Origin of the sequence: Pantoea osteomyelitidis (assembly GCF_044342975.1) — a bacterium.
In the GTDB taxonomy this organism is placed as follows: Bacteria; Pseudomonadota; Gammaproteobacteria; order Enterobacterales; family Enterobacteriaceae; genus Pantoea; species Pantoea osteomyelitidis.
In genome coordinates this window covers 1-57671 of sequence record NZ_JBGFSN010000005.1, presented here as the reverse complement: position 1 = coordinate 57671, position 57671 = coordinate 1, and the positions used below count along the sequence as shown (strand labels likewise).

Sequence of the window (57671 nt, the reverse complement as noted above, 5' to 3'; positions counted from 1 at the left end):
GTACTTATCCAGTTCCTGCAGAAAGAGCTGAACGGCATCGCTCATCGCCTTCCTTAAGCGACACGCGGGAGTAATACTGCAGCCGGCGCAGTCAACTAATTGTAGCGGCTCCATTTTACGTACGACGTCGCCAATGATGATTTTATCCGCATCCATGCCTAAACGAATACCCCCGTTTTTCCCGCGCATCGCAGCAACAAAGCCCGCCCGGCTTAGCTGATTAATAATTTTCACCATATGGTTACGCGAAACGCCATAGGTCTCGGTTACTTCGGTGATGTTGGTCAGACGGTCCTTGGGCAGCGTCGCCAGATAAATTAACGCTCGCAAGCCGTAATCAGTAAAACTCGTTAGCTGCACAGCTACCTCAGCGAATCAACAAGGATAATTTCAACCATTTATTAGCGTTGTGCTTAGGTAAGATGATAAACCAGTGCATCAATACCGGTGCGTTTTTTCAGGCAACTTATGATTGGGCAAGAAACAGACAGGATAAGCGGAGCCAGGAAGCAGAAAAACAGAGGCCGGACAGTGTCCGGCCTGGGTCTATTATGCGTCGAAAGGATCGCGCAGAATCATCGTTTCGCTGCGGTCCGGACCGGTGGAGATAATATCTACCGGAACGCCGGTTACCTCTTCAACCCGCTTAATATAGTCGCGTGCGGCCTGCGGCAGTCCTTCCAGCGTTTGCACGCCAAAAGTATTTTCACTCCAGCCCGGCAGGGTTTCGTAAATCGGCTCAATGCCTTCCCAACCTTCTGCCGCCAGCGGCGTGGTGGTCACTTCGCGGCCGTCGGGCATACGGTAGGCGATGCAAATTTTCACCTCTTTCAGACCATCCAGCACGTCCAGTTTGGTCATGCAAAAACCGGAGAGGGAGTTGATCTGCACGGCGCGACGTACGGCAACCGCATCCAGCCAGCCGGTACGACGACGACGGCCGGTAGTGGCGCCGAATTCGTTGCCTTTCGCACACAGGAATTCGCCGGTTTCATCAAACAGCTCCGTCGGGAACGGACCTGCGCCAACGCGCGTAGAGTAAGCTTTTACGATGCCCAGCACGTAATCCACATAGCGCGGACCCATGCCGGAGCCGGTCGCCACGCCGCCTGCGGTGGTGTTTGATGAGGTGACATAGGGATAGGTGCCGTGATCGATATCCAGCAGCGTGCCTTGCGCGCCTTCGAACATGATCAGATCGCCACGCTTGCGCGCGCTATCCAACAGCTCAGAGACGTCAACCACCATGCCGGTCAGGATATCGGCTACCGCCAGAACGTCCTGCAGCACGTTGTCGTAATCAACTGCGTCTTCTTTGTAGTAATGCACCAGCTGGAAGTTGTAGTAATCCACCACTTCTTTCAGCTTGGCGGCAAAGGTCTCTTTGTTGAAGAGATCGCCGACGCGCAGACCACGACGCGCCACTTTGTCTTCATAGGCCGGGCCGATGCCGCGACCGGTGGTGCCAATCGCTTTGGCGCCACGCGCTTTTTCGCGCGCCAGGTCCATTGCGACATGGTATTGCAGGATTAACGGACAGGCTTCAGAAAGCAGCAGACGTTCACGTACCGGCACACCCCGATCTTCCAGACCTTTCATCTCTTTCATCAGCGCTTCAGGCGACAGCACAACGCCATTGCCGATGATGCTGGTAACGTTTTCACGCAGGATGCCAGAAGGGATTAAGTGGAGGACGGTTTTTTCACCGTTGATGACAAGCGTATGGCCCGCATTGTGGCCACCCTGGTAACGCACAACGTATTGCGCGCGTTCCGTCAGAAGGTCTACGATCTTACCTTTGCCTTCGTCACCCCATTGGGTGCCCAGTACGACGACGTTCTTACCCATTTTTTCAAAATCACCTGTTGCTTAAAAAAGGATTCTACCATCTGACTTTTTCACTTTCAGCACTTTTAGCATACGATTGCGCGCTTTTTTGCCTGAGTTTTGATCGATACAACATCTGGTGGGAATCCCGCTGCAAATGCACAATTTACGCCGGGTAAATAAAGCTGATTTCCGGCGTGGAAGCGTTAATCAGCGCCCGTGTAAGCTCAGCATGCAATAAATCACCACGCCCGCGACCACTAAGCCGCCGCCAAAACGATGCAGCAGACGGTCGGGCAGCTGCGCCATCGACAAAATCATACGCCGCCAGAAACGCGGCAAAAACATCGGTCCAAGCCCTTCCAGCACCAGCACTAACGCCAGCGCCATCCAGATGGTTGTATTCATTCTGTTGCCCCAAAAAAAACGGGCCGACAACATTGCCGGCCCGCAATTTATAGCAGTTTCTTATCGCGTTGCGTTAGAGGGCGCTTTCATATAACGGAAGAAATCGCTGTCCGGGCTCAACACCATCACATCCTGATTGTTGTTGAAGCTGGTTTCGTAAGCACGCAGGCTACGGATAAAGGCGTAAAAATCGGGATCCTGGCTGAAGGCATCGGCAAACAGCTTCGCCGCGCCGGCATCGCCGTCACCGCGAGTAATCAGCGCCGTGCGCTGTGCTTCCGCCAGCGTACGCGTTACCTGGTAATCCGCCTGAGCGCGCAGTTTTTCCGCCTCTTCCTGACCCTGAGAACGCTGGCTGCGAGCAACCGCTTCACGCTCAGCGCGCATACGGTTGTAGATAGCGTCAGAGACTTCCGCCGGCAGGTTGATCTGCTTGATACGGACATCGACTACCTGAATCCCCAGCGCCGCCATGCTGTTCGGGTTGATCGCCGGCTCGTTGCCTTTGGTTTCACGCGCAACGCGCGCCGCCGCACTGGCGATGGCGTCATCCGCCGCTGGCGTCTGAACCTCATCATCCCCGCCAGCGCTGCCGGTATTCAACGCTTCACGCACGTCGGTAGTGAGACGACCACGGGAATCGGTCACGATATCCTTCACGTCCAGACGACCCATTTCAGAACGCAGACGGTCGCTAAATTTACGCTTCAGCAGCACTTCCGCCTGAGAGACGTCGCCGCCGCCGGTAGCCAGGTAGTAACGGCTGAAATCGCTGATGCGCCACTTGATATAAGAGTCGACGATCAGATCCTTTTTCTCTTTGGTAACAAAGCGATCCGCCTGGTTATCCATGGTCTGGATGCGCGCATCAAGGCTTTTCACCGTTTCAATAAACGGCACCTTGAAGTGCAGACCCGGCACATAGATCTGCGGTTTGTTATCATCGTCGCGCAGCACCTTGCCAAAGCGCAGCACAATACCGCGCTGGCCTTCCTGCACCACAAACAGTGACGCATAAAGCCCCACCAGCACGACAATCACTAAGAAGACTATAGACTTACGCATCGATTACTCTCTCCCTTCGCGCTGGGTATCGTTGCGCAGAGCGTTCGCCCGACGCTGATCCATGATGCTCGCCGGATTATATGACGAACCGCTGTTACGGCTGGCGCTGCTGTCCGGTTCCGCCGGCAGCTTCATCAGGCTTGCGCCCTGCTGATCGTTGCGGCTGCCGGATGCCTGGGTGCCGCGCATCAATTGATCCAGCGGCAGCACCATCAGGTTATTGCCACGATCGTTAACCAGCACTTTACGGGTATTGCTGAGAACGCGCTCCATGGTTTCGATATAGAGACGCTCTTTGGTGATTTCTGGCGCAGCTTTGTATTCCGGCAGAAGTTTGGCGAAACGCGCCACTTCACCCTGGGCTTCCAGTACGGTGCGCTCTTTATAGGCGCGCGCCTCTTCCAGAATACGCTGTGCCTGACCGTTGGCGCGCGGCTGAACTTCGTTAGCGTAGGCTTCCGCTTCGCGTACGTACTGCTCGCGATTTTCACGGGCGGCAATCGCATCATCAAACGCCGCTTTCACTTCTTCAGGCGGACGCGCGGCCTGGAAGTTGACATCCAGCAGCGTGATGCCCATGTTATAAGGACGAATAGTTTCGTCGAGCTCACGTTGGGTTTCGCTACGTACCACGGTACGGCCTTCGGTGAGAATGCGGTCCATGGTGGAACGGCCAATCACGCCGCGCAGCGCGCTGTCGGTCGCCTGACGCAGGCTGTCGTCCGCGCTGGTCACGGCATAGAGATAGCGTTCAGGATCGGTCACGCGGTACTGCACGTTCATCTCAACGCGCACCACGTTTTCATCGGAGGTCAGCATAACGCCGGAAGCGGCCAGTTCGCGCACGGCTTCCACATTCACCGCACGCACCTGATCGATAAAGGTGGGTTTCCAGTTCAGGCCCGGCTCAACCAGGTGACTGAATTTGCCGAAGCGCGTTACGACGCCACGCTCCGCTTCTTTAATGGTATAAAAACCGCTGGCAGCCCAGATAACCACCGCAGCAACCGCCACAATGCCAAACAGTTTGCCGCCGTTACCAGAGCCTCGCTGGTTGTTGTCACTCTGTTTGCCACCGCCCAGTCCGCCGAGCTTCTTGCTCAGCTTACGGAAGATATCATCCAGATCGGGAGGCCCCTGATCGCGCCCCCCTTTATTTCCCCCAGAGTTGCCGCCTTGATTATTGCTGCTTCCCCACGGGTCGCGGTCCTGTCCGTTATTACCGGGCTGATTCCACGCCATGTTTATACTCCATTTATTGTATGTGCGGTAATACCCTTCATCTTTCAGACTGCAGCGGCATTAGCTGCCTTGCTGCAACCTGAAATCTTGTGGGTATAGTCCCTTCATCTTCCAGACTGCAGCGGCGCAAGCGGCCTTACTGCAGGCTGAATATTTTTGGGTAAATGCGTTCGGGCAACAAATTAAACAACGTAATCAATCAGTGACGCCTCTTGTTTACACAGACGTCGCCACTCCACCATTGGCATACGCACATGCAAACCTATACTGCCGTCATCTTCATTCCACTCTTTTTCAATCGCCTGCAGCTCATAAAAACGACTGCGCAAACGGCCTGTCTCTGGCGGCAAGCGCAGTTCAAACTGAGCGATTTCGCCTGACAGGCGCTCGGAAAGCGCCTGCCAGAGCAAAGGGGTGCCTGCCCCGGTCTGGGCGGAAAGCCAGACGCGGATCGGAAGCCCCTCTTCATTACGATCGATTCGCGGCTCAAAGGCATCCAGCAAGTCGATCTTGTTCATCACCAGCAGCACCGGGATCTCGTCGGCTTCGATCTCTTCAAGCACGGCGTCAACCGCCTCGATGTTCTCGTTAAGGCGCACGTCCGCCGCATCAATGACATGCAGCAACAGGGCGGCCTGACGGGTTTCCTGCAACGTCGCTTTAAACGCCGCCACCAGATCGTGGGGCAAATGACGAATAAAGCCGACCGTGTCCGCCAGCACCACTTCGCCCACATCTGCCACATTCAGGCGACGCAGCGTCGGATCGAGCGTAGCGAACAGCTGGTCCGCCGCATAAACGTTTGCAGAGGTGATGGTATTAAACAGGGTGGATTTTCCGGCGTTGGTATAACCCACCAGCGAGACCGTGGGCACGTCCGCTTTGGCGCGCGCCTGCCTGCCCTGCTCGCGCTGTTTTTCAACGCGCTCAAGCCGGGAGAGAATCTGGCTGATTCGGTTACGTAATAAACGGCGGTCAGTTTCCAGCTGCGTTTCACCCGGCCCGCGCAGGCCGATACCGCCTTTCTGACGTTCAAGGTGAGTCCATCCGCGCACCAGACGGGTGGCAAGATGGCGCAGTTGAGCCAGCTCGACCTGCAGTTTCCCTTCATGGGTGCGGGCGCGCTGGGCGAAAATATCAAGGATTAAGCCGGTGCGATCGATAACACGACATTCGCACAGCCGCTCGAGATTGCGTTCCTGAGCAGGCGACAAGGCATGATCGAATAAAACGACCGATGCTCCACTCGACTTTACCGCATCGGCAATTTCAACTGCCTTTCCTTCACCGACAAAATATTTGGGATGTGGCGCTTTACGGCTGCCCGTAATCACTTGCAGCGCTTCAACGCCTGCGGAAGAAACCAGAGTTTCAAATTCCTGCAGGTCTTCCAACTCTTTGTCTTGGGAGAACCAGATGTGTACCAGTACGGCCTGCTCACCGGCATCATAACGGTCAAACAAGCTATAACCTCGCTAAAATAAAATACCAGGACAGGAAAACATCTGCGCTTTCCAGCCCTGGATTCACGGTAACGCCTTACTCTGCGCTATCACCGTCTTGTTGTGGCTGCGTCTGCGCTGCCTGATTGCTACCGCCGTGGTGGTAGTTGCTTCCGCCGCCGCCAGCATTATTGCTGTGGTGTGACACCGGGCGCGATGGAACCACGGTTGAAATGGCGTGTTTGTACACCATCTGGCTGACCGTGTTTTTCAACAAAATCACAAACTGATCGAAAGATTCAATTTGGCCTTGCAGTTTAATACCGTTCACCAAATAAATCGAAACCGGAACACGTTCACGACGCAATGCGTTCAAAAACGGGTCTTGTAATGATTGCCCCTTAGCCATTCTATCTTTTCCTTATATGCTTGTTGTTTGTTACTTAGAACCGATGGTTCTGAAAAACTGCGTAAAAATTTGCGCACGATAACGGATCAATTGTACACAATCACCCATGCTTCGCACTAAGAACCTGTAGCACCGTATCACGCGCCGACTCTGGCTTGTCACTGTCTAACCAGTGAACATTTTGCCAGCCGCGTAACCAGGTTAACTGTCGCTTAGCGAGTTGCCGGGTCGCGCAAATCCCCCGATAAACCATATCGTTGTAATCGATTTCGCCAGACAAATATGACCACATCTGACGATAACCTACACAGCGAATGGAAGGCATGTCCGTATGCAAATCACCTCGTGCAAACAGGGCCCGAGCCTCCGCTTCAAATCCTGACGCAAGCATCTGTTCAAAACGTAACGCGATGCGCTGGTGTAGCAGCTCGCGATTCAGAGGAGCGATAGCGAATTGGTACACATCGTAGGGTAACGCTTCGCCAGACGTTTTTGTCAGTTCCGTTAAAGTTTTACCTGAAATAAAAAAAACTTCCAGTGCTCGCGAAAGTCTCTGCGGATCATTCGGATGAATACGACTGCCGGCGACCGGATCGATTTCGCATAACTGACGGTGCAAGGCTTCCCATCCTTTTTCACGCGCCATCTGCTCTATACGTTGACGCACGTCGGGATCGGCCGAGGGCAACGGCGATAATCCCTCCAGTAACGCTTTGAAATAGAGCATGGTTCCACCAACAAGCAACGGAATTCGCCCGCTTTGGGTAATTTCCGCCATTTCTGCCAGCGCATCGCGACGAAACTCTGCGGCGGAATAAGCTTCCGCCGGGTCGCGAATGTCCAGCAAGCGATGGGGCGCCAACGCTAACTCTTCAGCCGACGGTTTCGCCGTGCCTATATCCATCTCCCGATAGATTAAGGCAGAATCAACGCTGATAAGTTCCACCGGAAGATATTGACGCAGCGTAATTGCTAACGCCGTCTTACCGGAAGCGGTAGGCCCCATCAAAAAAATTGCCTTTGGCCGGCCAGCCTGGTTCAGTTCACTCATGCTTCAGGGCGTTCAACGCGCTCTCAATATCCAGGGCTTGCAATAAGCCAGAAGGCGGCGATTTCAACAGCTGGGGACAAAGTCGCTCCAGTTCTGCCAGTAACGCGATCGCCTGTGAGTGATTCCAGTTGGGAGATTCCGCCTCGCTATGTCGTGCCAGCCATTGAGCCAGCTGTGCGGCGGAAACTTCCTGCTGCCGGGCCAAATAGCCTAACAGTTCCGGAATCAAGATTTGTAAATTTTGTGTTCGTAATGGTAAAGGTACCGCCCGCAGCGTCACATGCTGCGCTTCAGGCTGCAGCTCCATGCCCATTTGTCCGAGCAGGCCGGACCAGGTATGGATCGCCTGCTGCTCGGGCCTGTCGATTTTTAACCGGACCGGAATCAGCAGCGGCTGCGGTTTCAACCCCTCTTCCCCCGGCTGGAGCTGCGCCTGTTTCAGCCAGCGCGCCGCCACCTTCAGCGACATCAGCGCCAGCCCTTGTTCCTGCTCCACCAGCGCATACTGCTCACGCAGCACGGTGAGTACGCGGCCAAAGCTATGCGCGTGCGCCGCCAGCGGCTCACCGGAGGGGGGCGGATTACGTTTTTCCGTGGGCGCGGGCGCAGCGGGTTTAGCGGGCGCAGCCGCCGGCGTTTTCAGCAGCTGTTGATACACCGCGCCTTCGCGTTTGCTGTAGCCGCTCTCCTTTTGTTGCCAGGCGGGGACCGCGCCCGCAGCGCCGGTTTCGGATCGCTTCGGCGCAGGCTGGGAAAAGTGGTTACCGCCTGCTGCCTGACGGTTTTCCGGCTGCCAGCGCGGCGCAGGCTCTTCGGCCTTATCGAGCGGCAACGCAGGCGCGCCGCTCGCCTGTAGAGCGCTCAGCACGCCCTGAAAGATAAAGTCATGCACCAGACGCGACTGATGAAAGCGCACCTCATGCTTCGCCGGATGCACATTCACATCCACTTGATGTGGATCGATCTCCAGATAAAGCACGTAGGCGGGCTGCTGATCGTCGCCGAGCTGCGTCTGAAACGCCTGGCGAATGGCGTGATTGATCAGCTTGTCGCGCATCATGCGGCCGTTGACGTAACAATATTGCAGGTCGGTGACCTGACGCGACCCGACAGGATCGGCCACCCAGCCGCGCAGGCAGAGATCGCCATGCTGCCAGTCGATACGCAACGCATGCGCCATAAAGGTGGTGCCGCAAATCGCCCCCAGCCGACGTTCGCGCTGTGCCTCTTGCGTCACGGCCCGATATTGCCGCACCAGCTTGCCGTTATGGGTAAGCGAGATCGCCACGTCAAAGCGCGCCAGCGCAATGCGGCGGATTACCTCATCGATATGGGCAAATTCGGTTTTTTCGGTGCGTAAGAATTTGCGGCGCGCTGGCGTATTGTAAAACAGGTCGAGCACCTCAAGGGTGGTGCCGCAGGGATGGGCCGCGGGCTTCACCGTCACCATCATGTCGCGCCCTTCCGCATAGGCCTGCCAGGCCTCGCTCTGCTCTGCGGTGCGCGACGTTAACGTCAGACGGGAAACGGAGCTGATGCTCGCCAGCGCTTCGCCGCGGAAACCCAGACTCATGATCGCTTCGAGGTCATCCAGCGAGGCAATTTTGCTGGTGGCGTGACGCGCCAGCGCCATTGCCAACTCATCTTTCACGATGCCGCAGCCGTTGTCGCGAATGCGGATAAGCTTTGCGCCGCCCTTTTCAATATCCACATCGATGCGCGTCGCGCCCGCGTCGAGGCTGTTTTCTACCAGCTCTTTGACCACCGACGCCGGTCGCTCAACCACTTCACCTGCCGCAATCTGGTTAGCCAGCTGCGGCGGCAATATCTGTATTGGCATGGAGATTATCCTTTGGCAGGCTTATTCCGGCGTCAGCCTGGTGCCGCGCCGGGACAGCAATCAGGATGTCGGGATCTTCAGGGTTTGCCCCAGCATCACGTTGGTCGACTTCATATTGTTCGCCTGCATGATAGCCTGAGGACTTACGCCATAATGCGCAGCAATGGCGGTAAGCGAATCGCCGCGCGTCACCTTGTGGCGCATCGGTCCGCGCGCTGTCGTCGTCGCGCTGCCGCCATTTGTCGGCACCTTCAGCCGCTGCCCGACCCAGACACCCGGTTTTTTCAGGTGATTCAGCTCGCTCAGCGTCGCCATACTGACGCCATATTTCGCCGCAATGCCGGAAAGCGTTTCCCCGCGCTGCACCACATGACGCTGAGTCGCGCCGGTATACTCTACCCTGCCCGTCGCCGGATGTGTGGTTCCGCTAACCACCTCCGCTGATTCGAGCGGTCGATTCTCCTGCTTTGGGAGCGATTGTAGCGGGTGCGCCAGGAAATAATTGCTCAGGCCTTTATAAATTGACCGGGCAATTTTCTCCTGATACGCGCTACTGCCGAGCAGTCGCTCCTCCGAGGCATTACTGATAAAACCGGTCTCTACTAACAGCGAAGGGATGTCGGGCGAGCGCAGCACGCCGAGGCTGGCATGTTCCGGCAAACGCTTGTGCAGCGGCGAAACGCCACGCAGTTGCTGTATCACCTTCACCGCCACATCGTAACCCACGCGCTGGGAATGACCGAACTGCAAATCAAGCACCGCCTGGCTGAGGTAGGGGTCGGCCTGACTGTTAGCCAGCAGGTCGCCCGCGCCGCCGAGCAGCTCCGACTGTTTCTCACGCTGTTCCAGCCAGTTGGCCATTTCGTTGTTGGCGCGCCGGTTCGACAACACCCATACCGATGCGCCGCTGGCGGTATGATTAGGCGCCGAATCCGCGTGAATAGAAACCAGCAAGTTGGCATTCTCTTTACGCGCCACGTCGGAACGTCCCATTACCGAGATAAAGTAGTCGCCGTTACGCGTCAGCACGCCCTTGAACATCGGATCGTCGTTCAGCATCTCCTTCAGCTTACGCGCGATGGCGATGGTGACGTTTTTCTCTTTCAGACCGTGCTGACCAATCGCGCCCGGATCCTGACCGCCGTGTCCGGCGTCAATCGCCACAATCACGGTTTCGTTACGGCTCACCATGTCGCCGGGTCGCACCGTGCTGCTGCTGCTGGTGACCGAGGTCACACGGTTTTCATCAAAGGGATTACGCGCAGGCTCGCTGTTGCGCACCGGACGCGCGGCGCTGCTGGTGCTGACGCTGTTGGCGATGCGGCTGGCGGTCTGATTCCCCTGAATGGTAAAGACCACGTTATAGCTGTTGCCGTTGCGCTGCGTGACCGCGCGCGTTTTCCCCGATTGCGTCAGTTCAAACACCAGCCGAATACTCTGCGCATCTTTCGGCGTGCTGGTACGGATACGCTTCACGATGTTCTCGCCGCTGAAGGCGAGCGGCAATCCTTTAATCACGCCGCTCTGACGAATATCCAGCACCACGCGTTCAGGATTGTGCAGTGGGAAAAACCCGTAAATTGGCTGACCGGCGAAGCTTAGCGTGACCTTCGCCTGACTGTCGCCGTTGGAGACTTGAATATCTGACAGGCTGGCCGCCAGCGCAGAACCTGATATCAGGCACAACAGAGCCAGCAGCCCGATTTTTATCCGTGACATCATGTGCGATCCCTGCTCTGACTGAACTGCTGCGCTATCGCGTCCCCTGTGAACGACTGCGCGACGATTTCAGCCTGACGCGCCGTCCCGACATAGCTCAGGGTGAGCGACAAATCGGGCTGCGGCAGAATGCCTGCGCCCTGCTGCGGCCACTCCACCAGGCAGATGGCGTCACCGCTGAAATAGTCACGGATGCCCATAAACTCAAGCTCTTCCGGGTCGGCAAGGCGGTAGAGGTCGAAATGATAGAGCGTGCGATCGCCCACTGTATAAGGCTCGACCAGCGTATAGGTCGGACTTTTCACATTTCCCTGATGACCCAGCGCCTGTAAAAATCCACGGCTAAAGGTGGTCTTTCCGGCACCTAAATCACCATACAAATAGATAACGGCCGCGCTGTTGCAGGCGCGGGCCAGTTGTGCGCCCAGTTCCAGGGTCGCCGCCTCATCGGGCAAAGGAATAACACAGGTATTCATGCTTTATTATTGGATCATCTCTGGATTGACGAACTGCCACAGCTGTTCGAATAAATCTGTTGCCAACATACCGCGCGTACCGCGTCGCATGGCGACCGCATCTGCCGCTGCGCCGTGCGCTACGCAGCCTGCGCAAGCGGCGTCAAACAGCGCCAACCGCTGGCCCATCATCGAAGCGATAATGCCGCTTAATACGTCGCCCATGCCGCCGGAAGCCATGCCCGCATTGCCCACGTCGGCAAACGCCATCTCTCCCGCTTCGCTGGCGATAATCGTGCCGGCGCCTTTCAGTACCACCACGCCGCCATAGCGTTCCGCCAGGGCCTGAGCTGCATGTAAGCGATCACTTTCAATTTCGCTGGTCTTTATGCCGAGCAGTCGGGCCGCTTCGCCGGGATGCGGCGTAATGATGCGATTTTGACGTTTCTGCGCGCTGATTGCCAGCAGGTTAAGCGCATCAGCATCCCAAAGCATCGGCTTTTCACTGCTTTCCACGCCTGAAAGCGCCTTTTTACCCCATTCGCGCTGGCCCAGACCAGGACCGATCGCAATGACATCCGCCCATTCCAGCCCATCGGCCAGGCTCTCATCGGTGAGTTCGCCCACCATTAATTCCGGGCGCGCAGCCAGAATCGGCCCAATGTTATGTTTGTGAGTGAGCACTCGCACTAATCCTGAACCAGTACGTAGCGCCGCTTCGGAGGTCATACGAATCGCTCCCGCCGTGCCTTCGTCGCCGCCGACCACCAGCAACCGGCCATGATTGCCCTTGTGAGAGGTTGACTTGCGCGGCTTCAGCCAGTGAGAGAGATGGCTGGCGTCAAAACGCGCCATCGGTGCCGACTGTCCGGCCAGCCAGTTATCCAGCCCTAAAGCATGAAAATGCAGCTTGCCGATATAGTCACGCGCCTTACCGGTGATCTGGCCGGGTTTGAGGGCGATAACGCTCAGCGTATGCGTGGCCTCCATCACCTCGCCGGGCGCGGTGCCGTTAGCAGCCACTAACCCCGACGGCATATCTATCGCAAACACGGGTGCAGGATGTGCGTTCGCTTTTTGTATCAGCGCGGCATAAGGCGCGGTCGGGGCGCGATTGATGCCGGTGCCGAGCAGCGCATCAACGATCACGTCAACCTTTTCAGGCCAGGGCGCGTCTGCCGCGTGGATCTCGCCGCCCGCCTCCAGCCAGCCTGCCTGCGCGCTCTGCGCCTCGTCCGGCAGATCGCTGCTGCCCTCGCACGCCAGCAGCGTGACCTGCATACCGGCTGCCTGCGCCAGACGCGCCACAACGTAGCCGTCGCCGCCGTTATTGCCGTGCCCGCACAGGATCAGCCAATTCTGCGCCCCAGGCCACAGCGTGCGAATTTTTTCATACGTCGCCTGCCCGGCGCGCTGCATCAATTCATACAAGGCGATGCCGCAACTGTCTGCGCCGTCACTCTCCAGCTGGCGCAGCGCCTGCGCAGGCCAGACAGAATATGGTAAGCTGTGCGTGTTTGCTTCCGAATGTTGGTTTTTCATGTCATATCCTCTCGATCTTCATCAGCTTGCCCAACGCATCAAACAGTGGGGCCTGGAACTCGGCTTTCAGCAGGTCGGTATTTGCGATACCGATCTCAGCGCAGAGGAACCGCGCCTGCAGGCGTGGCTGGAAAAACAATATCACGGCGAGATGGAGTGGATGGCGCGACACGGCATGATGCGCGCCCGCCCGCATGAGCTACTGCCCGGTACGCTGCGCGTCATCAGCGTACGCATGAATTATCTTCCTGCCAAAGCGGCCTTCGCCTCTACGCTGAAAAACCCCAGCCTGGGTTATGTCAGCCGTTACGCATTGGGTCGTGATTACCACAAAGTATTGCGCAATCGCCTGAAAAAGCTCGGAGAAATGATCAAAGAGTATTGCGGCGAACTCAATTTTCGCCCGTTCGTTGACTCTGCGCCGCTGCTGGAAAGGCCGCTGGCGGTAAAAGCAGGTCTTGGCTGGACCGGAAAACATTCCCTGATACTTAATCGGGAGGCGGGTTCCTGGTTTTTCCTCGGCGAGCTGTTAATCGATCTGCCCCTGCCTACAGACCAGCCGCAGGAGGAGCAGTGCGGACGCTGCGTCGCCTGCATGACCATCTGCCCCACTGGCGCTATCGTTGAACCTTACGTGGTTGATGCGCGCCGCTGCATCTCTTATCTGACGATTGAGCTGGAAGGCGCGATTCCGGAAGCGCTGCGCCCGCTGATCGGCAACCGTATCTATGGTTGTGACGACTGTCAGCTGATCTGTCCGTGGAATCGTTATGGTCAGCTCACTGACGAGGCGGACTTTTCGCCGCGCGCCGCGCTGCATGCGCCAGAGTTAATTGACCTGTTTCAGTGGGATGAAGCGAAATTTTTACGGGTGACGGAAGGATCGGCCATTCGCCGCATCGGCCATCTGCGCTGGTTGCGTAACGTTGCGGTAGCGTTGGGTAACGCGCCCTGGTCAGCGGAGATTATCCCGATGTTGCAGCAGCGACTGGGTGAAAGCGAGCTGCTGGATGAACATATCTATTGGGCTGTTGCGCAGCAGCAGGCGAAGCGGGAAGCCGTGGGGATTGAAGTGGGTCCGCCGCAGAAAAAACGGCTGGTGCGCGCTGTCGAAAAAGGCCTGCCACGCGATGCTTAAGAAATATCCCAATCCGCCTGAAATGCTTTTCCACATGCTGTGAATAAAAATAAAAAGCTGTTTTCATTCAACTGCCATAAATTTCACAAGTCGCATTAATAGCAAATTGAAATATCTTCATATATTTACAAATCAATAACTTACTCAGAAAGTGTAACTTTTTACGATCGCCATGGACGAAGCGGAGAGAAGCTGCCCCTGTGGATAACTCTGTTTAAAAGCGTTTAGCAGGCATGGGAAAACACCGGTAGAACTCCGGCATAACTCTGTGGATAACAGGATTAACGTAAGAACAGTCACCAGAAATCAACAACATAGATTAAATTATTGATTTTAAAAGGATTTTTAAGACGCTTACTGGAAAAGTTCGCTATTATGGCGATCTTCAAGCTGGCTGGCAAGCCTTTCGCTCCGCACAGCGGCTCAACTGCTGATTTAATACACAACCCTCTTGTTCCAGGCGTTTTGGCACCCGGCAAAACGTGCCGGTATAACCTTGCTTCTGGATTCACTTGCTATATCGGAGGTGTAGCAGGTGACTGCCGATTCTGGCCATGCACAAGGAAAATAGCGTGTCTTGCAACAATGAAACAGAACACAACAGAGAATCAAGACCAGAGCAAAAATCGATAGGAAGAGAAAAAATCTGGAGCGGGAAACGAGACTCGAACTCGCGACCCCGACCTTGGCAAGGTCGTGCTCTACCAACTGAGCTATTCCCGCTTGGAGGGTACTGCTATTAATTTTGGAGCGGGAAACGAGACTCGAACTCGCGACCCCGACCTTGGCAAGGTCGTGCTCTACCAACTGAGCTATTCCCGCTTGGGTGGTGCTGTTTTTAAATTTGGAGCGGGAAACGAGACTCGAACTCGCGACCCCGACCTTGGCAAGGTCGTGCTCTACCAACTGAGCTATTCCCGCGCCCTGTACCAGAACAAATTCTTCACCGGTACGGGGTGCGCATTATACGAGAAATCTTTTTCGCCGCAATAGCCTGAACGCAGATTTTTGCATTTTCGATGCGTTCGCTGCTTTAATCAGCAATCTGGCGTTTCCCTGCGCACCCGTTGCTATTTACAGCTGCAGAAAATGCTCGCGATAGTAAGCCAGCTCGGCGACCGATTCACGGATATCATCCAGCGCCTGGTGGGTTCCTGCTTTTTTAAAGCCCGGCAGGATATCCGGCTTCCAGCGACGCGCCAGCTCTTTCAGCGTGCTGACGTCCAGATAGCGATAGTGGAAGTAGGCTTCCAGCTCCGGCATGTACTTAAACAGGAAGCGGCGATCCTGACCAATGCTGTTGCCGCAGATTGGCGAGCTGTTGGCGGGCACCCACTGTTTCAGAAATTCAATCGTCGCCAGCTCCGCTTTGCGATCGTTATACTTGCTCGCCTTGACCCGCTCCACCAGCCCGCTGTTGGTATGGGTACGCACGTTCCACTCATCCATCAGCGCCAGCTGCGCGTCCGATTGATGCACCGCCATCACCGGTCCTTCCGCCAGAATATTGAGATTGGCGTCGGTAACCAGCGTGGCGATCTCGATAATGCGATCGCGCTCCGGATCCAGCCCGGTCATCTCGAGGTCAATCCAAATCAAATTATTTTCATTTGCTGTTGTCATGCTGTTTCCTGCGGTGGCCAAGTCGTCATTACGATGGAATAAGGTGTATCATAGACGTTTTGCCCAGCGGGGCGAAGCCTGGCGAAAGCTTGAGAGGATGCGTGAGCAAAAATAAACTGTCTAAAGGTCAACAGCGTCGCGTGAGCGCTAATCATGAGCGTCGCCTGAAGCAGCGCAGCGAAAAGCCGGAACCGGATGACAGCCTGTTTGGTGAAGCGAAAGATGGCATGGTAATCAGCCGTTTCGGCATGCATGCCGACGTAGAGGACAGCGAGGGCAAGGTGCATCGCTGCAATATCCGCCGCACCATCCGCTCGCTGGTGACCGGCGACCGCGTGTTATGGCGCGCCGCCCACGAAAGCGCGGGCAAAGGCATTGTCGAAGCCGTGTATGACCGCACCACCGTGTTAACGCGTCCCGATTTCTATGACGGCGTAAAACCTATCGCCGCCAACATCGATCAGATCATTATCGTTTCGGCGATTCTGCCGGAGCTGTCGCTCAATATCATCGATCGCTATCTGGTCGCCAGCGAAACCCTGGGGGTTGAACCGCTACTGGTGTTAAACAAAATCGACCTGCTGGATGACGAAGCGCGCGCCTTTGTTGATGAGCAGATGGATATCTATCGCCACATCGGTTATCGCGTGCTGATGGTTTCCAGCCGGGTGAAGGATGGTCTGGCGGATCTGGAAGCGGCGCTTACCGGGCGTATCAGCATCTTCGCAGGTCAGTCCGGCGTCGGTAAATCGAGCCTGTTGAATGCCCTGCTGGATCTCGATCAGCAAGGCGATACGGCGATCCTGACCAACGAGGTGTCGGATAACTCCGGTCTCGGCCAGCATACCACCACCGCTTCTCGGCTCTACCACTTCCCCCACGGCGGTGACGTGATTGACTCGCCCGGCGTGCGCGAGTTTGGCTTATGGCATCTTGAGCCGGAACAAATTACCCGTGGATTTGTCGAATTTCGGGAATTTCTCGGCGGTTGCAAATTCCGCGACTGCAAACATGATACCGATCCCGGCTGCGCCATTCGCGAAGCGGTGGAGAAGGGTCTGATCGATGAGTCACGTTTCGCAAACTATCACCGCATTCTGGAGAGTATGGCGCAGGTAAAAACGCGTAAAAACTTCTCCGCCAGTGAGGATTAACGGGTACAACGGCAGATTCGCCAACTTACCGGGGCGCTGCTACAATTCGCCCCCATTTTTGTTAACGCTGTGAATTAAAGCCAGGAGGCTAAGGTGTTTGATCGTTTAAAGCTCGGCCTGAATCATTTTCTGCCAAAAAAATGGCTGACCGAACTGGCTGGCTGGGGCGCGAGTCGTCGCGCAGGTTGGCTGACCAAAGCGGTCATCGATATCTTTGTCTGGTTCTATAAAGTCAATATGGCCGAGGCGCGCAAGTCCGATACCGCCAGCTATCGCACTTTCAATGATTTTTTCGTGCGTCCGCTGAAGGATGATGCGCGTCCGATTGATGCGGATGCCAGCCTGGTTGCGCTGCCCGCCGATGGCGCCATCAGCCAGCTTGGTCATATTGACGATAACCGGATTTTTCAGGCCAAAGGCCATCACTACACGCTGGAAGCCCTGCTGGCGGGCAACGAACAGATGGCTGCCCAGTTCCGCGACGGCGAGTTCGTGACAATTTATCTGGCCCCGCGCGACTATCATCGCGTCCATATGCCCTGCAACGGCATTCTGCGTGAAATGATTTATGTGCCGGGCGATCTCTATTCGGTCAATCCCCTGACGGCGCGCAATATCCCGAACCTGTTTGCCCGTAATGAGCGCGTGATCTGCTATTTCGATACCGACCTCGGTCCAATGGTGCAGATTCTGGTGGGCGCCACCATTGTCGGCAGCATAGAAACCGTCTGGGCGGGAACCATTACGCCGCCGCGTGAAGGGGTAATCAAGCGCTGGCACTATCCTGCCGCCGATGCCGATGGCGCGGTAGTGCTGCTGAAAGGTCAGGAGATGGGCCGCTTCAAGCTCGGCTCCACGGTCATCAACCTGTTTGCGCCTGGCCGCGTTAAGCTGGCGGAAAGCCTGGAAGCGGAAAGCGTTACCCGTCTGGGTCAGCCTCTTGCCCTCGCCCTGCCGCAGCCCGGTGAAACTCTCGCCGCCGCTGAATAATCCCGAGTCATTCCCCGTGCGTTCAATTCTTTTCCTGCTGCTGAGCCTCTGGCTCAGCGCTTCTGCTTTTGCCGCCGGCGTGCCGGAAGCGACTCAACTCCGACAAGAGCTGGAAGCGGCGAAAGCCGCGAAAACCTCACCGGCCCAGGCTGAAGAGATTCAGTCGCTGGAGGCGGCGCTTAATTTCCTCGACGAACGCGACGCCTCGCAGGAGCGGGCGAAGCAGTATCAGCAGGTGATTGATGATTTTCCGCGTCTGGCGCGGGAGCTGCGTCAGCAGATCGTCGCGCTGAACGACAATGGCAAAAGCGTGCGCAGCAACATGAGCAGCGCCGAGCTGGATCAGGAGATCCTGCAAATCAGCAGCCAGCTGCTGGAGGAAGGTCGTCAGGCGCAGCAGGAACAGGATCGGGCGCGCGAGATCAGCGACTCCCTTACGCTGCTGCCGCAACAGCAAACCGAAGCGCGTCGCGCCATGACCGACAGCGAGCGGCGGGCGCAGAGCGCGCCGGTGGCGACCACGCCGCAGGCGCTGGCGCAGATGGCGGCGCGTCAGGCGGAAAGCGCCGCCAGCAAAGCACGCATGGATGAACTGGAGCTGGCGCAGCTCTCCGCCAATAATCGGCAGGAGCTGGCGCGTATGCGCGCTGAGGTGCATCAGCGCAAGGCGGCGCAGCTGGACAACTATCTGCAGGCGCTGCGCAATCAGCTGAATAATCAGCGTCAGCGGGAGGCGGAGCTGGCGCTGGCGCGTACCGAACAGTTGGCGGAGAACAGCGGCGATTTGCCTCCCGCTATTCGCGATCAGTTCCGCGTCAACCGTGAACTCTCCGCCGCGCTTAACCAGCAGGCGCAGCGCATGGATCTGGTGGCCTCGCAACAGCGTCTGGCTACCGACCAGACATTGCAGGTGCGCCAGGCGCTGACCACGCTGCGCGAGCAGTCGCAGTGGCTCGGTGCCTCCAATCTGTTAGGGGAAGCGCTGCGCGCGCAGGTTGCCCGCCTGCCGGAAATGCCCAAGTCACAACAGATCGATAATGATATGGGCCAGCTGCGCGTGCAGCGTCTGCATTATGAAGATCTGCTTGATCGCCAGGAGGAGCTGCGCAAGGAGAAGCAGGCTAACGGGGAACCGCTCAGCAACGAACAAAATCGCATCCTGGACGCCCAGCTAAAAACCCAGCGCGAACTGCTTAACTCGCTGATCTCCGGCAGTGATACGCTGATCCTGGAAATTACCAAGCTCAAGGTCGCCAATACCCAGTTGCAGGATGCCCTCACTGAAGTCAAAGAGGCGACGCACCGCTATCTGTTCTGGACTGCGGATGTCAGTCCGGTGAACCTGAGCTTCCCGCTGGATGTGGCGCACGATCTCTCGCGCCTGCTGTCGCTGGATACCCTCGGCCAGCTGGGAAAAGCGCTGGCGATGATGTTTACCGGTAAAGAGACGGTGCTGCCGATTCTCGGCGCGCTGCTGCTGGTGGGCTTCAGCATCAGCTCCCGTCGCCACTATCGCGCTTTTCTTGAGCGTGCCGCCAGTAAGGTGGGCAAGGTGACGCAGGATCGCTTTCATTTGACGCTGCGCACCGTGTTCTGGTCGATTCTGGTGGCGCTGCCGCTGCCTGTACTCTGGGCGGCGCTGGGCTACGGCTTACAGCACGCCTGGCCCTATCCGATTGCCGTGGCGATTGGCGACGGCATTACCGCCACGCTGCCGCTGCTGTGGGCCTTTATGATCAGCGCCGCCTTCGCCCGGCCGAACGGTCTGTTTATCGTGCATTTCCGCTGGCCGCAAACGCGCGTGGCGCGCGCCATGCGTTATTACTCGCTGACCATCGGTCTGATTGTGCCGCTGATCATGCTGCTGATCGCCTTCGCTAATCAGGAGGACCGTCAGTTCTCCGCCACCCTGGGCCGTCTCTGCTTTATTTTGATTTGCGGCGCGCTGAGCATTGTTACCGTGAGCCTGAAGCGCGCCGGTATTCCGCTCCACCTCGATAAAGAGGGCAACGGCGAGAATATGGTGAACCGCATTTTGTGGAACCTGATGATCGCCATTCCGCTGGTCGCCGCCTTTGCCTCCTGCATCGGCTATCTGGCGACGGCGCAGGCGCTGCTGGCGCGCCTGGAAACGTCGATGGCGATCTGGTTCCTGCTGCTGGTTATTTACCACATTATTCGTCGCTGGATGCTGATTCAGCGGCGGCGTATCGCTTTCGATCGCGCCCGTCAGCGACGAGCTGAGATGCTGGCGAACCGCGCGCGCAGCGAAGAAGAGAAAGAGCCGACGATGCAGAATGGTGATGGCATTGAGATTGAGGAGCCGATTATCGACCTTGATGCCATCAGCGCGCAGTCGCTGCGCCTGGTGCGCTCTATTCTGACCTTGATCGCGCTGGTGTCGGTGATTGCGCTCTGGTCGGAAATTCACTCCGCCTTCGGCTTTTTAGAGAATATCCGTTTATGGGACGCCAGCACCACGGTGCAGGGCGTGGAAAGTATTCAGCCCATTACCCTCGGCTCGGTGCTGATCGCCATTCTGGTGCTGATCATTACCACCCAGCTGGTGCGCAACATGCCTGCCCTGCTGGAGCTGGCGCTGCTGCAGCACCTCAGCCTGACGCCGGGCACCGGCTACGCCATCACCACGCTGACCAAATACCTGTTGATGCTGATTGGCGGCCTGCTGGGCTTCTCTTTAATCGGTATCGAGTGGTCAAAACTGCAATGGCTGGTAGCCGCGCTGGGTGTGGGGCTTGGCTTTGGTCTACAGGAAATATTCGCCAACTTTATTTCCGGCCTGATTATCCTGTTTGAAAAACCGATCCGTATTGGTGATACGGTAACCATTCGCGATCTTACCGGTAGCATTACGCGCATTAACACGCGCGCCACCACCATCACCGACTGGGACCGCAAAGAGATTATCGTTCCCAACAAGGCCTTTATTACCGAGCAGTTTGTTAACTGGTCGCTGTCAGATTCGGTAACGCGTGTGGTGCTCACCATCCCGGCACCAGCCAGGGTCAACAGTGAAGAGGTGACAAATATCCTGAAACAGGCCGCCGCGCGTTGCAGCTATGTGCTGGAGATGCCGGCGCCGGAAGTGTTTCTGGTGGATCTGCAACAGGGGATTCAGCTGTTTGAGCTGCGTATCCATGCTGCGGAGATGGGACACCGTATGCCTCTGCGTCATGAGCTGCATCAACTGATTCTGAAAGGTTTTGAAGAGCACGGCATTGAGATGCCCTTCCCGCCTTTCCAGGTGCGGATGGAGACGACCGGTGCCCAAGCGCCTGTTACAAACGGCACGCCGAAAGGCAGAACCTTCCGCTCAGGCGGGCTGTAAATGCTTGCAAAAAGCCCGCCGCGATCATCGCGCCGGGCTTTTATAGGTAATACGACCAGGCGGCGTTACTGCTTCACAAACTCTTCGCCCTGAGCGATATCTTTTTTCAGCGTCTCCAGCATGCCATCCAGCGCCTGCTGTTCAAACGCGCTCAGCGTGCCAATCGGTCTGCGCTCAGCGATACCGTCTTTACCTAACAGCAGCGGCTGCGAGAAGAAGCGGGTATATTCGCCTTCGCCCTCGACATAGGCGCATTCCACCACATTGCTTTCACCCTGCAACGCGCGCACCAGCGACAGGCCGAAACGCGCCGCCGCCTGGCCCATTGAGAGCGTCGCCGATCCGCCGCCTGCCTTCGCCTCTACCACTTCCGTACCGGCATTCTGGATACGTTTAGTAAGATCGATGACTTCCTGCTCGCTGAAGCTGACCCCTTTAACCTGCGACAGCAGCGGCAGAATGGTAACGCCGGAGTGGCCGCCCACCACCGGCACATCAATTTCCGCAGGCGACTTGCCTTTCAGCTCCGCCACAAAGGTATTTGCACGAATGATATCCAGCGTGGTCACGCCAAACAGGCGATTTTTATCGTACACGCCCGCTTTTTTCAGCACTTCCGCCGCAATCGCCACCGTGGTATTCACCGGGTTGGTAATCACGCCAATCAGCGCATGCGGGGCTGTTTTTGCTACCTGCTCCAGCAGGTTACGTACAATACCGGCGTTGACGTTGAACAGATCGGAACGATCCATGCCGGGTTTACGCGCCACGCCGGCGGAAATCAACACCACGTCCGCGCCCTGCAGCGCCGGGGTCGCATCTTCGCCGCTGAAGCCGTTAATGTTAACCGCTGTCGGAATATGGCTGAGATCAACAGCCACACCCGGAGTAACCGGTGCGATATCGTAAAGGGAGAGTTCTGAACCCGCAGGCAGTTGGGTTTTCAGCAGAAGCGCAAGCGCCTGACCAATACCGCCAGCGGCGCCGAGGACTGCAACTTTCATCCTATACTCCTTATCAGGTGGGACAGAGAAATGCCGGGAATCCATGAGGTTACGACCTTAATCAACTTCTCCGGTGATGGCGAGTGCTCTCTGTTCAATTTGCGTACTGCCGCACTTTTTTAGTGCGCAGCAGGCAACGAAAACCTGATATCCCGAATGATTGTTGACGTAACAGCATGCAGACGCTGAATCGGCGGTGACCTTATTGTTGGAATGACACTTCCAATAATATAACAACTTTGCAACCTTCGCCCTGCATACGCGCCCAGGCTTTTTTTGGTCTGCATGAAAAACTTTGTTAGAATCGCTGCCCGCTTAGCGTATCTGCCGTTTCCCCCGTTTACGGATTGCATAAAAATTCATTTAAATGCATAATAATTTATCTGCCTGCGGCGGGTTTTCGGTTATTTCCCTTTATTATTGGTAGCCTATGCGTAACCCATCTAAACAAGACGATCTGATCAAGGCGTTCAAGGCCTTATTAAAAGAAGAAAAATTCAGTTCCCAGGGCGAAATCGTTCAGGCGCTTCAGGAAGAAGGCTTCGAGAATATCAACCAGTCAAAGGTTTCTCGTATGCTAACCAAGTTTGGCGCGGTGCGTACGCGCAACGCCAAAATGGAGATGGTTTACTGTTTGCCTGCTGAGCTGGGCGTCCCTACCACCTCCAGCCCGCTGAAAAACCTGGTGCTGGATGTTGATTACAATGATGCGCTGGTAGTGATTCATACCAGTCCCGGCGCGGCTCAGCTGATTGCGCGCCTGCTTGACTCCCTGGGGAAAGCGGAAGGTATCCTCGGCACCATTGCTGGCGATGACACCATTTTTATTACACCCGCGCGCGCCTTTACCGTTAAACAGCTGTATGACGCCATCCTGATGTTATTCGAACAAGAGCTATAAACTGCCTTTTCGCTACCGGCGGATAACCTGCCGGTAACTTTTTCCTGCTTTTTCCATGACTTTCCCCCGCCCTTTATTATCCTTTAAATTCAAGTAGTTAACTAGAAACAGCGGCTCTCATCTCTATTCCCCTATTGGTCAGTCCTTCTGACCTTACTCGCTTTCTACAATATTTTAAACTGCCTTATTCTCTACTAGCAGTCTCATCATCCGGTTAATTTTTCCTGCCCAGCTTGATCGTCCACTGTTTTTCGCACAAAAAGATAATTGGGTCTAACCCGTTGTTTTTACATGAACTTAACAGACAGCAGGCAAGATATAAGCGTTTCATATAACCATTGGTTATTAAAAATTGCTTTCAGAGCAAAGCGTAACAACAAAATATTATTAGCGAGGTATTAATTTCATACGTTATTAGATCTATACTTCTTTTCGTGATGCAAATCACAGCGAACAAAAAAGAGAAAAACAGCAGACGAGGAAAATATCTATGAACATTAAAACTACTATCGCAACTCTGAGTATTCTTTCCACTCTGTCATTTGGTGCTTTTGCCGCAGAATCTGTCAACGCGCAACAGGCGCAGAATCTGCAGTCTGCAGGCACCATCAGCGTCAGCGGCGTTGCCGGTTCTCCAATGGACATCAATCAGCAGCTGAATGAAAAGGCTGAGCAGCAAGGCGCTAAAGCCTACCGCGTGATTGAGGCATACAACAACGGCAACTACCACGCTACCGCTGAGCTTTATAAATAAGTTTCTGACAGTAAAAAGAAATAGAGGCGGCAGCCTGTCCGGTTGCCATCACAATAGTTTCAGGAGAGTAAATCATGAAAACCAAATTTGCTATTGCCGCACTGAGTCTGGCTTCCGTTCTTTCATGTGGCGCCAACGCTGCCAGCCTGGTCAGTAATGAACAGGCGCAAAACAGTAACTTGCAGTCGATGAATCAGACCATCAGCGTAAGCGGTAACGACGGGGATCAGACCAATGTCCGTCAGGTTCTGTCTGAAAAAGCAGATGCGCAGGGCGCCAGCCACTACCGCATTATTGAGAACCATTTCGACAACACCTATCACGTGACTGCCGAACTCTATAAATAATTAACCGTTTCGGACGCGCCTGACGCGCCCGAAGATAAGATCGACGACCCGCTTAAACTGAAGCAAACCGCAGGTTGTTGATTGTAATGAGGAGACGAATTATGAAAATCAAAGCAACCATCGCAACAATCAGCCTGCTCTCTGTTATGGCCTTCGGTGCCTCAGCTGCCCAGCTGGTAACAGCAGAAAGCGCGCAGAACATGCAGCCTGCGGGAACAGTGACTATCAGTGGTACCGCTGGTGCGCCGATGGATTACCGCGCTCAGCTTTCACAGAAAGCCGATGAGCAAGGCGCCAGTGCCTATAAAGTTATTGAGGCGCGTACCGGCGACAACTACCACTTCACTGCGCAGCTTTATAAGTAATTCCTCGTCAACTGCTTGACGAACCCCTTGGCCCCGCTCGCCGGGGCCCTTTTTTGCCGGGCTATTGCACATTAAAGAGGAGCTGGCCATCCAGCTCCTCTTCCGCTTCTTCAAACAGCAGAATCAACGCGCTATAGCGCCGACTCTGCCCTTTGCCTAAATTGACGAACTCAATGGCCAACGGCAAAGGCAATGCCGTACCCGCCACCACCTCCCATAAGCCATCAAGATCGTTGATAACCCGATCGTACAGGGCAAAGCGCTCGCTGAACTGACGATAGAAATGGGACTGATCAACAATTTCATTAAAGTCAAAACGTTCTGTTCTCATGCCGTCGGCCCCCATTTACTCGCGTTGGGCAGCCGCAGCTGCCCTGATATGCGTCGTTGAACCTTTTCAGTCAAGCCCGCCCAAATGCAGCGTTTTCACTTCAAGATACTCTTCCAGCCCCAGCACCGAACCTTCGCGTCCCAGTCCAGACTCTTTTACGCCGCCAAAAGGGGCTACTTCGGTAGAAACCGCGCATTCGTTAATGCCGATCATGCCGCTTTCCAGCGCCGCCGAGACGCGAAATACACGCTGTAGATTTTGCGTATAGAAGTAGGCTGCCAGACCAAATTCGGTGTCGTTGGCGCGGCGAATAACCTCTTCCTCATCATTAAAGCGGAAACAGGCGGCTACCGGCCCGAAAGTCTCTTCCTGCGCCAGCTTCATCCCTTCGTGTACCTCGGTAATCACCGTCGGCTGCCAAAAGTTACCGCCCAGCGCGTGACGCTCGCCGCCAGCCAGCAATTTACCGCCCTTCGCCAGCGCATCTTTAACGTGCTCTTCCACCTTATCTACCGCCGCAGCTTCAATTAATGGCCCGACAATCACGCCCTCTTCCATGCCGTTGCCGACCTTGAGCTTTTTCACCTCTTCCGCCAGCTGATTGACGAAGCGGTCGTAAATAGCGTTATGGATATAAAAACGGTTCACGCTCACGCAGACCTGTCCGGCGTTACGAAACTTATTGGCGATTGCGCCCTGCACGGCGGCATCAATATCGGCATCCTCAAACACGATATAAGGCGCATTGCCGCCCAGCTCCATAGAGACTTTTTTCATCGTCTCGGCGGCGTTGCGCACCAGCAGCTTGCCGACCTGGGTCGAACCGGTGAAGGAGATTTTGCGCACCACTTTGCTCGCCATAATGGCATCGCTGATGGCGTGCGTATCTCCTGCCACCGCATTCAGCACGCCATCCGGCACGCCCGCTTTTTTCGCCAGCGCCAGCAGGGCAAAAGCACACAGCGGCGTGTTATTCGCGGGCTTAATGATGCCGGTACAGCCTGCCGCCAGCGCCGGGCCGAGCTTACGCGTCAGCATCGCCATCGGGAAATTCCACGGTGTGATCGCCGCAACCACGCCAATCGGCTCGCGAGTCGCAAAAATACGCGATCCCTTTTTCGCTGGCGGGATAATTTCCCCGTTGGCGCGTTTCGCCTGCTCGGCGAACCATTGAATAAAGCTGGCGGCATATTCCACTTCGCCCTCCGCCTCTTTTAGCGGCTTGCCCTGCTCAGCGGTCATCAGCTGGCCCAGCCAGCGTTTGTTTTCGATCATCAACTGATACCAGCGATAAAGGATCTCTCCGCGTGCTTTCGCGGTTTGCGCGCGCCAGGCGGGAAAGGCGCGCCGGGCCGCATCAATCGCCTGTTCGGTTTCCGTTTTACCCGCTTTCGCCACCTTCGCCAGCACTTCGCCTGTGGCGGGATTCAGCACGTCGAAAGTCGTAGCTAAGCTTTGCCAGCTGCCGTTAACCAGATAGCCGGTCTGGAAAAGATCGTTTTCATGCAGAGAGTCGGACATGAGTTTTCTCCTGTGGGTTTGCCTTCCAGTTACGAAAAGTATAGATGGCAATAGCGACAGGCTTTGTGACGGAGTGGCAATACGGCGGGTATAAAAAAGCCGCTGCACGGGCAGCGGCGGGTTTCAGACTTTCAGCAAGGTGTTCTGGTACTTATCCAGCATATCCGCCAGCCGTTTCACCGGCTCGGTGACACTGGTCGGCGCGGAGTAATGCTGCAATTTTTCCTGATAAACCGCAAACTCGTTCAGCAGGCGGCGGAAATAGTAGCGACGCTTATCCTCATTGCCCGTGGAGATCACCCGGTCAGCGGTATAGCGCAGCTGGCGGTGAAAAGCGGAGAGATCGTCATTAACGGGGATCTCGGCATTGCGCAGGCGCTGATGACCAATGATCAGCGTCAGCGCCAGCCGGTATTTATCGATATCGCCGGGAAACAGGTTAAGCAGCAGAAACAGCTGCTGATAGAGCGCCGGGAGATGATTTTCACGGCGACGCGCCTGATTGGTGGTCATCGCCGACACCGCCGCGTACATAAAGCGGTTAAGCAGCTTACGACCGGTGCGCGCTTTCGACTTATCGCGAATCAGCAGGATCACCAGCAGCGCCACGAAACAGCCAATCACCTGGCCCAATACGTTGTCGAGGAAGACGTTGATTTCAAACTGCATCGGGTTGTCGAGCACCAGCACGTTAATGGTGCCGATCAGCGCGCCCAGCGTACCGATCTGGCGACGCTGAATAAAGATCCCGCCGATAAAGCCCAACATGCCGATGGCGATACAGAGCAGCAGCGCGCTTTGCTGCGTCGCGGGTATGATATACATAAAGTAGAGCGCGCCGAGCGGCACGGCGACCGTCATGCCGTAGAGAAAGTCTTTCGCCATCATCAACGGATTCGGCATACGCATCGCCAGCGCGGTAATCACTGCCAGCATCACCATACAGCCGCTGCCGGAGGTCCAGCCGGAATAGAGCCAGAACAGGGAGCCAAGTGCGGTGGCGGCGAAAGTGCGCACGCCGTTGATCATGGCTTGATGAGTTTCTGCGGAGCGCGCCTGAATAACCACCTCGCGCTGAAAAATATTCTCTTCAATGGCGGTGATTTTGCTGTTGGTTTTGATGCCTTTCAGCAACAGCAGATATTCTGTGGCTGCGCCGACCCAGCTGGCCAGCGTCAACGGCGTGGCTTTGCTGCTGCTGGTGGTAATGACGCGACGCATGATTTTCATACGCTTATGCACGTCGCCGATGTTTTCCACCTCTTTTTCAATCAGCAGACGATACTGCGGCGGAATATAGTCGCCGCGCGTATTCTGAATCAGAAAGGTTTCCGCAGCCTGGGTGATCAGCGTCAGGGAAAGCGTATTCAGCATCGTCATGCGGCGACTGACGTTTTGCCAGCGCGATGACTCCATCATCAGCTGATTGCGCATGGTATTCAGCGCCGTGGTGCGGCGCACCAGCGCGCCCCAGGCCTTATCGACTTCCTCTTTATCGCCATGGGCCACGCACAGCTGCAGCAGCTTATAGTGCGCCACCAGCAGCGACTCCACTTCCTTATCGATGACTTTTTTGATCGAGCGCGGCGAGAAGATCATATCAGCAAGAATGGCACACAGGATGCCAAGCACGATTTCGCTACAGCGTTCCACCGCAAACTGCGGCGCCAGCGTCAGCGAGCCGTTGGCATCCGCAGTGACGACGATAATCAGCGCGGTGTAGCCCGCCAGACCGAGGGCATAAGAGTTTTCCACCTTGATCAGCGAGGAGAGCCAGACGCAGAGTCCGGCCCAGAGGCAGCAGAGCAGCAGCATCACTACCGGCGCGCGAATGGTGGCGATCATAATTGTGAGCGCGGCGATACAGCCCAGAAAGGTGCCGATAATACGCAAGATCCCGCGATGACGCAGCGCGCCTGAGTAGGGATCGCCGCCAGCGGCAAAGGCGGTGCCGCCTGCGACGATACCGGCGGTCATCACCGCCCAGCGCGGAGTTTCCAGATTAAAATGGAAGCCGATCATCAGCGCGGCGACCAGCGCGAAGGTCAGCTTAATCGGGAAACGTAGAAACTCGATCATGTCGCCCCGCTTAACCGAACTCACGCAGGCGATTAAACATTTTCGTGATCGGAGAAATTTCCGTCTGCTGACGATCCTGGTTTCCGGTGACCACCACGGTGGCGGTAGTGCCCGCCGGGAAGCGGTTGCCCGGCTGCTCATCCAGTCGAATGCGTACCGGCACGCGCTGCGCCAGACGTACCCACTCCAGATTGGAATCCACGGTCGCCATGCCTTTACTGTCTGACGAGCTGCTGCTGTTGGTCACGCCTGCGGCAATGCTGTCCACGGTGCCATGCAGCACGATGTTGCTGCCCAGCGGCGTAATCTCGACGCGGTGACCGCGGCTCACGCCATTCAGCTTGGTCTCTTCCATATAGGCCAGCACATAAAATGAGTGCTGCTGCACCAGCGCGACGGCCACAGAACCACGGGTAATAAACTCGCCTTCATAGACGTTGAGGTTAGTGACCCAGCCATCGGAAGGCGCTTTGATAGTCGTGCGCGCCATATCGATCTCCGCCAGGTCGCGCGTGGCGATCGCTTTCGCCAGCTGATGCTCGCTGGTTTGCAGATCGTTGTTCGCCTGATCGATCGCCTCGCGGGACATCGCCAGGGTGCCGAGCTGATTACGGCGTCCGGCTTCGCGACGTTTCTCGCTGACCAGCGACTGATAATAGTCGACATCCGCCTGCGCCTGATCGAGCGCTTTTTGATAGCGCGGGCGATCGACGATAAACAGCGTATCGCCTTTTTTCACCAGCTGGTTGTCATGCACCGGCACATCGGTGATCAGACCGGTGACGTCAGGTGAAATGGCGACCACGTCAGCGGCAAATTTGGCATCGCGCGTCCAGGGGGATTCGGTATAGAACACCCAGGCACGGAAGATAATCACCACAGCAACGATGACTAACAGGATGGTAATCGCGTAACGCGCGATTTTTCTTATTAGCGTTTTCACTTAAACCTCAGATGAATAAACGGGATACAAGGTAAAACACACAGCAATAAAGCGCTGTGTTAAAAAGTGCCGGATGCCAGACGAGATCATAAAGGCCGCTGGGCGTCAGCACACGCTTCACCAGCCAGAACAGCGCCAGCGAAACAATTAATTCAATGAAGATGGGTGGGAACGAGAGCCCAAATACGACAAAAACCGGAAGCACACTCATCAGGAATCCTTAGTTCGACCATGCCGGGTAAATCCATAGCGTTCCAGGCCGCGAGCAGATCGCGACAGGTTAAGCACGGCGAGATGACAGGTAAACTGTCGTCCACATCCGAACCACTGCTGAATAGATAATAGCGTATCATCAGGCTCATTCTGGCTCTGATTCATGGCGACAGAACAGAATGTCAGGCAAGCTTAATTAACCGCATGTTAACCCGGCGCGCACATAGTAACGCGCTTGACTATACGTTTTCTACAAAATGTGCACTAAATCACTTTTTAGTCAGAGTAAATAATGGAACGACTTAAAAGCATGTCCATTTTCGCCAAAGTGGTTGAATTGGGTTCATTTACCGCGGCGGCACGCCAGCTGCATCTGAGTGTCTCTTCCATCAGCCAGATCGTGGCGAAACTGGAAGATGAACTTCAGGTGAAGCTGCTTAATCGCAGTACGCGCAGCATTGGCCTGACGGAAGCGGGCAGAATCTATTATCAGGGCTGTCGTCGTATGCTGGCGGAAGCGATGCAGGTGCACGAGCAGCTCTATGCATTTAACAATACCCCGATCGGTACGCTACGCATCGGCAGCTCATCCACCATGGCGCAAAACGTTCTCGCGGATATGACCGCCGATATGCTGCGCGAGTATCCCGGCCTGAGCGTAAATTTGGTCACCGGCATCCCGGCGCCGGATCTGATCGCCAACGGTCTTGATCTGGTGATCCGCGTCGGCAAACTCCAGGACTCCAGCCTGTTTTCACGCCGCCTCGGCGCCATGCCGATGGTGGTCTGCGCGGCGAAAAGCTATCTGGCGCAGCACGGCGCGCCGGAAAAACCAGGCGACATTGATAACTTTTCCTGGCTGGAATATAGCGTGCGGCCCGACAACAACTTTGAACTGAGCGCGCCGGAAGGCCTGGTGACGCGTCTGGCGCCGCAAGGACGATTCGTCACCAACGACTCACTGACGCTGATTCGCTGGCTGAAGGCGGGCACCGGCATCGCCTATGTGCCGCTGATGTGGGTGATTGAAGAGATCAACGCCGGGGAGATCGATATTCTTTTTCCGCAATACCAGTCGGAACCGCGCCCGGTCTACGCGCTCTATACCGAGAAGGATAAGCTGCCGCTGAAGGTACAGGTCTGCATCGATTACCTTACCGACTACTTTAAGAAAGTCGCGCAGCAGTATCAGCAGCACCGTAAAAACTAACAACCCGCCAGGCGGCGGGTTGTTTTTAACTCTATCAGGCGGTGCCGCCGACGGTGAGTTTATCCAGCTTCAGGGTAGGCTGGCCGACGCCCACCGGCACGCTCTGCCCCTCTTTGCCGCAAACGCCGACGCCTTTGTCCAGCGCCAGATCGTTGCCTACCATGGAGATCTGCTGCATCGCTTCGATGCCGGAGCCAATCAGGGTGGCACCCTTCACCGGTTTGGTCACTTTGCCGTTTTCAATCAGATAGGCTTCTGAGGTCGAAAAAACAAATTTGCCCGAGGTGATATCTACCTGGCCGCCGCCAAAGTTAGGCGCATAAAGACCAAACTCGACGCTTTCGATAATTTCCTGCGGCGTTGATTTACCTGCCAGCATGTAAGTGTTGGTCATGCGCGGCATCGGCAGATGCGCATAGGATTCACGACGGCCGTTGCCGGTCGGCTTCATGCCCATCAGACGCGCGTTGAGCTTATCCTGCATATAGCCTTTCAGAATGCCGTTTTCAATCAATACATTATACTGGCCGGGTACGCCTTCGTCGTCCACTGCCAGCGAGCCGCGCAGGCCCTCAATAGTGCCGTCATCCACCACGGTGCAGAGTTCAGAAGCAACCAGCTGGCCCATCTGACCACTGAATACCGAGGTTCCGCGGCGATTAAAATCGCCTTCCAGACCGTGTCCGACCGCTTCATGCAGCAGCACGCCCGGCCAGCCCGCGCCTAACACCACCGGAATGGTGCCGGCAGGCGCTGCAACGGCGGAAAGATTCACCAGCGCCATACGCACCGCTTCTCTCGCCCAGGCATCCGCACGCACATCGCCATTCTCATCGGCGAGGAAGAACTCATAGCCGGTACGCGCGCCGCCGCCGCTGGAGCCGCGTTCACGCTTGCCGTTATCCTCTACCTGCACGCTGATGGAGAGACGTACCAGCGGACGCACGTCTGCGGCCAGCGTACCGTCGGTCGCCGCCACTAATACCTGCTCATAAACGCCGCTCAGGCTGGCGTTGACTTCCTGCACCCGGTTGTCCGCGGCGCGGGCAACCTTATCAACGCGATGCAGCAGAGCGATTTTGTCTTCCCGCGTCAGGCTGCTGAGCGGATCCAACGTGGCATAAAGCGAACGGTTCATTACTGCCGAAAGCGTATGCGCCTTGCCGTCGCCCTGTTCGCGTACAATACTGCGCGCCGCTTCGGCGCTCTGGCGTAGGGCGTTCAGGCTGATTTGGTCGGCGTAGGCAAAACCGGTTTTTTCGCCGCTGACGGCGCGCACGCCTACGCCCTGGTCGATATGGTATGAACCATCTTTGATAATTTTATCTTCCAGCACCCAGGATTCATGGAAGCTGGACTGGAAATAGAGATCGGCATAATCCAGACGACGTTCTGAAAGCTGCCCTAACAGGGTAAAAAGGTCCTGCTGATTAATGTTGTTAGCAGTTAGCAACTGCTCACTTACCAGATTCAGAGTCATCGTTTCTCACTCATTATGTGCTCGGATAGTGATAGCCTGCGGCAATTCCCGGACGGCGTCAAATTCACTTCTTGCCGTTTTCCCGTGGTTCACGCAGCACTTCATTGATTTCCGGTTTATCCAGCGGCCCGCTGATGTGATAACGCAGCAGGGAAATTTTGTTCCAGAGTGGGCCAAGTACCTTGCTGGCGGCAAATACCGCCGCGCCCACGACCGGATTGATAACAAACGCGGTGGCAACGCCCACCGAGGCAGAAATCTCCGGCGCGACGACCGCTTCCATATTGATCTGCCTCTTCACCAAATCAACCTTGCCCTGCATGGCGATGTCCGCCTCCAGACCATCCACTAACAGGTTATCGGTACGCATCACGCCATTTTCAATCCACGCGGTGCCGTTGATCGAGTCGAAATAAAACCCTTTGCTAAAGGTATCACTAAAATCGAAGCGAAGTTTGCGCAACAGCGCGTCAAAGCTGAACAGGCGCAGAAGCTGCCCGGCAGTGCCGGTGTTAACGTCCGCTATCTCGCCTTTGCCAAAGTGGCTTTTCAGCACGCCGCTCAGGGTTTCTTCGGAAGGCTGCCAGGGCGCCGCACGCCAGTGCAGGTCATAGTCGATAGCAAAAGGCGCGTCACGCAGCGGCGTATTAACGCCAAACCAGTTAACGGCGTCATTGATATTTTTACCGCTCAGCTTGCCCTTCAGCGAGGTGCGCTGATCGCCGGGATGGTTGCTCCACGCGCCATTTACCCTGAGCGTTGAGTTGCCGGTATCGATCAGGCCATCGGTCAGGGTTAAGGTTTCCCCCTGCGGCTGTAAGCTGGCGCGCATATGGCCAAATTTTTGTCCCCGCAGCCAGCACTCATCGCAGCTAAGCTGCAGCGCCGGCCAGCTGTGAAAATCGATCTGGCTGCTGTTGCCGGAGAACGGCGAACCGCTTTGCTGGCCCGCCGTATCCCATTGCGGATTGTAATAAAGATAGTTAAGCGCCACCTGCCAGGCTGCATACTTCGCGGTTTTCAGGCTGCCGCGAATTTCACGTCCCTGCACATCAACCTGCATATTTCCTGTCGGCCCCTGGTTCAGCGTGGCGTTCAGGTCGTGCCACTGCTGGCCCGCCAGCGTAAGCGACGGCGTATGCAAAACAATATCGCCCGGTATCCCCGCGCCCGCAATCTGCGGCGCGTCGCCCGATGCGCTTTTCCCCGCCGCCAGCAGAGCCAGCCAGGCTTCGCCATCCAGCGCTGGCAGGTTGAGCGCCATGCCCGATTTTTCCGGCAGCGGCGGCGTGCTTTTCGCATTGTCCATCCAGATACCGCGATCGACGCGCAGCTGCGGCGAGAGCAGCCAGCGGCTGTTGAAACGATGCCTGTTGTCTACGCTGCCGCTGAGGTCGAAGTGCTTCAGGTCGCCGGTTGCGTTTACCGCGATCGGCATCGCTTCACCGGCGCGCTTGTTCAGCGGCGAAGGTAAGTGACTGCTTACATTTTTTGCATCCCCTGTCAGCGCGATCTCATAGCGCGCGCCGCCCTGCTGCGGCAGGGTGATGTCCACGTTGCTTTGCCACGTCATATGTCCGGCAAGCTGGCTGGCCAGGGCAGAAGGCACCTGCGTTATCTTGTCTGGCTGCCAGTCGCCGCCCAGCTTGACGTTTACCGCAAAATTATCCCTATTCTCCTGGGTAGTGAAGCTGACGCCGACCGGCTGGCCAAACCAGTTGGCCTGCATCTCGTCGCTCTCCAGATTACCGTTGTTATAACGGAAGCGGCCGGTCAGCTTTTTCAGGGTGGTATTGAGCGGTTTGATATGCAGCTCGTTGTTGTTCATCGCCACGTCGCCACTGGCATGAACCTGCTTACCATCCAGAGGAATATTGAGATTGAGATGTCCGCGCGTCTCGCCCTTGATCTCAAGCTGCTGCAACGCGGCGCCAAGGGACCCTTTTAACGGCGTTTGCTGGAAATAACTGGCGATGTGCGCGCCTTCGCCGCTGATATCGCCATCTATTATCAGCTTCTCTTTCAGGTAATCCGGGATCACGGCGCTGACGTTTTTCGCCGCGACGTTGCCCAGCTTCGCCTCCGGCGCACGCATCCACAGACCATCGTTAACGAAATCGAGATCGATATCGAGATTTTCCAGCGACGGCCAGCCGGGCTGGAAAGCGTAGGTGGCTTTGCGCAGCGGAACCCAGACTTCAAACATGCCATCGTTATGGCGGAAGGGGAACAGCGTTGGATTACCGGCAAACAGCAGGGTGGCGTTTTCGACCTGCCCGCCTTTGATTGCATTGCTGAGATAGTGCGTCAGGCCATGCCCCATCAGCTGCTGCGGGAAATAGCGCCACGCATCACCAGCGTCCGTCACCCGTATGCCTGCCAGAATATCGAGCCGCGGCGCCTTGCCGATGTTCTGCTGATAGCGAAAATCGCCGCTCGCCCGCAGCGAGCGCGCCTGCACATCAAGATCGCGGCCATCCAGCGTCAGGCCATTGGCGTCACGCAGCCAGCTCAGCGTGCCGCGCGCCTGCTGAATCTCCAGCGGCGCCTGGAACATCTCGCCGTAAGGCACGTCGGCGCGTCCCATATCGATTTTCAGCTGGCCGTTAACAAAGCTGCCGTTCGCTTCGCCCTTGAGGTTGCTGATGCCGGGCAGCACCTTCCAGTGCTGCCAGCTCAGGTTATGCCATTTTACCTGCATGCGGCTGTTTGCCGGCTGCTGCAACGGGATATCCAGCGCCAACGCATCTACCTCTCCCTGCGGCCTTAGCGCGCGCCAGTTTTCAATCAGCGTGGGGGATAAAGGCGCAATCAACGGCACCAGCGGTTCAATACGTTGCAGATCCAGCCGGGTCGCACGCACGCGAATTTCCGCCTGCTGATTCGCGCCCAATTGCTCTTTATCTTCCGGGCGCCACAGCAGTAAGAAATGTCCGGCAGGCCAGGGCGTGCCATCGGTACTCAGACGCGTTTGCGGCACGTTAACGACCCAACCGTTCTGGAAGCGCGACAGATGCGCCGTCAGCCCATCGATATTGAGCTGGTGCGTTTCATTCTCGCCGTGCCAGCGTGCTCCCCCTTTGCGCAGCAGCAGATCGCCGGCATAGAGTTCGCCCCCGCGCAGGCTGACCCAGGCGTCAAGGCTGACGCGAGCGCTGTCGAGCGTGGTATTGTCATGCATCCAGCGCCCAAGCCACGGCCTTGCATCTACATCCTCGGCCTGCATCCAGATGCGTCCGTTATTAAGCAATCCGTCATTGTCATTGACATCGAGACGCACCTGCACCACACCATGTTGGCCAGTAAAGCTGGAGAGGCTTACTTCCCCTTCCGCCCGATGGCGCGTTTTCTCGTTAAGCCAGGTAAGCGCAGGAATCGCCAGCTCAGCATGCTGGCCGGAAGGCGTCAGAAAACGGATGCTGCTGTCACGCAGGTCGAAGTGGTCAAACTGATGAAGAAAAATTTCGTTGATTTGAGCAGGCCGCAGGCTGTGTTTTTGCTGGTCGTTATTGATCAGCGGTCGATTTGTTTCCAGGCGCAGCTGCCAGAAGGTGAGATCGCGAAACTGCCAGCGCCAGTGCAGCAAAGATTGCCAGACATCCAGCGCAAGACTAACCCGGGCGATAGTGAGCTTGCCATCATCCTTCATATCCAGATTGAAGTCGCGGATTTGCAGCGTGGGGCCAAAGGTCTCCCATTTCCCCTGCAGCGCGCCCGCTTCTACCGGCATGCCGCTGGCGCTGGAAACTGTCTGCAATATTTCGCTGCGATAGCTGTTGAGATGCGGCATGACAAGACGCAGCCCGCTGACCAGCAGCGCCACAATCACAATGATCGTGGCGAGCAGCAGTAACAAAATCCTGGGCAACTGCCTCACACACCTCTCCTTGTCTTCCGCTAAGTGACGGATGGGTTCTTCACGCCATTACTATCGCCAGACAAGAACAATGGGCATGATTTCGCATTTTAACGCAAACAAGGCTGCATTTTTAGCCCGCTTCGGTAACAAACCCCGCTATCGGGCCAGCATTTGCAGAAGTTTTACATCATCACAACGTCAAACTGCTCCTGAGTATAGAGCGGCTCAACCTGTACTTTTACCTGCTTACCGACAAAAATTTCCACTTCAGCCAGTGCATGTGACTCATCGGTTTTTAACGCCTCGCCCACCGCAGGCGAGACATACACCAGAAAACGGTCCGAATCGTAGGCGTGATGCACACGCACAATTTCGCGCATGATTTCATAGCATACCGTTTCCACGGTTTTTAATGTGCCGCGTCCTTTGCAGACCGGGCAATCTTCACACAGCACATGCTCGATGCTCTCCCGCGTACGTTTGCGCGTCATCTCCACCAGTCCCAGCGCGGAAAAACCGTTGATGCCGGTTTTTACCCGATCTTTACTCAGCGCGTTTTCCAGCGAATGCAGCACACGGCGACGATGCTCCTCATTACTCATATCAATAAAATCGATAATGATAATGCCGCCAAGATTGCGCAGGCGCAGCTGACGCGCGATCGCCTGCGTCGCTTCGATATTGGTATTGAAAATGGTTTCGTCGAGATTGCGGTGACCCACGAAAGCGCCAGTATTGATGTCGATAGTGGTCATCGCTTCCGTTTGATCGATGATGAGATAGCCGCCCGACTTCAGCTCGACTTTGCGATCCAGCGAGCGCTGGATCTCATTTTCCACATCATAGAGATCGAAAATCGGCTGCTTGCCGTTGTAATGTTCCAGCTTGCGGGTCATTTCCGGAATGTATTCGCCGGTAAACTCCAGCAGCAGATCAAAGGTCAGACGAGAATCGACACGAATGCGATCCAGCGCGGCGCCAGCGAAATCACGCAGCACGCGCTGCGCCAGCGCCAGCTCGCCGTATAACAGGCAGCGCGTCTGGTTACGCTTTTTGCGTTCGCTGACTTTGGTCCAGAGCCGCTTGAGAAAGGCGGCATCCTGCGCCAGCTCTTCCGAGCCGATGCCTTCCGCCGCGGTACGGATAATAAAGCCGCCAAGATCGTCGCAGTAAGCGGCAACCACCGTCTTCAGGCGCTCGCGCTCGCTTTCGCTTTCGATGCGCTGCGAAACACCGACATGCGATGCACCGGGCATAAATACCAGATAGCGGGACGGCAGGGTGATATCGGTGGTCAGCCGCGCGCCTTTGGTGCCCAGCGGATCCTTAACCACTTGCACCATGAGATCCTGTCCCTGGCGCACCAGCTCGGCGATATCGCGCACAACGAAGTTCTTTTTCTCTTCGCCCGCCACGCATTCGGTGTGCGGCATAATGTCGGATGCGTGCAGAAAAGCGGCTTTATCCAGCCCGATATCGACAAAGGCGGCCTGCATGCCGGGAAGCACCCGGCTCACGCGTCCTTTATAGATGTTGCCGACAATGCCGCGCCTGGCTTCGCGCTCAATATGGATTTCCTGCAGGATGCCGCCATCGATGTAAGCGACACGCGTTTCGGAAGGTGTGACATTTACCAGTAATTCAGCCGTCATATTATTCCCTCACGGCACGCAGTGACTGAAAATTGCTGAGTAGCTCGTCAGTCTCAACCAAAGGCAAGCCAACAACCGCGTGATAGCTTCCATTAATTTTGCGCACAAAGTTGCCGCCTGCGCCCTGAATACCGTACGCGCCCGCCTTGTCCATGGGTTCGCCGCTGGCGATATAGGCGGCGATGTCGGCTGCGGTTAAGCTGCGAAAGGTGACGTCGGTGGTCACCAGGCAATCGAGCTGGCGTTGGCGATCGGCCAGCGCCACGGCGGTCATCACCTGATGGGTCTGGCCAGAAAGCTTCGTCAGCATTTCTGCGGCATGCGCTTCATCACGCGGTTTTTCCAGCACCTCGCCATTGAGTATCACAATGGTATCCGCACCCAAAACCGGCAGATCGCGCGGTGCGACCGCCACGCCCGCCTGCGCCTTTTCTGCCGCCAGTCGGCGCACATAGGTATCGGCGGCTTCGCCAGTTTGGCGGCGCTCTTCCACATCGATCGCCACACGTTCAAACTGCAGCCCGAGCTGCGTCAACAGTTCACGCCGACGCGGTGAACCAGAGGCCAGATAGAGGGTTACCATAAAATTCCTTACTGAACAGCGAACTGACGACGGATTTTTCTCATCAGTAAGAATAGCCAGGGCCAGAGAACGCCGTCGATAACGCTGCTCCAGAAAATTTCTGGTCGGAAAGAGACGTTGATCACTAAAAACTCCGCCCAGAAAACAATCACGTCCATTGCCAGCGACAGCACCATAACCATTAAAGCCTGCTGCCACAATGCTAAGTTACGGAAAAGCTGGAATTTAAAGGCGACCAGGTAGGCGATGATGCTCAGCGCAAGAGCGCGAACCCCCAGCGTGGAGCCGGCGATCAGATCCATCAACGCGCCCAGCACAAAGCCGGTGCCCACGTTAACGCGGTGCGGCAGCGCCAGCACCCAGTAGATGAGGATTAACAGAAGCCAGGATGGCCGGAACATATAAAGTTGTTCCGGCCAGGGCATGATCTGCAGTACAAGGGCAACAAGGAAGGACAGCCAGATAACCCAACGGCCCTGGCTGCGATAACTACTCAAGGCTGGCCTCCGCGCGCATTCGCGGGAGTGCCCTGCCCGCCGTTGCCGGCAGGCGCGGGCGGTCCCATCTGCGCGCCCGGTTGCATCATCGACGGCGCCGGTGGACCCATTTCGCCCGCAGGCGGCAGCACCTGCGGCATCATCTGCATCAATCGCTCGTTGGCAACGCGATGTACTTCATCGGGTTCCATCGGCATGACGCCGTTGCGATCCGCGCCCCACAGCAGAAGCAGGTAGCGCAGGCGTTGCAGACCGGCGGTCGGCCGCGCCTGAATCACCGTATAAGCGCGCTGCGTATCCACTTTGACCGAAGAGACCACCGCCACCGGATAACCTTCCGGGAAGCGTCCGCCGAGACCGGAGGTCACCAGCACATCGCCAACGCGAATATCGGTATTGCCCGGCAGATGTTCCAGCTGCAACTCTTCGGTACAGCCGTTACCGGCGGCAATCACGCGGATATCGTTGCGCAGTACCTGGATCGGCAAGGCATGGGAAGCATCGCAAATCAGCAGCACGCGGCTGGAGACTTTACCGACGGCAATCACCTGGCCGACCACGCCTTTGTCGCTGATCACCGGCTGACCTTCGTACACGCCGTTGACGCTGCCTTTGTCGATCACCACCTGATCGGTGTAAGGATCGGTGCCGGTGGAAATCACCTGCGTCACCATCTTATGCTCGTCCTGGCGCAGCGGCGAACCAAGCAGCTCACGCAGACGCGCGTTTTCCTGCTTATACTGCCCCAGCATCAGCAAATCGCTGTTTTTCAGGAAAAGTTCGCGGCGTAAGGCTTTGTTTTCCAGCTCCAGCTGCTGGCGCGACGCCAGCGTATCCGAAACGCTGTCAAGAATCTGTCTTGGCCCATTAGCCAGGAAATAAAACGGACTCACCGAAGTGTCCAGATAGTTGCGTATTTGGGTAAATGACCCGACGCGACTATCGGCAATGATGATGGCGATCGCCACGATCACCGCCAGAAAAAGGCGCAATTGCAGGGAAGGTCCCCTGCTAAATATCGGCTTCATAAATTCTGCGTGTTCCTCGACAACAGGTAAGGGAGTGCGGGCTGAGCCAGACACTCCCTTGAGCTGGACGTATCATACCGTCGCATGCGGCGCCGGCGTTCACGCTTTATCCCTGCGTATACTGACAGCGGTCACAGCTGATTGAGGCAATTATTCTTCGCTGAACAAATCGCCGCCATGCATGTCGATCATTTCCAACGCTTTACCGCCACCGCGCGCCACGCAGGTTAACGGATCTTCTGCTACCACCACCGGAATACCGGTCTCTTCCATCAACAGACGATCCAGGTTACGCAGCAGCGCGCCGCCGCCGGTCAGCACCATGCCGCGCTCGGAGATATCAGACGCCAGCTCCGGCGGACACTGCTCCAGCGCGACCATCACGGCGCTTACGATACCGGTTAACGGCTCTTGTAACGCTTCAAGAATTTCATTGGAGTTCAGCGTAAACCCGCGCGGCACCCCTTCAGCCAGATTACGACCACGTACTTCGATTTCGCGCACTTCATCGCCCGGATACGCTGAACCGATCTCATGCTTGATACGTTCCGCCGTGGCTTCGCCAATCAGCGAGCCGTAGTTACGGCGGACATAATTAATAATAGCTTCATCGAAACGGTCGCCGCCGATACGTACTGACGAGGAGTAAACCACGCCGTTCAGTGAGATCACTGCCACTTCCGTGGTACCGCCGCCGATATCAACCACCATCGATCCTGTGGCTTCGGAAACCGGCAGTCCGGCGCCAATCGCGGCCGCCATCGGTTCTTCAATCAGGAAAACTTCACGCGCGCCTGCACCCTGTGCTGACTCGCGAATGGCGCGGCGTTCAACCTGGGTTGCGCCTACCGGCACGCACACCAGCACACGCGGGCTGGGACGCATAAAACTGTTGCTGTGCACCTGTTTGATAAAGTGCTGGAGCATTTTTTCGGTGACGAAAAAGTCGGCGATTACCCCGTCCTTCATCGGACGGATAGCGGCGATATTGCCAGGGGTACGACCAAGCATCTGCTTGGCTTCATGTCCAACGGCCGCTACGCTCTTTGGGGAGCCGGCGCGATCCTGACGAATAGCCACGACGGAAGGCTCGTTCAGCACGATGCCTTGTCCTTTTACATAAATCAGGGTATTCGCAGTACCCAGGTCAATGGACAAGTCATTGGAAAACATGCCACGAAATTTTTTAAACATACTAAAGGATAATCCTGCAAGCTGGGGGCGGAAAATAAAATCCGCTTACTTTACCAACCACACGAAGCTGCCACAAGGCGCAAAAACGTTCCGCTTCGGTGAAAAAGTGCGCTAAATTGCGTTTAAGTCATAAGAATCGTCATAAGAGCGTCACGGTACGCAGGAAAACCGCCCTTTAATCAGCTTCTCATCTTATTGTGTTCATCGTACCCGACATAAAATCTAACATTTCTGGCCGCGCTCTGCTGCGCCATACCCGACATTAAGCGGGTAAGAGAGAGTTTAAGGCCGCGCATCGGTTTCAATCAGCTAAATAGAATAACGTTGCGAATATTTTTTCACGTTGCTATTAACCGGCTGCGAAGTGGCGAAAAGATCGCCCTGCCCGCCTGCCACGCCTAAGCTTGCCAGCATTTGCCACTCTGCCTTGGTGCGCACGCCAGCCGCAAACACCTGTGTTGCGGTGGGTTTGCACACTTCCAGCAGGCTTTGCACGAAAAGCTGATTTTCCGTTCGCCGCTCAATATTACGCACCAGACCGGGGTCAAGCTTAATTAATTCAAGCGGAAACTGCTTGATATAAGCGCTGCTGACCACAGTGAGTCCCGCCTGATTTACCGCGATGCGACAGCCAAACCTGTGCAGCATGCGAAAAACAGGCGCTAAACGGTTGATGTGTTGACAGACATCAGCCTCAGCAAGTTCAAATAAAAATCGTTTTCTTTGCGCTTTCGTACATTGCAGCAGCACATTCTGCATCCAACGCAAAAAAGGCCGCTGCAACAGCGAGTCGATGGTGACCGGCAGCCCCAGCGTTTCGTCCGGCCAGACCTCGGAAAGCGCCACGATGCGCATTACCAGCTGGCGATCCCAGGCGTCGGCCATGCCTAACTGCAGCACCAGCGGCATATATTCTGCCGCCAATACCTCTTTATCACCATCAAAGATGCGCGTTTGTAGTTCACGATGATGTACTTTCCCGTTGAGCATAACCGCTGGCTTTTGATAAAGACGCGGGCCGCCGCGGCTCAGGGTATTTTCCAGCAGGGTGCGCCATTTTACGCTGCCGCGCCCCATATCTACCGGATTTCCTTCGCCAACCGACCAGTTATTTCCACCCAACAGCGACGCGCGGCGGGTTGCCAGCTCTACGCTGTCCATCACCTGCTGAACCGCCTGGCCGCTACGCCATGCGCTGATGCCAATATGAATCAGGTCGTCACGATCAACCATTCGCATCGGCGGCAGCGAATCCACCGCGTTGATAAGCTGCGCCGCAATGCCGCCCGCCTCCTTTAAGGTGCGATGAGGCAACAAAACGGTAAAATCGCTGCGGAAATAGCGCGCCAGCAGCGCGCCAGGATAACGCAACACAAAGGTCGACAGCATGTTGACCAGATCAAACAGATATTCATCCACCAGTCCTGAACCCAGCGTTTCGCTGAGCATCTCCAGATCCGGCAGACGCACCATCATAACCACGCCGTGGGTGCCCACATCTTCCTGATCTTCCAGCAGCGTCGCCAGCTGGTTATCAAAAAACAGACGGTTATTCAGCCCGGTACGGGTATCCTGCGCGGCAAAAGTGCGAATAAGGGTATCAATACGCAGCCGCTGCTCGCCAGCCTCATTCAGATCGGACAGCAACATATCAATGGCGCGGCTGGCTTTTGGCGGCCATTCATCCACGATTCCCCGCCGGGTCGCGCTGCGTTCGCCAGCGATGATTTGCTGCGCGCGCGCCTCCAGACGCTCCATCCCCCGCCACTGCCGATTGAGCCAGCGGTGCGTCATCGCCAGCAAAATGCTCATCACAAACACCACGGTAAACATGGCAAGTAGGGTGTAAGTCCCCACCAGCGAGCGGAACCAGGTTTTTGCCGTATCGAGCATCACAACGCGCACGGACATGCCTGGCTGCTGCATCAGCGGCACGTCAAACTTAACGAAGCGGTTAGGCTCATCTTCCAGTATGGGATTTTCGTGGCGGGAAAGTTTCAGCAGCCTGTGCGAGCCGTTATGGATCTCGATCTGTTCAACATTCATCACCGGCATAATGCGTGACAGCCAGGCGTGCAGGCTGTCCGGAGGTTGCTTCAGCAGCGCCTTATCCACTTCCGTTGCCAGCGTTTGCACCCGATGTTCGATATGTTGGTTGTTAAGCCAAAAAAAGCTAAAAGCGCAGCCAACCAGCATTAACAGCATTGCCAGCACGCTTAAAAATGTAATAAACGCAGAAAATTTTGTGGTTAATCGCATCCCTGTGCCTGTTTTACCGCAGTTGAGGCCCCTGTATGACAAATAGTCTTGTCGACGAATTGTCTTGCCAGTGCGTCTGGCGTAAGCCAGAGCAAAATATCATAAATCGTGGTTCGCGGCAGCGGTACTCGTCTCTCTGTACTGTGCTGCGGGAGTATAACGCTGCAAGGCTACGTCAACGCATCTGTGCTCTCTTTTTTCGGCCAATTCTCATCGTCCGGCCCGCACCAGGAAATTTCATATTTTCATCGAAAAATTCGTCAGACTGACTGCTTTTGATCATGCTAAAAGCAGATATTTTTTCCGGAGAGTGTTTATGAAGCCCGTTAATCGTTTGACCGAAGCGGATGTCACCCCTGAAAGCGTGTTCAATATGCAGCGACGCCAGGTTCTGAAAACCCTGGGATTAAGCGCCGCCGCCCTCGGCGTGTCGGGCGTGGCGCAAGCCGATGTGCTCGACTGGTTCAAAGGCAACGATCGCCCGCCCGCGCCGTCCGGCAAGCCGCTCGACTTCACTAAGCCCGATAAATATCAGGCCGATCTGCCGCTGACGCCGCTGGATAAGGTATCGGGTTACAACAACTTTTATGAATTTGGCCTGGATAAGGCCGATCCTGCGGCGAATGCCGGCACGCTGAAAACCGATAACTGGCAGCTCACCATTGACGGCGAAGTGGCGAAACCGCTGACGCTGAGCATGGACGATATTTTCAAACGCTTCGCGATGGAGCAGCGAATTTATCGTATGCGCTGCGTGGAAGCCTGGTCGATGGTGATCCCCTGGGTCGGCTTTGAGCTGGGTAAATTATTAAAAGCGGCGGAACCCACCAGCAATGCGCGGTTTGTCGCTTTTCAGACGCTTTATGCGCCGGATCAGATGCCGGGTCAGAAAGACCGCTTTATCGGCGGCGGCCTCGATTATCCTTATGTCGAGGGGCTGCGCCTGGATGAGGCGATGCATCCGCTCACGCTGCTGAGCACCGGCGTTTACGGCAAGGCGCTTCCGCCGCAGAACGGTGCGCCGATTCGCCTCACGGTGCCGTGGAAATATGGCTTCAAAGGCATCAAATCGATTGTCAAAATTACGCTGGTGCGCGATCAGCCGCCGACCACCTGGAATCAGATCGCCGATAATGAGTACGGATTTTACGCTAACGTGAATCCCCATGTGGATCATCCACGCTGGTCGCAGGCTACCGAGCGTTTTATCGGGCCTGGCGGCGTATTAAAAGTCGAGCGCCAGCCGACGCTGTTGTTCAATGGCTATGGCGAGGAAGTGGCTTCGCTCTATCGCGGGCTGGATTTACGGAGGAATTATTGAGTGCGTCTGACGATCAAGCAGATTACCGGCCTGAAGGTGCTGCTGCATCTGGCCGCGTTTTTACCGCTGGTATGGCTGTTTTTCGCGCTGAATCAGGGCTGGCTGAGCGCCGATCCCGCCAAAGATATTCAGCATTTTACCGGACGCATGGCGCTGAAGCTGCTGCTGGCGACGCTGCTGGTGACGCCGCTGGCGCGCTACGGCAAGCAGCCGTTGTTGATCCGCACGCGCCGCATGCTCGGTCTGTGGTGCTTTGCCTGGGCCAGCCTGCATCTGCTGAGCTATTACCTGCTGGAGCTGGGCGTTGATAATCTGCGTCTGCTGGGCAGCGAACTGATCTCCCGCCCTTACCTGCTGTTAGGCATTACCAGCTGGATCGTGCTGCTGGCGCTGGCGCTGACCTCTTTTCAACGCGCCCAGCGTAAACTCGGCCCCCGCTGGCAAACGCTGCATAATTTCATCTATCTGGTCGCGATCCTCGCTCCCATCCACTATATCTGGTCAGTGAAAGTGATTTCGCCCCAGCCGCTGATCTACGCCGCGCTGGCGATCCTGCTGCTTGCCTGGCGCTACAAGAAATTTCGCAAATGGTGGCCGCGTTAGCTTTCCAGGTTGTTTTCCCCGGATCGTTTTGTTAAAAAGCTGAGCCTTCAGCCCCGTCGGGATCAACTTCGCAGATAAGACCAGTATTTTGCTGCGAATTGCCACGAAACAGATATAATGCCCGGCTTTATTGCAAGCCGGGTCTTCTTTTTCATCACGACAGATGACAAACGGAGAATGGCGAGGTATTTTACGCGATGCCTCAATGATTGCCGGAGATAGCCGCAAGATGGCGCATAAATTTCACATTTTGCTTTTAAACGGACCCAACCTGAATTTGCTGGGAACCCGCGAGCCTGAGAAATATGGTCACGCTACGTTGCACGATATCGTCAGCGAACTGACGCGTCAGGCGGATCAGGTTGAAGTGAAACTGAGCCATCTGCAATCCAATGCGGAATATCAGCTTATCGATCGCATTCATGAGGCGAAAGGCAATGTGGATTACATCATTATTAATCCGGCCGCGTTTACGCATACCAGCGTAGCATTGCGTGATGCCCTGTTGGCGGTCAGCATTCCCTTTATCGAGGTGCATCTCTCTAACGTGCATGCCCGCGAGCCTTTCCGCCATCACTCCTACCTTTCTGATGTTTCCGCTGGCGTCATCTGTGGCCTTGGCGCAGACGGTTACTCATGGGCTTTACAAACGGCGGTTAAACGCCTGTCACATTCAAATTAAACAGAGTACGGAACCACACTCATGGATATTCGTAAAATTAAAAAACTGATCGAACTGGTTGAAGAATCCGGCATCGCTGAGCTGGAAATTTCTGAAGGTGAAGAGTCAGTTCGTATCAGCCGCGCACCTGCCAACGTCGGCTATCCCATGATGCAGCAGGCGTATGCTGCGCCGATGATGCAGCAACCTGCCTTAGCGACGGCGGTTGCGCCTGCCGCTTCGCCGGTTATCGAAGCCGCCGTGGTGCCGGAAGTGACCGGCCACATCGTGCGTTCCCCAATGGTCGGCACCTTCTACCGTACGCCGAGCCCGGATGCCAAAGCCTTCATTGAAGTGGGCCAGAAAGTGAATGCCGGCGATACCCTGTGCATCGTTGAAGCGATGAAAATGATGAACCAGATCGAAGCCGACAAATCAGGCGTGGTGAAAGCGATTCTGGTGGAAAGTGGCCAGCCGGTAGAATTTGACGAGCCGCTGGTTGTCATCGAATAACGGGGCGTACCATGCTGGATAAAATTGTTATTGCCAACCGCGGAGAGATTGCGCTGCGCATTCTGCGTGCCTGTAAAGAGCTGGGCATCAAGACTGTCGCCGTTCACTCCACCGCGGATCGCGATCTGAAACATGTGCTGTTGGCGGACGAAACCGTCTGTATCGGCCCGGCACAGTCAGTGAAAAGCTACCTGAATATTCCGGCGCTGATCTCTGCCGCCGAAATCACCGGCGCAGTCGCCATTCACCCCGGCTACGGCTTCCTCTCCGAGAACGCCGATTTCGCCGAGCAGGTTGAGCGCTCCGGCTTTATCTTTATCGGCCCGAAAGCGGACACCATCCGTTTAATGGGCGATAAAGTTTCCGCCATCACGGCGATGAAGAAAGCTGGCGTCCCCACCGTACCGGGCTCTGACGGCTCGCTGACCGATGATATGGATAAAAACCGCGCCATCGCTCAGCGCATCGGTTATCCGGTGATCGTCAAGGCGTCCGGCGGCGGCGGCGGTCGCGGCATGCGCGTGGTGCGTGCCGAGAAAGATCTGGAACAGTCCATCAACATGACCCGCGCTGAAGCCAAAGCGGCCTTCAACAACGACATGGTCTACATGGAGAAGTTTCTGGAGAACCCGCGCCACGTGGAGATCCAGGTGATGGCCGATGGCCAGGGCAACGCCATCTATCTCGGCGAGCGCGACTGCTCCATGCAGCGTCGTCATCAGAAAGTGGTGGAAGAAGCGCCAGCACCGGGCATTACGGCGGAACAGCGTAAGTTCATCGGCGATCGCTGCGCGAAAGCCTGTATCGATATCGGCTACCGCGGCGCGGGCACCTTTGAGTTCTTGTTCGAAAACGGTGAGTTCTACTTCATCGAGATGAACACCCGTATTCAGGTGGAGCATCCGGTGACCGAGATGATCACTGGCGTGGATCTGATCAAAGAGCAGCTGCGTGTCGCTGCCGGTCAGCCGCTGTCGATCAAACAGGAAGATGTGATCATTCGCGGTCATGCGGTGGAATGCCGTATCAACGCAGAAGATCCGAATACCTTTCTGCCGAGTCCGGGTAAAATCACCCGTTTCCACGCGCCGGGCGGTTTTGGCGTGCGCTGGGAATCGCACATTTACGCTGGTTACAGCGTGCCGCCGTATTACGATTCCATGATCGGCAAGCTGATCACCTACGGTGAAACCCGTGAGGTGGCGATTGCGCGCATGAAAAACGCGCTGGCGGAGCTGATTATTGACGGCATCAAAACCAACGTCGAACTGCAGATGAAAATCATGTCCGACGAGAACTTCCAGCGTGGCGGCACCAATATCCACTATCTGGAGAAAAAACTGGGTATCGCCGAGAAGTAATTCTCCGTTAAGTCAGTTTAAGGCCGGTTAATCCGGCCTTTTTAGTTTCTTGCCGGGTTTTAGGATTGAAAGATGGATGCACGTTTTCTGCAAGCGCATAAAGAAGCACGCTGGTCAGTTTTTTTGACGCTGGCCTATCTGGCCTTCTGGGGGCTCAGCGCCTGGCTTGGCGGCGTTGACAGTGGCATTACCGGCCTGCCGCGCTGGTTTGAACTCTCCTGCCTGTTTGCGCCGCTCTTCTTCATTTTTTTATGCTGGCTGATGGTTCGCCTGCTGTTCCGCGACATGTCTCTGGAGGATGAGCATGGAAGCTGAAATTATTCTTCCCCTTCTCGCCTATCTGGTGCTGATTGCCGGCCTCTCGGTATTTGCGGTACGCAAACAGCGCCAGGGCAATTTCCTTACCGAATACTTTCTCGGCAATCGCTCAATGGGCGGTTTCGTTCTGGCCATGACCCTGACCACCACCTATATCAGCGCCAGCTCGTTTATCGGCGGGCCGGGCGCCGCCTATAAATATGGCCTCGGCTGGGTGCTGCTGTCGATGATTCAGGTACCCGCCGTCTGGCTCTCACTAGGAGTGCTGGGAAAGAAATTCGCGATTCTGGCGCGGCGTTACAATGCGGTGACGCTAAACGATATGCTTTATGCGCGCTATCGCAGTCCGCTGCTTATCTGGCTGGCCAGCCTGAGCCTGCTGGTGGCGTTTATCGGCGCCATGACCGTGCAGTTTATTGGCGGCGCGCGTCTGCTGGAAACCGCCGCCGGTATTCCTTACGACACGGGGTTGCTGATATTTGGCGGCACTATAGCGCTCTATACCGCTTTTGGCGGCTTCCGCGCCAGCGTACTTAACGATGCGATGCAGGGGCTGGTGATGCTAATCGGCACCTTTCTGCTGCTGTTCGCCGTGATCCATGCCGCAGGCGGCCTTGACGTGGCGGTGACGAAGCTGCGCGCCATTGATCCGCAGCTGGTGGAGCCTCAGGGACCTGGCGGCATCATCACCCCGACCTTCTTAAGCTCTTTTGCCGTGCTGGTCTGTTTTGGCGTGATTGGTTTGCCCCATACCGCCGTGCGCTGTATCTCCTATAAAGACAGCAAGGCAGTTCATCGCGGCATTATTATCGGCACCATCGTGGTGGCGCTGCTGATGCTGGGAATGCATTTGGCGGGCGCGCTGGGGCGGACAATCGTGCCGAATCTTAGCGTGCCGGATCGCGTGATCCCGGTACTGATGATCACCGTATTGCCGCCGATCGCCGCCGGGATCTTCCTCGCCGCCCCCATGGCGGCCATCATGTCCACCATTAATGCGCAGCTGCTGCAATCCTCCGCTACTCTGATCAAAGATCTCTATTTGCGCATCGCGCCGCATCAGATGGAGAATGAGACCCTGCTGCGCGCGTTATCTGGCGGCATTACCTTTGTTTTGGGCGCGCTGCTGCTGCTGGCGGCATGGAATCCGCCGGATATGATTATCTGGCTGAACCTGCTGGCGTTTGGCGGGCTCGAAGCGGTGTTTCTCTGGCCGCTGGTGCTGGGGCTTTACTGGGAAAAAGCCAATGCTGCCGGTGCGATCAGCGGCATGGTGTGCGGCGCAGCCTGCTATACCCTGCTCGCCAGCCTGAACGTGCAGCTTTGGGGATTTCATCCCATTGTGCCTTCACTGATAATAAGCCTGCTGGCCTTTCTGGCGGGCAATCTGTTTGGTCGCGCTTCTCATCTTTCTGACGCGACCACAACGTTGAAATAAAGAGATACGTTATGCCATGGATTCAAATCAAGATTAATACCGCCGGTAGCCATGCCGAGGAGCTGGGCGATGCGTTAATCGACATCGGCGCGGTTTCCGTGACCTTTCAGGACACGAACGATACGCCGGTATATGAGCCGCTGCCGGGCGAAACCCGTCTCTGGGGCGATACCGACGTGGTTGGCCTGTTTGATGCGGAAACGGAGATGAGCGAAGTCGTGGCGGCGCTGACGCTGCATCCGCTGCTGGGCGCAGGCTTCCGTCACAAGATCGAACAGATCGAAGATAAAGACTGGGAGCGAGAATGGATGGATAATTTCCATCCGATGCGCTTCGGTGAGCGGTTATGGATCTGCCCAAGCTGGCGCGATGTGCCAGACCCGAACGCGGTGAACGTGATGCTGGATCCCGGCCTCGCCTTTGGCACCGGTACGCATCCTACTACTGCGCTCTGCCTTGCCTGGCTTGATGGTCTGGATCTGGTTGGTAAAACAGTGATCGATTTTGGCTGCGGCTCCGGGATTCTGGCGATTGCCGCGCTGAAGCTGGGCGCCGCGCAGGCGATTGGTATCGATATCGATCCACAGGCGATCCAGGCGAGCCGTGATAACGCTGAGCGCAACGGCGTTGCCGATCGACTGTCGCTTTATCTGCCCCATCAGCAGCCGGACAACCTCACCGCCGATGTGGTGGTAGCAAATATTCTGGCTGGCCCGCTGCGCGAGCTGGCGCCGCTGATCGGCGTTTTGCCGAAATCGGGCGGTCATCTGGGTCTTTCCGGCGTGCTGGCTACGCAGGCTGACAGCGTGTGTGAAGCTTACGCCGATACCTTTGCCCTGGATCCGGTCGCGGAAAAAGAGGAGTGGTGCCGTATTACCGGCGTTCGCCGCTAAGCGCTGCCGGAGCCTGAATATAAAATCATCCGCTCCGGCGCCTCTTCTCAGGTAATAAGCGTGATTAATTATCAGCGCCCCGTCACATATATCGCTATTTGCAACATGTGGCGTTTTTTATATGGCGCTTTTCCGGGCTTTGGCAGAAAAATTTTTGTTCACAATTTCAGCGTAAAAATTTAACTCTCTGAAATATATAAATTATTACCTGTTGCCGGTGCGCAGTACCCGATTTGCTTGATCTTTACCTGCTGATTGTTCAAAGTTTGGCCTTTCATCTTCGTGAAAAAATGCGTAATATACGCCGCCTTGCGAACAGATAGGGTCACTTCTTTTTCATGCGCATCGGACAATACCAGCTTCGTAATCGATTGATAGCTGCGCCTATGGCTGGAGTTACTGACAGGCCGTTTCGCACGCTCTGTTTCGAGAATGGCGCCGGGATGACCGTTTCCGAGATGATGTCGTCGAATCCTGAAGTCTGGGCAAGCGACAAATCGCGTTTGCGTATGGTTCATAGTGACGAGCCCGGAATTCGCGCCGTGCAGATTGCCGGTTGCGATCCTGATGAGATGGCTGCCGCCGCCCGGATTAACGTGGCATCAGGCGCGCAGGTTATCGATATCAACATGGGCTGCCCGGCTAAAAAAGTGAATCGTAAGATGGCCGGTTCGGCGCTACTGCAGTATCCGCAGCTGGTAGAGCAGATTCTTACCGCGGTGGTGAATGCCGTAGACGTGCCTGTTACGCTGAAAATTCGCACAGGCTGGGATACAGAGAATCGTAATTGTGTAGAAATTGCCCAATTGGCTGAACGTTGTGGCATTCAGGCCCTGACCATTCATGGACGCACACGCGCCTGCTTGTTTCAGGGTGAAGCTGAGTACGACAGCATTCGGACAGTTAAGCAGAACGTTTCCATTCCGGTTATCGCGAACGGAGACATTACTGACCCGCACAAAGCCAGAGCAGTGCTCGACTATACGGGGGCTGATGCCCTGATGATAGGTCGCGCTGCTCAGGGAAGACCATGGATCTTCCGGGAAATCCAGCATTATCTGGACACAGGGGAGCTGCTGGCACCAAAGCCTCTGGCTGAGGTGAAGCATATGCTGATTGGACATATACGGGAGCTGCATGACTTTTACGGTCAGCGCAAGGGATACCGTATTGCCCGAAAACACGTTTCCTGGTATTTGCAGGAAAGTGTCCCTGACGACCAGTTTCGGCGCACATTCAACGCCATTGAGGATGCCAGCGAACAGCTGGAGGCGTTGGAGGCATACTTCGAAAATCTTGCGTAAACGAAATAAAGAGCTGAAAGAACTATGTTCGAACAACGCGTAAATTCTGACGTACTGACCGTTTCTACCGTTAACTCACAGGATCAGGTAACGCAAAAACCACTGCGTGATTCGGTTAAACAGGCACTGAAGAACTATTTTGCTCAACTGAACGGTCAGGATGTGAATGACCTGTATGAGCTGGTACTGGCTGAAGTCGAGCAGCCTTTGTTGGACATGGTGATGCAGTACACCCGTGGCAACCAGACCCGCGCAGCCCTGATGATGGGCATCAACCGCGGCACGCTGCGTAAGAAACTGAAAAAATACGGCATGAACTGATTTTTGTTCATTGTCTGTAATGACGCCAGCCTTCGGGCTGGCGTTTTTATTTCTGCGTTACGCTTCTGCGTCACGACAAAGCAATATCGGATGAAACAGTTGCCAGCATAATGGTAACGATCGTTGCAATTATCTGTCTCACTTTTTAGCGAATAAACACTTCCGCGTTTACTTTTTCTCTTTCTTTCAGCATCCCTTCATCAATGCGTACAGCTACGTTTTCGCATGCCCTGCTGCAATTGTTTCCCTGACTTTTCCCCATCTCTGCGCACTGGCTCACACTGCTCTCATATAGTGAAACTTTTTGCACTATTTGTGATCGAGTCGACTCGCTTTGCTCCCTTTTGGGGCGTCATAGTAGACCGACTTTCAAAATACGTCAGAATATTAAGAGATCTTTCTAACGAATTCAGGATTCTGCAAACCTGGCATTTACTTTGCAGTGTCGTGAATGGCCAAGTGCCAACGAGAGAAAAAACGCTCATTAAAGCGCGCAATACACACATCACTACACGATTTCGCCACACAGGATGCTTTATGAAAAAGATGATGCTTTCCACTTTGGTCGCTGCAGCTTCACTGTTCGCTGTTGCACAACAGGCGCACGCCGGAAACACACTGGACGCGATTAAAAAGAAAGGGTTTGTTCAGTGCGGTATCAGCGATGGCCTACCGGGCTTTTCCTATGCTGACGCCAGCGGTAAATTTACCGGCCTTGACGTAGATGTATGCCGCGCTGCCGCTGCCGCCGTTTTTGGCGATGCGACTAAAGTGAAGTATACCCCGCTGACTGCTAAAGAGCGTTTTACCGCGCTGCAGTCCGGCGAAGTAGATATTCTCTCCCGTAACACCACCTGGACCTCTTCACGTGACGGCGGCATGGGCTTCCTGTTTGCAGGCGTTAACTACTATGACGGCATCGGCTTCCTGACTCACCAGAAAGCGGGCCTGAAAAGCGCAAAAGAGCTGGATGGCGCCACGGTTTGTATTCAGGCGGGTACTGACACCGAGCTGAACGTAGCGGACTACTTTAAAGCCAACAATATGCAGTACACCCCGGTGACCTTTGACCGTTCCGACGAATCCGCCAAAGCGCTGGATAGTGGCCGCTGCGACACGCTGGCCTCAGACCAGTCTCAGCTCTATGCGCTGCGTATCAAACTGGGTAAACCGGACGAGTTTATCGTTCTGCCGGAAGTGATTTCCAAAGAGCCGCTGGGGCCGGTAGTTCGTCGCGGCGATGATGACTGGTTCACCATCGTGAAATGGTCCTTCTATGCGATGCTGGATGCCGAAGAGATGGGCATCAGCTCGAAGAACGTCGATCAGATGGCGGCGAAACCCACTAATCCGGATATGGCTCACCTGTTAGGCGCTGAAGGCGACTTTGGTAAGGATCTCAAGCTCGATAACAAATGGGCTTACAACATTATCAAGCAGGTCGGTAACTATCAGGAAAGCTTTGACCGTAACGTTGGTAAAGATAGCCCGCTGAAAATTGCCCGTGGCCAGAATGCCCTGTGGAAAGATGGCGGTATCCAGTACGCGCCACCAGTACGCTAATTTCCAACCAGACCGGACACCGTATCAGGCGGTGTCCGCTCAGAGCTTTCGTCACTGAGGTTTCAACATGTCACAACGCCCAACCGTAAAAAGGGATTTTTCATTTGGTAATCCTACGGTTCGCGCCTGGCTTTACCAGATAATTGCAATAGTGGCGGTATTCGCTGTGGTGGGATATCTCATCCACAACACGGTGATCAACCTTGCTAATCGCGGCATCACGTCCGGCTTTGGTTTTCTTGAGCGCAGCGCCGGTTTCGGCATCGTCCAGCACCTGATTGAATACACCGAAGGCGACACCTATGCACGCGTGTTTCTGGTTGGCTTAACCAATACCCTGCTGGTTTCCGCGCTCTGTATTGTTTTCGCGTCTGTTCTCGGTTTTTTTATTGGTCTGGCTCGCCTTTCCGATAACTGGCTGTTGCGGAAAATCTCGACTATCTACATCGAGACCTTTCGTAATATCCCGCCGCTGCTGCAGATTTTCTTTTGGTACTTTGCCGTTTTACGTAACTTACCGGGACCACGTCAGGCTCTGAGCGCTTTCGATCTGGCTTTTGTCAGTAATCGTGGCCTCTATATTCCCTGGCCCCAGTACGCGCCGGGCACCGGGCCTTTTATCATTGCGCTGGCTGTGGCTGCGCTGGGTACGATTGCCCTGTTTCGCTTTAACCGCAATCATCAGTTGAAAACCGGTCAGCTGCGACGCACCTGGCCGGTGGCTATTGCAATGTTCGTGCTCTTTCCGCTGGCGGCGCAGCTGATGTTTGGCGCGGCAATGCACTGGGATATCCCGGCGCTGCGCGGGTTTAACTTCCGTGGCGGCTTCGTCATGATCCCGGAACTGGCGTCGTTAACCCTGGCGCTTTCGATCTATACCTCTTCATTTATTGCCGAGGTGATCCGCTCCGGTATCCAGTCTGTACCTTATGGCCAGCATGAGGCAGCGCGGTCGCTCGGCTTGCCAAATCCGGTGACGCTGCGCCAGGTGATTATTCCGCAGGCAATGCGCGTTATCATCCCGCCGCTGACCAGCCAGTATCTCAACATCGTCAAAAACTCGTCGCTTGCTGCCGCGATCGGTTATCCCGATATGGTGTCGCTGTTTGCCGGAACGGTGCTGAACCAGACCGGACAGGCTATCGAAACCATCGCGATCACCATGGGCGTGTACCTGATTATCAGCCTGACGATTTCACTGTTGATGAACATTTATAACCGCAAAATCGCGCTGGTTGAGCGTTAAGAGAACGGTAAGACTATGACTGTGACCACACATGAAACGCCTCCCGTGCCGACAACACCCTTTGCAAAAGCGGTGCTTTGGGCACGTAAAAACCTGTTCTCCAGCTGGTTTAATTCGCTGCTTACGCTGTTCTGCCTGTGGGTTATCTGGGCGGTAATCCCACCGGCGCTGAACTGGTTAGTCTTTCAGGCGAACTGGTTCGGCGAAACGCGCGCTGACTGTACCAAAGAGGAGGCCTGCTGGGTCTTTATTCATGCGCGTTTCGGCCAGTTTATGTATGGCCTTTATCCGCATGAGCTGCGCTGGCGTATCAATCTCGCGCTGGTGATTGGCCTGCTGTCGTTGATTCCGATGTTTATTAAGCGTTTGCCGCGCCGCGGTCTTTATATCGCCTGTTGGGCAGTGTTCTGTCCGCTTATCATCTGGTTCCTGCTTTATGGCGGCTTTTTAGGACTCGAGCGCGTTGAAACCCGCCAGTGGGGCGGCCTGACGCTGACGCTGATTATCGCATCTGTGGGTATTGCCGGCGCGCTGCCGCTGGGGATTCTGCTGGCGCTGGCCCGACGCTCGCGTATGCCGGTGGTACGTACGCTGTCAGTGATTTTTATCGAGTTCTGGCGCGGCGTGCCGTTGATTACCGTGCTGTTTATGTCATCGGTGATGCTGCCGCTGTTTATGTCGGAAGGCACCACTATCGATAAGCTGGTGCGTGCGCTGGTTGGTGTTATTTTGTTCCAGTCCGCTTATGTGGCTGAAGTAGTGCGCGGCGGTTTGCAGGCGTTGCCGAAAGGCCAGTACGAAGCGGCGGAATCGCTGGCGCTCGGCTACTGGAAAACACAGGCGCTGGTTATTTTACCGCAGGCGCTGAAGCTGACTATTCCCGGCCTGGTGAACACCATTATCGCGTTGTTTAAAGATACCAGCCTGGTGATCATCATCGGTCTGTTTGATCTTTTCAGCAGCGTGCAGCAGGCGACCGTCGATCCTGCCTGGCTCGGGATGTCAACAGAAGGGTATGTCTTCGCCGCTCTGGTCTACTGGATTTTTTGTTTTAGCATGTCGCGCTACAGTCAGTATCTGGAAAAGCGCTTTCACACCGGGCGTTCATCCCATTGAGGTTTAACATGACACAAATTCCTTCTTCTTCTCCTGACGCCATGATTACTCTCGAGAATGTGAATAAATGGTACGGGCAGTTTCATGTACTGAAAGATATTAACCTGCAGGTGAAGGCGCGTGAGCGTATCGTTCTTTGTGGTCCTTCCGGTTCCGGCAAGTCCACCACGATCCGCTGTATTAACCACCTGGAAGAGCATCAGCAAGGCCGTATCGTGGTAGATGGCATTCATCTTAATGATGATGTGCGTAATATTGAGCGCGTACGAACCGAAGTGGGCATGGTATTCCAGCATTTTAATCTGTTCCCCCATCTGACCGTTTTGCAGAACTGTACACTGGCACCGACCTGGGTTCGTAAGATCCCCAAAAAGGAAGCGGAAGAACTGGCGATGCATTATCTACAACGTGTGCGCATCGCTGAGCATGCCCATAAGTTTCCTGGACAACTCTCCGGTGGGCAGCAACAGCGTGTAGCCATTGCCCGTTCGCTCTGTATGAAACCGAAGATTATGCTGTTTGATGAACCTACCTCTGCGCTCGATCCGGAGATGGTAAAAGAAGTGCTCGATACCATGATTGGTCTGGCTGAAGACGGCATGACAATGCTGTGCGTAACGCATGAAATGGGATTCGCCCGCACGGTAGCAGACCGCGTGATCTTTATGGATCGCGGTGAGATCGTTGAGATGGCGCCGCCGCAAGAGTTCTTTGCTAATCCTAAATCAGAACGTACCCGTGCCTTCCTCTCACAGGTTATTCATTAAGCTCCTGTTGTAGTGACGTAGCGCTGACCCCGGCCCTGAAAAGCCGGGGTTATTTTTTTGCTTTGAACAGGAGTAAGATTTGCCCGGACGGACGATGCAAAAAATCTGCTTAAACAAAGTCGCCTCGCTTTTTGCAGTGACCTTTTCCTTTTCGGGATACAGCAGATACGAAAAAGCCCCGTACGTCAGTACGGGGCTTATCGCAATTTGATGCCTGGCAGTTCCCTACTCTCGCATGGGGAGACCCCACACTACCATCGGCGCTACGGCGTTTCACTTCTGAGTTCGGCATGGGGTCAGGTGGGACCACCGCGCTACAGCCGCCAGGCAAATTCTTTATTTACCGAACTCATGCCTTTACTACTGGTGCTGATACCCAGAGTCGAACTGGGGACCTCACCCTTACCAAGGGTGCGCTCTACCAACTGAGCCATATCAGCACACTTAATTTGATGCCTGGCAGTTCCCTACTCTCGCATGGGGAGACCCCACACTACCATCGGCGCTACGGCGTTTCACTTCTGAGTTCGGCATGGGGTCAGGTGGGACCACCGCGCTACAGCCGCCAGGCAAATTCTGTTTTCCCGCGCCGCCCCTTCAGGCCACGCCGGACTTATCCGGTGAACAAGCTGAAACTTTCTCAAAAAACGCCTCTGGCGTTGTAAGGTTAAGCCTCACGGGTCATTAGTACCGGTCAGCTCAATGCATCGCTGCACTTACACATCCGGCCTATCAACGTCGTCGTCTTCAACGTCCCTTCAGGACCCTCAAG

The 57671-nt window shown here is 55.6% G+C and carries 50 protein-coding genes, 4 tRNA genes and 3 rRNA genes (1 of these 57 running past the window's edge); 23 read left to right on the top strand and 34 right to left on the bottom strand.

The window, feature by feature from the left end; translation table 11 throughout:
- From nsrR to nnr, 12 genes are all read right to left on the bottom strand, one after another.
- Positions 1 to 360, bottom strand: the 5' portion of a protein-coding gene (nsrR, locus tag ABU178_RS13940; RefSeq protein ID WP_397215932.1) for a nitric oxide-sensing transcriptional repressor NsrR. 84 nt of this gene lie to the left of the window's left edge; the window shows 360 of its 444 coding nt (coding positions 1-360); the start codon lies at positions 358 to 360; the stop codon falls past the left edge of the window.
- Positions 361 to 549: 189 nt separating this feature from the next.
- The gene (locus ABU178_RS13935; RefSeq protein WP_397215931.1) at positions 550 to 1848 is read right to left on the bottom strand and encodes an adenylosuccinate synthase; all 1299 of its coding nucleotides are present in this window, start codon (positions 1846 to 1848) and stop codon (positions 550 to 552) included.
- Between the two features lie 189 nt (positions 1849 to 2037).
- Positions 2038 to 2235, bottom strand: a complete 198-nt coding sequence (locus tag ABU178_RS13930; protein WP_397215929.1) for a DUF2065 domain-containing protein — start codon at positions 2233 to 2235, stop codon at positions 2038 to 2040.
- A 60-nt stretch (positions 2236 to 2295) separates the two neighbouring features.
- Positions 2296 to 3300: a protease modulator HflC gene (gene hflC / locus ABU178_RS13925; protein ID WP_397215927.1), complete on the bottom strand. Its 1005-nt coding sequence runs from the start codon at positions 3298 to 3300 to the stop codon at positions 2296 to 2298.
- A 3-nt stretch (positions 3301 to 3303) separates the two neighbouring features.
- Entirely contained in the window at positions 3304 to 4542 is a 1239-nt protein-coding gene (hflK, locus tag ABU178_RS13920; RefSeq protein WP_397215924.1) for an FtsH protease activity modulator HflK, read from the bottom strand.
- Positions 4543 to 4724: 182 nt separating this feature from the next.
- Positions 4725 to 6005, bottom strand: coding sequence for a ribosome rescue GTPase HflX (gene hflX, locus ABU178_RS13915; RefSeq protein ID WP_397215922.1), 1281 nt, complete (start codon positions 6003 to 6005; stop codon positions 4725 to 4727).
- Positions 6006 to 6081: 76 nt separating this feature from the next.
- Positions 6082 to 6393: an RNA chaperone Hfq gene (gene hfq / locus ABU178_RS13910; RefSeq protein WP_312239513.1), complete on the bottom strand. Its 312-nt coding sequence runs from the start codon at positions 6391 to 6393 to the stop codon at positions 6082 to 6084.
- A 100-nt stretch (positions 6394 to 6493) separates the two neighbouring features.
- Positions 6494 to 7444 carry a tRNA (adenosine(37)-N6)-dimethylallyltransferase MiaA gene (miaA, locus tag ABU178_RS13905; protein ID WP_397215921.1) on the bottom strand — a complete coding sequence of 317 codons (951 nt, stop codon included), beginning with the start codon at positions 7442 to 7444 and terminating at the stop codon, positions 6494 to 6496.
- A complete protein-coding gene (mutL, locus tag ABU178_RS13900) occupies positions 7437 to 9284 on the bottom strand; it encodes a DNA mismatch repair endonuclease MutL (RefSeq protein WP_397215919.1) in 1848 nt (615 codons plus the stop codon). Before mutL ends, miaA begins: the two co-directional genes overlap by 8 nt.
- 60 nt (positions 9285 to 9344) lie before the next feature.
- Positions 9345 to 11006 (bottom strand): N-acetylmuramoyl-L-alanine amidase AmiB, encoded by a 1662-nt coding sequence (gene amiB / locus ABU178_RS13895; RefSeq protein ID WP_397215917.1) that lies wholly within the window; start codon positions 11004 to 11006, stop codon positions 9345 to 9347.
- A complete protein-coding gene (gene tsaE, locus ABU178_RS13890) occupies positions 11003 to 11479 on the bottom strand; it encodes a tRNA (adenosine(37)-N6)-threonylcarbamoyltransferase complex ATPase subunit type 1 TsaE (RefSeq protein WP_397215915.1) in 477 nt (158 codons plus the stop codon). Before tsaE ends, amiB begins: the two co-directional genes overlap by 4 nt.
- A gap of 6 nt (positions 11480 to 11485) precedes the next feature.
- On the bottom strand, positions 11486 to 13000 hold the full coding sequence (gene nnr, locus ABU178_RS13885) for a bifunctional ADP-dependent NAD(P)H-hydrate dehydratase/NAD(P)H-hydrate epimerase (RefSeq protein ID WP_397215913.1): 1515 nt from the start codon (positions 12998 to 13000) through the stop codon (positions 11486 to 11488).
- Here nnr and queG point away from each other — a divergent pair.
- Positions 12999 to 14138, top strand: a complete 1140-nt coding sequence (gene queG, locus ABU178_RS13880; protein WP_397215910.1) for a tRNA epoxyqueuosine(34) reductase QueG — start codon at positions 12999 to 13001, stop codon at positions 14136 to 14138. The two genes, nnr and queG, sit on opposite strands and share 2 nt — an antisense overlap.
- Before the next feature lie 647 nt (positions 14139 to 14785).
- Here queG and ABU178_RS13875 read toward each other — a convergent pair.
- From ABU178_RS13875 to orn, 4 genes are all read right to left on the bottom strand, one after another.
- Positions 14786 to 14861 (bottom strand) — tRNA-Gly (locus ABU178_RS13875).
- Positions 14862 to 14884: 23 nt separating this feature from the next.
- Positions 14885 to 14960, bottom strand: a tRNA-Gly gene (locus ABU178_RS13870).
- 23 nt (positions 14961 to 14983) lie between these two features.
- Positions 14984 to 15059 (bottom strand) — tRNA-Gly (locus tag ABU178_RS13865).
- A gap of 153 nt (positions 15060 to 15212) precedes the next feature.
- Positions 15213 to 15761: an oligoribonuclease gene (gene orn, locus ABU178_RS13860; protein ID WP_397215908.1), complete on the bottom strand. Its 549-nt coding sequence runs from the start codon at positions 15759 to 15761 to the stop codon at positions 15213 to 15215.
- A 101-nt stretch (positions 15762 to 15862) separates the two neighbouring features.
- Here orn and rsgA point away from each other — a divergent pair, with 101 nt between their 5' ends.
- The 3 genes from rsgA to mscM all read left to right on the top strand — a co-directional run bounded on the left by rsgA (position 15863) and on the right by mscM (position 21254).
- Complete coding sequence (gene rsgA / locus ABU178_RS13855; RefSeq protein ID WP_397215906.1) at positions 15863 to 16915, top strand: small ribosomal subunit biogenesis GTPase RsgA; 1053 nt, start codon at positions 15863 to 15865, stop codon at positions 16913 to 16915.
- Positions 16916 to 17008: 93 nt separating this feature from the next.
- Positions 17009 to 17905, top strand: coding sequence for an archaetidylserine decarboxylase (gene asd / locus ABU178_RS13850; RefSeq protein ID WP_397215905.1), 897 nt, complete (start codon positions 17009 to 17011; stop codon positions 17903 to 17905).
- Positions 17906 to 17921: 16 nt separating this feature from the next.
- Entirely contained in the window at positions 17922 to 21254 is a 3333-nt protein-coding gene (mscM, locus tag ABU178_RS13845) for a miniconductance mechanosensitive channel MscM (protein ID WP_397215904.1), read from the top strand.
- 65 nt (positions 21255 to 21319) lie between these two features.
- On the opposite strand, the gene mdh is transcribed toward mscM, so the two are convergent.
- Entirely contained in the window at positions 21320 to 22258 is a 939-nt protein-coding gene (mdh, locus tag ABU178_RS13840) for a malate dehydrogenase (RefSeq protein ID WP_397215902.1), read from the bottom strand.
- 430 nt (positions 22259 to 22688) lie between these two features.
- On the opposite strand from mdh, the gene argR reads away from it, so the two are divergent.
- The 4 genes from argR (at position 22689) to yhcN (ABU178_RS13820) (ending at position 24625) form a co-directional block, all read left to right on the top strand.
- Positions 22689 to 23159, top strand: a complete 471-nt coding sequence (gene argR / locus ABU178_RS13835; protein ID WP_397215900.1) for a transcriptional regulator ArgR — start codon at positions 22689 to 22691, stop codon at positions 23157 to 23159.
- Positions 23160 to 23649: 490 nt separating this feature from the next.
- Positions 23650 to 23913 carry a peroxide/acid stress response protein YhcN gene (gene yhcN / locus ABU178_RS13830; RefSeq protein WP_397215898.1) on the top strand — a complete coding sequence of 88 codons (264 nt, stop codon included), beginning with the start codon at positions 23650 to 23652 and terminating at the stop codon, positions 23911 to 23913.
- A 74-nt stretch (positions 23914 to 23987) separates the two neighbouring features.
- On the top strand, positions 23988 to 24260 hold the full coding sequence (locus tag ABU178_RS13825; RefSeq protein WP_397215896.1) for a YdgH/BhsA/McbA-like domain containing protein: 273 nt from the start codon (positions 23988 to 23990) through the stop codon (positions 24258 to 24260).
- Positions 24261 to 24361: 101 nt separating this feature from the next.
- Positions 24362 to 24625 carry a peroxide/acid stress response protein YhcN gene (gene yhcN, locus ABU178_RS13820; RefSeq protein WP_397215894.1) on the top strand — a complete coding sequence of 88 codons (264 nt, stop codon included), beginning with the start codon at positions 24362 to 24364 and terminating at the stop codon, positions 24623 to 24625.
- A 61-nt stretch (positions 24626 to 24686) separates the two neighbouring features.
- Here the strand turns inward: yhcN (ABU178_RS13820) and ABU178_RS13815 are convergent, their stop codons facing one another.
- The 5 genes from ABU178_RS13815 to aaeX form a co-directional block, all read right to left on the bottom strand.
- Entirely contained in the window at positions 24687 to 24956 is a 270-nt protein-coding gene (locus tag ABU178_RS13815) for a barstar family protein (RefSeq protein WP_397215892.1), read from the bottom strand.
- A 66-nt stretch (positions 24957 to 25022) separates the two neighbouring features.
- Positions 25023 to 26477: an NAD-dependent succinate-semialdehyde dehydrogenase gene (locus ABU178_RS13810; RefSeq protein ID WP_397215890.1), complete on the bottom strand. Its 1455-nt coding sequence runs from the start codon at positions 26475 to 26477 to the stop codon at positions 25023 to 25025.
- 123 nt (positions 26478 to 26600) lie between these two features.
- Positions 26601 to 28556 (bottom strand): p-hydroxybenzoic acid efflux pump subunit AaeB, encoded by a 1956-nt coding sequence (aaeB, locus tag ABU178_RS13805; RefSeq protein WP_397215889.1) that lies wholly within the window; start codon positions 28554 to 28556, stop codon positions 26601 to 26603.
- Positions 28557 to 28566: 10 nt separating this feature from the next.
- A complete protein-coding gene (gene aaeA, locus ABU178_RS13800; RefSeq protein WP_397215887.1) occupies positions 28567 to 29499 on the bottom strand; it encodes a p-hydroxybenzoic acid efflux pump subunit AaeA in 933 nt (310 codons plus the stop codon).
- Positions 29500 to 29506: 7 nt separating this feature from the next.
- On the bottom strand, positions 29507 to 29710 hold the full coding sequence (gene aaeX, locus ABU178_RS13795) for a p-hydroxybenzoic acid efflux pump operon protein AaeX (protein ID WP_312241193.1): 204 nt from the start codon (positions 29708 to 29710) through the stop codon (positions 29507 to 29509).
- 294 nt (positions 29711 to 30004) lie between these two features.
- Between aaeX and aaeR the strand changes: the two genes are divergently transcribed.
- A complete protein-coding gene (gene aaeR / locus ABU178_RS13790; RefSeq protein WP_397215885.1) occupies positions 30005 to 30922 on the top strand; it encodes an HTH-type transcriptional activator AaeR in 918 nt (305 codons plus the stop codon).
- Positions 30923 to 30956: 34 nt separating this feature from the next.
- On the opposite strand, the gene tldD is transcribed toward aaeR, so the two are convergent.
- The 8 genes from tldD to csrD form a co-directional block, all read right to left on the bottom strand.
- A complete protein-coding gene (tldD, locus tag ABU178_RS13785; protein ID WP_397215884.1) occupies positions 30957 to 32402 on the bottom strand; it encodes a metalloprotease TldD in 1446 nt (481 codons plus the stop codon).
- Positions 32403 to 32466: 64 nt separating this feature from the next.
- Positions 32467 to 36279, bottom strand: a complete 3813-nt coding sequence (yhdP, locus tag ABU178_RS13780; RefSeq protein WP_397215882.1) for an AsmA2 domain-containing protein YhdP — start codon at positions 36277 to 36279, stop codon at positions 32467 to 32469.
- A gap of 164 nt (positions 36280 to 36443) precedes the next feature.
- The gene (gene rng / locus ABU178_RS13775) at positions 36444 to 37913 is read right to left on the bottom strand and encodes a ribonuclease G (RefSeq protein ID WP_397215880.1); all 1470 of its coding nucleotides are present in this window, start codon (positions 37911 to 37913) and stop codon (positions 36444 to 36446) included.
- 1 nt (position 37914) lies between these two features.
- On the bottom strand, positions 37915 to 38496 hold the full coding sequence (locus tag ABU178_RS13770) for a Maf family protein (RefSeq protein WP_397215878.1): 582 nt from the start codon (positions 38494 to 38496) through the stop codon (positions 37915 to 37917).
- Between the two features lie 8 nt (positions 38497 to 38504).
- A complete protein-coding gene (gene mreD, locus ABU178_RS13765) occupies positions 38505 to 38993 on the bottom strand; it encodes a rod shape-determining protein MreD (protein WP_397215876.1) in 489 nt (162 codons plus the stop codon).
- A complete protein-coding gene (gene mreC / locus ABU178_RS13760) occupies positions 38990 to 40021 on the bottom strand; it encodes a rod shape-determining protein MreC (RefSeq protein WP_397215874.1) in 1032 nt (343 codons plus the stop codon). Before mreC ends, mreD begins: the two co-directional genes overlap by 4 nt.
- A gap of 150 nt (positions 40022 to 40171) precedes the next feature.
- Entirely contained in the window at positions 40172 to 41215 is a 1044-nt protein-coding gene (gene mreB / locus ABU178_RS13755; RefSeq protein WP_004385136.1) for a rod shape-determining protein MreB, read from the bottom strand.
- A gap of 309 nt (positions 41216 to 41524) precedes the next feature.
- Positions 41525 to 43474 carry an RNase E specificity factor CsrD gene (gene csrD / locus ABU178_RS13750; RefSeq protein WP_397215872.1) on the bottom strand — a complete coding sequence of 650 codons (1950 nt, stop codon included), beginning with the start codon at positions 43472 to 43474 and terminating at the stop codon, positions 41525 to 41527.
- Between the two features lie 316 nt (positions 43475 to 43790).
- Between csrD and msrP the strand changes: the two genes are divergently transcribed.
- The 14 genes from msrP to ABU178_RS13680 all read left to right on the top strand — a co-directional run bounded on the left by msrP (position 43791) and on the right by ABU178_RS13680 (position 56899).
- Positions 43791 to 44795 carry a protein-methionine-sulfoxide reductase catalytic subunit MsrP gene (msrP, locus tag ABU178_RS13745; protein ID WP_397215870.1) on the top strand — a complete coding sequence of 335 codons (1005 nt, stop codon included), beginning with the start codon at positions 43791 to 43793 and terminating at the stop codon, positions 44793 to 44795.
- The gene (gene msrQ, locus ABU178_RS13740) at positions 44796 to 45398 is read left to right on the top strand and encodes a protein-methionine-sulfoxide reductase heme-binding subunit MsrQ (RefSeq protein WP_397215868.1); all 603 of its coding nucleotides are present in this window, start codon (positions 44796 to 44798) and stop codon (positions 45396 to 45398) included.
- A 229-nt stretch (positions 45399 to 45627) separates the two neighbouring features.
- Positions 45628 to 46080 carry a type II 3-dehydroquinate dehydratase gene (aroQ, locus tag ABU178_RS13735; protein WP_397215866.1) on the top strand — a complete coding sequence of 151 codons (453 nt, stop codon included), beginning with the start codon at positions 45628 to 45630 and terminating at the stop codon, positions 46078 to 46080.
- Positions 46081 to 46101: 21 nt separating this feature from the next.
- A complete protein-coding gene (gene accB, locus ABU178_RS13730) occupies positions 46102 to 46572 on the top strand; it encodes an acetyl-CoA carboxylase biotin carboxyl carrier protein (RefSeq protein WP_397215864.1) in 471 nt (156 codons plus the stop codon).
- An 11-nt stretch (positions 46573 to 46583) separates the two neighbouring features.
- A complete protein-coding gene (gene accC, locus ABU178_RS13725) occupies positions 46584 to 47933 on the top strand; it encodes an acetyl-CoA carboxylase biotin carboxylase subunit (protein ID WP_397215862.1) in 1350 nt (449 codons plus the stop codon).
- A gap of 72 nt (positions 47934 to 48005) precedes the next feature.
- The gene (locus ABU178_RS13720; protein WP_397215860.1) at positions 48006 to 48248 is read left to right on the top strand and encodes a YhdT family protein; all 243 of its coding nucleotides are present in this window, start codon (positions 48006 to 48008) and stop codon (positions 48246 to 48248) included.
- Positions 48238 to 49689 carry a sodium/pantothenate symporter gene (panF, locus tag ABU178_RS13715; RefSeq protein ID WP_397215858.1) on the top strand — a complete coding sequence of 484 codons (1452 nt, stop codon included), beginning with the start codon at positions 48238 to 48240 and terminating at the stop codon, positions 49687 to 49689. Before ABU178_RS13720 ends, panF begins: the two co-directional genes overlap by 11 nt.
- Positions 49690 to 49700: 11 nt before the next feature.
- Positions 49701 to 50582, top strand: a complete 882-nt coding sequence (prmA, locus tag ABU178_RS13710) for a 50S ribosomal protein L11 methyltransferase (protein ID WP_397215856.1) — start codon at positions 49701 to 49703, stop codon at positions 50580 to 50582.
- A 338-nt stretch (positions 50583 to 50920) separates the two neighbouring features.
- The gene (gene dusB / locus ABU178_RS13705) at positions 50921 to 51886 is read left to right on the top strand and encodes a tRNA dihydrouridine synthase DusB (RefSeq protein ID WP_397215854.1); all 966 of its coding nucleotides are present in this window, start codon (positions 50921 to 50923) and stop codon (positions 51884 to 51886) included.
- Between the two features lie 24 nt (positions 51887 to 51910).
- A complete protein-coding gene (gene fis / locus ABU178_RS13700; RefSeq protein ID WP_000462905.1) occupies positions 51911 to 52207 on the top strand; it encodes a DNA-binding transcriptional regulator Fis in 297 nt (98 codons plus the stop codon).
- A gap of 537 nt (positions 52208 to 52744) precedes the next feature.
- Positions 52745 to 53770 carry an amino acid ABC transporter substrate-binding protein gene (locus ABU178_RS13695; protein ID WP_397215831.1) on the top strand — a complete coding sequence of 342 codons (1026 nt, stop codon included), beginning with the start codon at positions 52745 to 52747 and terminating at the stop codon, positions 53768 to 53770.
- 67 nt (positions 53771 to 53837) lie between these two features.
- Entirely contained in the window at positions 53838 to 55016 is a 1179-nt protein-coding gene (locus ABU178_RS13690) for an amino acid ABC transporter permease (RefSeq protein ID WP_397215829.1), read from the top strand.
- Between the two features lie 15 nt (positions 55017 to 55031).
- Complete coding sequence (locus ABU178_RS13685) at positions 55032 to 56132, top strand: amino acid ABC transporter permease (RefSeq protein ID WP_397215827.1); 1101 nt, start codon at positions 55032 to 55034, stop codon at positions 56130 to 56132.
- 8 nt (positions 56133 to 56140) lie between these two features.
- A complete protein-coding gene (locus ABU178_RS13680; RefSeq protein ID WP_397215824.1) occupies positions 56141 to 56899 on the top strand; it encodes an amino acid ABC transporter ATP-binding protein in 759 nt (252 codons plus the stop codon).
- 212 nt (positions 56900 to 57111) lie between these two features.
- On the opposite strand, the gene rrf (ABU178_RS13675) is transcribed toward ABU178_RS13680, so the two are convergent.
- The 4 genes from rrf (ABU178_RS13675) to ABU178_RS13660 all read right to left on the bottom strand — a co-directional run.
- Positions 57112 to 57227: ribosomal RNA gene (rrf, locus tag ABU178_RS13675) — 5S ribosomal RNA — on the bottom strand.
- Between the two features lie 36 nt (positions 57228 to 57263).
- Positions 57264 to 57339, bottom strand: a tRNA-Thr gene (locus ABU178_RS13670).
- 14 nt (positions 57340 to 57353) lie between these two features.
- A 5S ribosomal RNA gene (gene rrf, locus ABU178_RS13665) occupies positions 57354 to 57469 on the bottom strand.
- 93 nt (positions 57470 to 57562) lie between these two features.
- Positions 57563 to 57671, bottom strand: a 23S ribosomal RNA gene (locus ABU178_RS13660); the annotation flags it as partial.

Coding starts and splice junctions, on each gene's coding strand:
- ABU178_RS13685 (WP_397215827.1), top strand. CDS start 55,032: ATGACTGTGACCACACATGAAACGCCTCCCGTGCCGACAACACCCTTT.
- ABU178_RS13680 (WP_397215824.1), top strand. CDS start 56,141: ATGACACAAATTCCTTCTTCTTCTCCTGACGCCATGATTACTCTCGAG.
- nnr (WP_397215913.1), bottom strand. CDS start 13,000: ATGAAAAACCAACATTCGGAAGCAAACACGCACAGCTTACCATATTCT.
- orn (WP_397215908.1), bottom strand. CDS start 15,761: ATGACAACAGCAAATGAAAATAATTTGATTTGGATTGACCTCGAGATG.
- csrD (WP_397215872.1), bottom strand. CDS start 43,474: ATGCGATTAACCACAAAATTTTCTGCGTTTATTACATTTTTAAGCGTG.
- tldD (WP_397215884.1), bottom strand. CDS start 32,402: ATGACTCTGAATCTGGTAAGTGAGCAGTTGCTAACTGCTAACAACATT.
- fis (WP_000462905.1), top strand. CDS start 51,911: ATGTTCGAACAACGCGTAAATTCTGACGTACTGACCGTTTCTACCGTT.
- ABU178_RS13815 (WP_397215892.1), bottom strand. CDS start 24,956: ATGAGAACAGAACGTTTTGACTTTAATGAAATTGTTGATCAGTCCCAT.
- accC (WP_397215862.1), top strand. CDS start 46,584: ATGCTGGATAAAATTGTTATTGCCAACCGCGGAGAGATTGCGCTGCGC.
- miaA (WP_397215921.1), bottom strand. CDS start 7,444: ATGAGTGAACTGAACCAGGCTGGCCGGCCAAAGGCAATTTTTTTGATG.
- rng (WP_397215880.1), bottom strand. CDS start 37,913: ATGACGGCTGAATTACTGGTAAATGTCACACCTTCCGAAACGCGTGTC.
- amiB (WP_397215917.1), bottom strand. CDS start 11,006: ATGATGTCACGGATAAAAATCGGGCTGCTGGCTCTGTTGTGCCTGATA.
- ABU178_RS13825 (WP_397215896.1), top strand. CDS start 23,988: ATGAAAACCAAATTTGCTATTGCCGCACTGAGTCTGGCTTCCGTTCTT.
- ABU178_RS13770 (WP_397215878.1), bottom strand. CDS start 38,496: ATGGTAACCCTCTATCTGGCCTCTGGTTCACCGCGTCGGCGTGAACTG.
- panF (WP_397215858.1), top strand. CDS start 48,238: ATGGAAGCTGAAATTATTCTTCCCCTTCTCGCCTATCTGGTGCTGATT.
- aaeX (WP_312241193.1), bottom strand. CDS start 29,710: ATGAGTGTGCTTCCGGTTTTTGTCGTATTTGGGCTCTCGTTCCCACCC.
- ABU178_RS13695 (WP_397215831.1), top strand. CDS start 52,745: ATGAAAAAGATGATGCTTTCCACTTTGGTCGCTGCAGCTTCACTGTTC.
- ABU178_RS13810 (WP_397215890.1), bottom strand. CDS start 26,477: ATGTCCGACTCTCTGCATGAAAACGATCTTTTCCAGACCGGCTATCTG.
- mdh (WP_397215902.1), bottom strand. CDS start 22,258: ATGAAAGTTGCAGTCCTCGGCGCCGCTGGCGGTATTGGTCAGGCGCTT.
- ABU178_RS13720 (WP_397215860.1), top strand. CDS start 48,006: ATGGATGCACGTTTTCTGCAAGCGCATAAAGAAGCACGCTGGTCAGTT.
- aaeB (WP_397215889.1), bottom strand. CDS start 28,556: ATGATCGAGTTTCTACGTTTCCCGATTAAGCTGACCTTCGCGCTGGTC.
- msrP (WP_397215870.1), top strand. CDS start 43,791: ATGAAGCCCGTTAATCGTTTGACCGAAGCGGATGTCACCCCTGAAAGC.
- yhcN (WP_397215898.1), top strand. CDS start 23,650: ATGAACATTAAAACTACTATCGCAACTCTGAGTATTCTTTCCACTCTG.
- hflK (WP_397215924.1), bottom strand. CDS start 4,542: ATGGCGTGGAATCAGCCCGGTAATAACGGACAGGACCGCGACCCGTGG.
- ABU178_RS13930 (WP_397215929.1), bottom strand. CDS start 2,235: ATGAATACAACCATCTGGATGGCGCTGGCGTTAGTGCTGGTGCTGGAA.
- aaeR (WP_397215885.1), top strand. CDS start 30,005: ATGGAACGACTTAAAAGCATGTCCATTTTCGCCAAAGTGGTTGAATTG.
- mreC (WP_397215874.1), bottom strand. CDS start 40,021: ATGAAGCCGATATTTAGCAGGGGACCTTCCCTGCAATTGCGCCTTTTT.
- yhcN (WP_397215894.1), top strand. CDS start 24,362: ATGAAAATCAAAGCAACCATCGCAACAATCAGCCTGCTCTCTGTTATG.
- argR (WP_397215900.1), top strand. CDS start 22,689: ATGCGTAACCCATCTAAACAAGACGATCTGATCAAGGCGTTCAAGGCC.
- ABU178_RS13935 (WP_397215931.1), bottom strand. CDS start 1,848: ATGGGTAAGAACGTCGTCGTACTGGGCACCCAATGGGGTGACGAAGGC.
- ABU178_RS13690 (WP_397215829.1), top strand. CDS start 53,838: ATGTCACAACGCCCAACCGTAAAAAGGGATTTTTCATTTGGTAATCCT.
- mutL (WP_397215919.1), bottom strand. CDS start 9,284: ATGCCAATACAGATATTGCCGCCGCAGCTGGCTAACCAGATTGCGGCA.
- hflC (WP_397215927.1), bottom strand. CDS start 3,300: ATGCGTAAGTCTATAGTCTTCTTAGTGATTGTCGTGCTGGTGGGGCTT.
- aroQ (WP_397215866.1), top strand. CDS start 45,628: ATGGCGCATAAATTTCACATTTTGCTTTTAAACGGACCCAACCTGAAT.
- mreB (WP_004385136.1), bottom strand. CDS start 41,215: ATGTTTAAAAAATTTCGTGGCATGTTTTCCAATGACTTGTCCATTGAC.
- hfq (WP_312239513.1), bottom strand. CDS start 6,393: ATGGCTAAGGGGCAATCATTACAAGACCCGTTTTTGAACGCATTGCGT.
- prmA (WP_397215856.1), top strand. CDS start 49,701: ATGCCATGGATTCAAATCAAGATTAATACCGCCGGTAGCCATGCCGAG.
- dusB (WP_397215854.1), top strand. CDS start 50,921: ATGCGCATCGGACAATACCAGCTTCGTAATCGATTGATAGCTGCGCCT.
- queG (WP_397215910.1), top strand. CDS start 12,999: ATGTCATATCCTCTCGATCTTCATCAGCTTGCCCAACGCATCAAACAG.
- tsaE (WP_397215915.1), bottom strand. CDS start 11,479: ATGAATACCTGTGTTATTCCTTTGCCCGATGAGGCGGCGACCCTGGAA.
- accB (WP_397215864.1), top strand. CDS start 46,102: ATGGATATTCGTAAAATTAAAAAACTGATCGAACTGGTTGAAGAATCC.